The sequence below is a fragment of the Moorena sp. SIO4A1 genome (assembly GCF_010672065.1).
Lineage (GTDB): Bacteria > Cyanobacteriota > Cyanobacteriia > Cyanobacteriales > Coleofasciculaceae > Moorena.
Map to the genome: position 1 here is coordinate 1 of NZ_JAAHHX010000050.1, position 48,320 is coordinate 48,320.

40 protein-coding genes and 1 pseudogene are annotated in these 48,320 nt (G+C 43.3%); 22 read left to right on the top strand and 19 right to left on the bottom strand.

What is annotated here, in order from left to right:
- Positions 1-124 precede the first annotated feature (124 nt).
- Positions 125-436 (top strand): annotated as a pseudogene (locus F6K53_RS25970) (transposase); the annotation flags it as partial.
- A gap of 386 nt (positions 437-822) precedes the next feature.
- On the opposite strand, the gene F6K53_RS25975 reads toward F6K53_RS25970, so the two are convergent.
- From F6K53_RS25975 to F6K53_RS25985, 3 genes are all read right to left on the bottom strand, one after another.
- Entirely contained in the window at positions 823-1,203 is a 381-nt protein-coding gene (locus tag F6K53_RS25975) for a DUF760 domain-containing protein (protein WP_293028451.1), read from the bottom strand.
- Positions 1,204-1,373: 170 nt separating this feature from the next.
- Positions 1,374-1,847, bottom strand: a complete 474-nt coding sequence (gene scpB / locus F6K53_RS25980; RefSeq protein ID WP_071104321.1) for an SMC-Scp complex subunit ScpB — start codon at positions 1,845-1,847, stop codon at positions 1,374-1,376.
- 15 nt (positions 1,848-1,862) lie between these two features.
- On the bottom strand, positions 1,863-2,738 hold the full coding sequence (locus tag F6K53_RS25985; RefSeq protein WP_293043746.1) for an ABC transporter ATP-binding protein: 876 nt from the start codon (positions 2,736-2,738) through the stop codon (positions 1,863-1,865).
- 370 nt (positions 2,739-3,108) lie between these two features.
- Between F6K53_RS25985 and F6K53_RS25990 the strand changes: the two genes are divergently transcribed.
- From F6K53_RS25990 to F6K53_RS26005, 4 genes are all read left to right on the top strand, one after another.
- On the top strand, positions 3,109-4,617 hold the full coding sequence (locus F6K53_RS25990) for a peptidoglycan-binding protein (RefSeq protein ID WP_293069359.1): 1,509 nt from the start codon (positions 3,109-3,111) through the stop codon (positions 4,615-4,617).
- Positions 4,618-4,868: 251 nt separating this feature from the next.
- A complete protein-coding gene (locus tag F6K53_RS25995; RefSeq protein ID WP_293082657.1) occupies positions 4,869-5,495 on the top strand; it encodes a hypothetical protein in 627 nt (208 codons plus the stop codon).
- Positions 5,496-5,540: 45 nt separating this feature from the next.
- Complete coding sequence (locus F6K53_RS26000; RefSeq protein WP_293082660.1) at positions 5,541-5,696, top strand: hypothetical protein; 156 nt, start codon at positions 5,541-5,543, stop codon at positions 5,694-5,696.
- Between the two features lie 795 nt (positions 5,697-6,491).
- Positions 6,492-7,841: a serine/threonine-protein kinase gene (locus F6K53_RS26005; protein ID WP_293069365.1), complete on the top strand. Its 1,350-nt coding sequence runs from the start codon at positions 6,492-6,494 to the stop codon at positions 7,839-7,841.
- Between the two features lie 193 nt (positions 7,842-8,034).
- Here F6K53_RS26005 and F6K53_RS26010 read toward each other — a convergent pair whose 3' ends face one another.
- Positions 8,035-8,901: a DUF928 domain-containing protein gene (locus F6K53_RS26010; protein WP_293028468.1), complete on the bottom strand. Its 867-nt coding sequence runs from the start codon at positions 8,899-8,901 to the stop codon at positions 8,035-8,037.
- Between the two features lie 319 nt (positions 8,902-9,220).
- Complete coding sequence (locus F6K53_RS26015) at positions 9,221-11,473, bottom strand: adenylate/guanylate cyclase domain-containing protein (RefSeq protein ID WP_293082663.1); 2,253 nt, start codon at positions 11,471-11,473, stop codon at positions 9,221-9,223.
- Positions 11,474-11,823: 350 nt separating this feature from the next.
- On the opposite strand from F6K53_RS26015, the gene F6K53_RS26020 reads away from it, so the two are divergent.
- The 4 genes from F6K53_RS26020 (at position 11,824) to F6K53_RS26035 (ending at position 14,935) form a co-directional block, all read left to right on the top strand.
- Positions 11,824-12,225, top strand: coding sequence for a DUF2282 domain-containing protein (locus F6K53_RS26020; RefSeq protein ID WP_293082665.1), 402 nt, complete (start codon positions 11,824-11,826; stop codon positions 12,223-12,225).
- A 706-nt stretch (positions 12,226-12,931) separates the two neighbouring features.
- Complete coding sequence (locus tag F6K53_RS26025; protein WP_293069370.1) at positions 12,932-13,792, top strand: DUF692 domain-containing protein; 861 nt, start codon at positions 12,932-12,934, stop codon at positions 13,790-13,792.
- A 182-nt stretch (positions 13,793-13,974) separates the two neighbouring features.
- Complete coding sequence (locus F6K53_RS26030; protein WP_293026384.1) at positions 13,975-14,202, top strand: hypothetical protein; 228 nt, start codon at positions 13,975-13,977, stop codon at positions 14,200-14,202.
- Positions 14,156-14,935, top strand: coding sequence for a DNA-binding domain-containing protein (locus tag F6K53_RS26035; RefSeq protein WP_293069372.1), 780 nt, complete (start codon positions 14,156-14,158; stop codon positions 14,933-14,935). Before F6K53_RS26030 ends, F6K53_RS26035 begins: the two co-directional genes overlap by 47 nt.
- 447 nt (positions 14,936-15,382) lie before the next feature.
- On the opposite strand, the gene F6K53_RS26040 is transcribed toward F6K53_RS26035, so the two are convergent.
- Together F6K53_RS26040 and F6K53_RS26045 are read right to left on the bottom strand one after the other, a co-directional pair.
- Positions 15,383-16,231 (bottom strand): hypothetical protein, encoded by an 849-nt coding sequence (locus F6K53_RS26040; RefSeq protein WP_293069374.1) that lies wholly within the window; start codon positions 16,229-16,231, stop codon positions 15,383-15,385.
- A 425-nt stretch (positions 16,232-16,656) separates the two neighbouring features.
- Positions 16,657-18,630, bottom strand: coding sequence for a hypothetical protein (locus F6K53_RS26045; RefSeq protein WP_293069376.1), 1,974 nt, complete (start codon positions 18,628-18,630; stop codon positions 16,657-16,659).
- A 251-nt stretch (positions 18,631-18,881) separates the two neighbouring features.
- Between F6K53_RS26045 and F6K53_RS26050 the strand changes: the two genes are divergently transcribed.
- Positions 18,882-19,097, top strand: coding sequence for a hypothetical protein (locus F6K53_RS26050; protein ID WP_293069378.1), 216 nt, complete (start codon positions 18,882-18,884; stop codon positions 19,095-19,097).
- A gap of 13 nt (positions 19,098-19,110) precedes the next feature.
- On the opposite strand, the gene F6K53_RS26055 is transcribed toward F6K53_RS26050, so the two are convergent.
- The 3 genes from F6K53_RS26055 to F6K53_RS26065 all read right to left on the bottom strand — a co-directional run bounded on the left by F6K53_RS26055 (position 19,111) and on the right by F6K53_RS26065 (position 29,054).
- The gene (locus F6K53_RS26055) at positions 19,111-21,102 is read right to left on the bottom strand and encodes a tail fiber protein (RefSeq protein WP_293069380.1); all 1,992 of its coding nucleotides are present in this window, start codon (positions 21,100-21,102) and stop codon (positions 19,111-19,113) included.
- Positions 21,103-21,491: 389 nt separating this feature from the next.
- Complete coding sequence (locus tag F6K53_RS26060; protein WP_293069382.1) at positions 21,492-24,752, bottom strand: DUF6603 domain-containing protein; 3,261 nt, start codon at positions 24,750-24,752, stop codon at positions 21,492-21,494.
- 288 nt (positions 24,753-25,040) lie between these two features.
- Entirely contained in the window at positions 25,041-29,054 is a 4,014-nt protein-coding gene (locus F6K53_RS26065) for a hypothetical protein (RefSeq protein ID WP_293069384.1), read from the bottom strand.
- 1,327 nt (positions 29,055-30,381) lie between these two features.
- Here F6K53_RS26065 and F6K53_RS26070 point away from each other — a divergent pair.
- Positions 30,382-30,783: a hypothetical protein gene (locus F6K53_RS26070; protein ID WP_293030289.1), complete on the top strand. Its 402-nt coding sequence runs from the start codon at positions 30,382-30,384 to the stop codon at positions 30,781-30,783.
- 351 nt (positions 30,784-31,134) lie between these two features.
- Here F6K53_RS26070 and F6K53_RS26075 read toward each other — a convergent pair whose 3' ends face one another.
- A complete protein-coding gene (locus F6K53_RS26075) occupies positions 31,135-31,347 on the bottom strand; it encodes a DUF2281 domain-containing protein (RefSeq protein ID WP_293069387.1) in 213 nt (70 codons plus the stop codon).
- A gap of 85 nt (positions 31,348-31,432) precedes the next feature.
- On the opposite strand from F6K53_RS26075, the gene F6K53_RS26080 reads away from it, so the two are divergent.
- The 3 genes from F6K53_RS26080 (at position 31,433) to F6K53_RS26090 (ending at position 33,547) form a co-directional block, all read left to right on the top strand.
- The gene (locus F6K53_RS26080) at positions 31,433-31,600 is read left to right on the top strand and encodes a hypothetical protein (protein WP_293069389.1); all 168 of its coding nucleotides are present in this window, start codon (positions 31,433-31,435) and stop codon (positions 31,598-31,600) included.
- 71 nt (positions 31,601-31,671) lie between these two features.
- Positions 31,672-32,211, top strand: coding sequence for a TRAP transporter small permease subunit (locus tag F6K53_RS26085; protein ID WP_293069391.1), 540 nt, complete (start codon positions 31,672-31,674; stop codon positions 32,209-32,211).
- A gap of 4 nt (positions 32,212-32,215) precedes the next feature.
- Positions 32,216-33,547 carry a TRAP transporter large permease subunit gene (locus F6K53_RS26090; RefSeq protein WP_293069393.1) on the top strand — a complete coding sequence of 444 codons (1,332 nt, stop codon included), beginning with the start codon at positions 32,216-32,218 and terminating at the stop codon, positions 33,545-33,547.
- Positions 33,548-33,556: 9 nt separating this feature from the next.
- On the opposite strand, the gene F6K53_RS26095 is transcribed toward F6K53_RS26090, so the two are convergent.
- Complete coding sequence (locus tag F6K53_RS26095; protein ID WP_293069395.1) at positions 33,557-33,736, bottom strand: hypothetical protein; 180 nt, start codon at positions 33,734-33,736, stop codon at positions 33,557-33,559.
- Positions 33,737-33,817: 81 nt separating this feature from the next.
- Between F6K53_RS26095 and F6K53_RS26100 the strand changes: the two genes are divergently transcribed.
- Positions 33,818-34,645, top strand: a complete 828-nt coding sequence (locus F6K53_RS26100; RefSeq protein ID WP_293042015.1) for an ABC transporter permease — start codon at positions 33,818-33,820, stop codon at positions 34,643-34,645.
- 22 nt (positions 34,646-34,667) lie between these two features.
- Here the strand turns inward: F6K53_RS26100 and F6K53_RS26105 are convergent, their stop codons facing one another.
- The 4 genes from F6K53_RS26105 to F6K53_RS26120 all read right to left on the bottom strand — a co-directional run bounded on the left by F6K53_RS26105 (position 34,668) and on the right by F6K53_RS26120 (position 39,441).
- The gene (locus F6K53_RS26105) at positions 34,668-35,981 is read right to left on the bottom strand and encodes an ATP-binding protein (RefSeq protein ID WP_293042012.1); all 1,314 of its coding nucleotides are present in this window, start codon (positions 35,979-35,981) and stop codon (positions 34,668-34,670) included.
- Between the two features lie 2 nt (positions 35,982-35,983).
- On the bottom strand, positions 35,984-36,433 hold the full coding sequence (locus F6K53_RS26110; protein ID WP_293019839.1) for a response regulator: 450 nt from the start codon (positions 36,431-36,433) through the stop codon (positions 35,984-35,986).
- 20 nt (positions 36,434-36,453) lie between these two features.
- On the bottom strand, positions 36,454-38,490 hold the full coding sequence (locus tag F6K53_RS26115) for a PAS domain S-box protein (protein WP_293082668.1): 2,037 nt from the start codon (positions 38,488-38,490) through the stop codon (positions 36,454-36,456).
- A 297-nt stretch (positions 38,491-38,787) separates the two neighbouring features.
- Positions 38,788-39,441 carry a hypothetical protein gene (locus F6K53_RS26120; RefSeq protein WP_293069400.1) on the bottom strand — a complete coding sequence of 218 codons (654 nt, stop codon included), beginning with the start codon at positions 39,439-39,441 and terminating at the stop codon, positions 38,788-38,790.
- 526 nt (positions 39,442-39,967) lie between these two features.
- Between F6K53_RS26120 and argB the strand changes: the two genes are divergently transcribed.
- From argB to F6K53_RS26140, 4 genes are all read left to right on the top strand, one after another.
- A complete protein-coding gene (gene argB / locus F6K53_RS26125; RefSeq protein ID WP_293082671.1) occupies positions 39,968-40,861 on the top strand; it encodes an acetylglutamate kinase in 894 nt (297 codons plus the stop codon).
- 79 nt (positions 40,862-40,940) lie between these two features.
- Entirely contained in the window at positions 40,941-41,072 is a 132-nt protein-coding gene (locus F6K53_RS26130) for a hypothetical protein (protein ID WP_293069404.1), read from the top strand.
- Positions 41,072-41,587, top strand: a complete 516-nt coding sequence (locus tag F6K53_RS26135; RefSeq protein WP_293069406.1) for a hypothetical protein — start codon at positions 41,072-41,074, stop codon at positions 41,585-41,587. Before F6K53_RS26130 ends, F6K53_RS26135 begins: the two co-directional genes overlap by 1 nt.
- Positions 41,588-41,616: 29 nt before the next feature.
- Positions 41,617-41,745, top strand: coding sequence for a hypothetical protein (locus tag F6K53_RS26140; RefSeq protein ID WP_293042925.1), 129 nt, complete (start codon positions 41,617-41,619; stop codon positions 41,743-41,745).
- On the opposite strand, the gene F6K53_RS26145 is transcribed toward F6K53_RS26140, so the two are convergent.
- Positions 41,746-42,069, bottom strand: a complete 324-nt coding sequence (locus tag F6K53_RS26145) for a PepSY-associated TM helix domain-containing protein (protein ID WP_293019827.1) — start codon at positions 42,067-42,069, stop codon at positions 41,746-41,748.
- Between the two features lie 137 nt (positions 42,070-42,206).
- On the opposite strand from F6K53_RS26145, the gene F6K53_RS26150 reads away from it, so the two are divergent.
- Entirely contained in the window at positions 42,207-43,040 is an 834-nt protein-coding gene (locus tag F6K53_RS26150; RefSeq protein WP_293069408.1) for a DUF3153 domain-containing protein, read from the top strand.
- 373 nt (positions 43,041-43,413) lie between these two features.
- Complete coding sequence (locus tag F6K53_RS26155; RefSeq protein WP_293069410.1) at positions 43,414-43,614, top strand: hypothetical protein; 201 nt, start codon at positions 43,414-43,416, stop codon at positions 43,612-43,614.
- Positions 43,615-43,765: 151 nt separating this feature from the next.
- Here the strand turns inward: F6K53_RS26155 and secA are convergent, their stop codons facing one another.
- Both secA and F6K53_RS26165 read right to left on the bottom strand, forming a co-directional pair.
- Positions 43,766-46,582, bottom strand: a complete 2,817-nt coding sequence (gene secA / locus F6K53_RS26160) for a preprotein translocase subunit SecA (RefSeq protein ID WP_293019823.1) — start codon at positions 46,580-46,582, stop codon at positions 43,766-43,768.
- Positions 46,583-46,929: 347 nt separating this feature from the next.
- Positions 46,930-48,006: a hypothetical protein gene (locus F6K53_RS26165; RefSeq protein WP_293019821.1), complete on the bottom strand. Its 1,077-nt coding sequence runs from the start codon at positions 48,004-48,006 to the stop codon at positions 46,930-46,932.
- A 166-nt stretch (positions 48,007-48,172) separates the two neighbouring features.
- Between F6K53_RS26165 and F6K53_RS26170 the strand changes: the two genes are divergently transcribed.
- Positions 48,173-48,319, top strand: a complete 147-nt coding sequence (locus F6K53_RS26170) for a hypothetical protein (protein ID WP_293069412.1) — start codon at positions 48,173-48,175, stop codon at positions 48,317-48,319.
- The last annotated feature ends 1 nt before the right edge of the window (position 48,320 follow it).

Here is a 48,320-nt window from a genome sequence, read left to right on the forward strand (position 1 = left end):
GAAAATCCGTTCTAGAGGTACCAATGTCAGTGGTTCCGTTTGATGAGGAGCCGGATGATGTGAAAATGTCACGTCCGGTTCTGAAGACGAGTCGGTGAGGCGACTCACCGGCTTAGTTTAATAGTGGCTGGAATATTTTGGTCAAAAGTTTGGTCGGGTAACTGTTGCAGTCAACCCTGCTTATACCAGCCAGAATTGCTCTAATTGTGGCGAAGTAGTCAAGAAGTCTTTATCGACTAGAACTCATGTCTGCAAGTGTGGGTGTCGGCTAGATCGCGATCACAACGCCGCAAAAAATATACTAACTAGAGCCTTAAGTACCTTGGGGCACACGGGAACTCTACTCAACGCTCGGGGAGATTTGTCCTCTACTCTTTTTGGTTCCGGCCTGGAAGGGCAAGACGAGTCGCTGAACCGAGAATCCCCTAGCTTCTAGCTATGGGGAGTGTCAACAGATTAAGATTTGGCTGGGTCGTTGACCTTCTGTGCATCCAGTCCGCGTCGAAGATTTTGTTTGGGTTACGATAATGGGTAATCGGTAACAAACTTCGCTGCAGTTGTCGGTAATTTAGGACAAGAGAACTTCGGATCAGGGCAGAATAATGGATGCACGAGTATCCCCCTTTATCCGCCCATCCTCCCATCCGATCCATCTCGACCTGCGCCTAAAAAGGAAAAAGGGACAATAGATTGTTATAGTATCATCCCTTTAACCTATTCCATTTACTCTTTTTCCCAAGTTAATCATTCTGAACATAGTGGAATTCACTGGTGTCTACCTAACTTAGTAGGTATCAAAGTAGGTATTAAACCAGAGGACATCTATGACTCAGTTGGGTTTGGGGAGTCGCTACGCTTTTCACTTGGCCGCTTGTGAGTAGGTAAGGGAGTGGAGTTGCTTAAGTTGTCCTCAAGAACCATACGCTGTTCCATCTGACGGAGAAAATAACCAGTCATCATGGCTGAAGCCAACAATCCAGCTAAATTTTCCCGATCAGTGGTGATTTGAACATTAAAGTTTTCTGATGGCAGCATCCCTACTAGCCCCTGAACGTTCTGAGAGATGATTTGTTGGATTTCAGGGCTAGCAGACTTAGCAATCCTTGCTAAAACATCAGAAGGTTGATTCTGGAGGTATTGCAGCAGTTGGTTCGCTTGAGGCTCTGCTCCTGGGGAACTTAGAAAATCGGGGTTGAATACCATTAGAAATTTTAGGTTTGACCTGCTTCATCTCGACTTTTCTATACTCTAAACGATTGTGAGATAAGCTGAATCCGCTTTCGGGGATAAATCTAAGTTTTTTCGGTAGAAATTCTGAGAAAAAAAGCTTACTTAAAGAAATCTTGAAGTTTCTGTAACCCTTGGCATAGCTTCTATTGGGGTGGCAGTAGCTGCTCAACTTCAAAGTGTTGATGAAATTTTTCAGTAACTTGTAACCAGTACGAGCGCCCCTCAGTTTGTCTACGTTTCTGGACAAAATCGAGCTCGACCAGTTCCTGGATATGTTGATACGCTCCACTCCCACGAAGGTTGACTAGGTCAGCTTGAGTAATCGGACCTTTAAGAGCGATCGCAGCTAAAGTCCTCAAAGCACCTGTGCCCAATTCAGCGGGAATTAAGTTTTGCAGTAATTCACTAAACGTGGCTCGTAACTGTAAGCTATACCCAGCAGGGGTTTCCACAACTTCTAAAGCACTGTCCCGGTGGGCATAGTCTGCCATCAGTTCAATCAGGCCATCCGCAACTTTTTCGCGATCGCATTGGGCATACTCTGAGATTTCCTCTATGGAGACGGGCTGTCCCTTCAAGTATAGAATCGCTTCAATTTGGGTAGCTAGACGAGGCATTGTTTTAATTCGCTTCTAATCCAATTGACGTCCTGTCAATTCAACAAAAATATCTTCCAGGTTGGAGGGACGAACCATCACACCAGTTTTATCCGGTAAACTTTCGAGATAGCCACTCGCTTGTTCCAGAGTCGGGAAAAATTTGTACTCAAAGCGTTCTGAGAGTTGTTTGATCAGCAATCCTTCCCCATGTTGGTGGCGCAACTGTTCAAGTGTACCTAATTCGATTAGTCTACCAGAATCCATGATCCCGATCCGTCCTGGCTTGCCAGCGCCATAGCCATCGCACAAAAACTCCACTTCTTCCATATAGTGGGTAGTTAGCAATATGGTCATACCTTGGCGATTCAAATCCCGAATAATTTCCCACAGGCGACGGCGGGTTTGGGGGTCTAATCCCACTGTAGGCTCATCCAAAAATAGAATCTTCGGTTGATGTAACAGCGCTCTAGCAATTTGCAACCGACGCTTCATTCCCCCAGACAGAGTTTTCACTAAACTATCCCGTCGGTCTATTAGCTCTACATACTCTAACCACTGATTAATCAGCCGCTGACGCCCAGGATTGGCAATGTGATGCAGCCGTCCGTGGAGTTCCATGTTTTCCCAGACAGTCAGGTCAATATCCACGCTAGTTTGCTGCAAGACCACACCAATATTTTCCTTGACCTGATCTTTTTCTTGTACAACGTCGTAACCCGCTACCTTAATTTGCCCCTTGGTCGGTTCAGTTAACGTAGTTACCATCCGAATTGTAGTGGATTTACCAGCACCATTCGGACCAAGCAAACCAAATATCTCTCCTGATTCAATCGTAAAGGAGAGGTCATTGACTACAGGGACCTTATCGTAGATTTTGTAGATGTTCTGGAGGGAAACAGCTGGGGGCATAGATTCCTTGTATGTATGATATTGAGTCAACAGACTTAAGCTAACCCGCTTCCACACCACAGGTTAGAAGCAAATTATATCATGTTGATCTAATTCCGTTAATAAAAAGAGCAGTAATCGCAAATTTAGGGGCAAATACAACTGCTACAGTTGTATTCATCAATATTAACGGTTATTTAATTAACATAGTATTACTTTGAATTTTAAATTTCCAATACTTAAAATCAAGTATTGGAAATTTAAAGTAAACTTAAGTATTATTATATCTAGACAAAGCATCAATCCGTAGGTTAAAACAAATAGGGGCTGTTCCTTTGGTTACTCCATTAGTTATCAGCTACAGTTATTGACTTTTATCGTAGAATTTAGTATGGCAATATTTCGGATATTAGGTCGGGTAATCGATCCAAAAACCAGTGGCGTCGTTTCAGGACTAAGGGTTGAAGCATGGGATAAAGACCTTATTTTCAACAACTTGGTGGGTAGGGCCATCACTGATGACCATGGCAGCTTTGGTATGGAATTCGATGAATCCTATTTTCAAGAACTGTTTACTGACCAACGACCAGACATTTTTTTCAAAGTATTTTGTGATCAGCAACTGATAAAAAGCACTGAGGATTCAGTGCTGTGGAATTTGGACATTGGCGAGACTGAAGTCTTGATAACTGTAGATAACTATAGCAAAAATAACGTTTACGAAAAATACCTACAAGCTGCTGTTCAAGGTTCTAAAGATAATCCCAAACTATTATATCTCGGTATTAATACTTCACCATACAAACAGCAAATTAAAGATTATCCCTCCCGCCTGAACCAGAAACCGGATGGTAAACATCTAGTGTCTGTAATTAAAGCGGATAAGACTTTCAGTCCTTATCCAATCCTGGGGCAACTTCCAGATATTGATCAGCAAGGTTTGGAGTTTCTCCATCAAGACATCAAAGAAGCTTGTGTCTGTGTTGGTAGTTTTGTAGACCAAGAGTTCAAGGTAAAATGGTTGGGACGAAATGCCCTAAGTAATGACGAATTATGGAGTGGTAGTAAGATTATCCCCATTATTAATCTAGTATCTCGCCTTAATAGCAAATCTCCTAATGACGACCTCGATAAGTGTACAATTCGAGGCACAGACCAAGCTGGAAATCAAAGGGATATTCCTGTCTGTGATTTAATCACAGATGTGATCAGTTATGACTACAATACAGCAAGTTCTAATTGCTTAGGAGCAATGTTAAAGCGCTTTGCTCCCCAAATGGACTTAGAAAATTGGCTGAAACAGATTACAGGTAATGATAGCCTGATTTTCCGTGGCCGATATGGGGAAAAACCCTTTATCGAGTACCCCCAGTTGTTTGGTAGCACAACCAAAAGGATAATTCTAACTGCTGACCCTGAACCCCCTCAATGGGAAAGTAATACTATATCCGCTTATGATTTAAATCGGATGATCTCAATGGTGGGTTGGCATAATTACATACCGGAAGCATGCCAGCTACCAGGAGTTAAGTGGGATAGTCTCGAAAGTATCATCAGAGCAATGGCGAACGATCCAGCTCGGTTAGTTGATTTAGCTATTAAAGAGTTGGGTTTGTTGAATGTGATTGACTCAACAGTGATTATCTCAAAACTCGGCAACGGAGTTACCAGTATTAGGAACAGAACCGAAGCGGTTTATGTCGCCCTAGTTAAATTAGTTAAGCCTAGTCTTGACGATGCCCTCAAGCCAGCTAAATTGATTACCTTCAGTATGGCGCTACGGGGAGCAAAAGTGCTTGAGCCAAGAGATTTCAATCGTGAAGCGGTGGAACTTGATGCCAGAATAGCAACAGAAGTGACAGAGATTTTGCGCAGAGCGGTGATGGGGGAATTGGTTTGAATCTAGTGTCAATTGGGTGAAGTACATAATTTTGGGATTTTAGGGAACAGGGAACAGGGAGCAGGGAGCAGGAAAAAATCCTGTGTACCTCATAAGTATGCAAAAGGTTATATCCCTCTTGTGTCACTTTGATCAATTTTCACGGTAAGTGTCCGGTTACTGTCTAAACTCCAAGTAAATGTAAGTAGTTATATCAAGTCCGGTTAATCACCTCCCAAGTAGTCTCTGGATTGTAGGCCAGAAGGGATATCATGATTAGTCAACCGGACTTGATATTATATCATGGCCAGAAACGTTTTATGCTTGGGTTTTTTAGGGTCAGGTTTAGACAAAAATTTAAAACCGTGTGGGGACAAAAACCTAAAGAAAAAAAGTATAGCTTCTCGTCTAACTACTACAAGATTTTCTTGGATATCCAAAGACGATGTGACTTTCAAATTTCTTTTTCAAACTTTCTTTTGTACGTTTTCTTTGTTCTGCAATATACTATCCCTATTTTTTTAGCGACTATCGCAGGTATTACGGCAGGTAATGAGTTATTGGTCACGTTTATTCAAGAATTTGTTTCTGATGACCAAGCTGAAAATATCGTCAAGTTTTTTATATTTTTAATTAGTCTATTAGGAACATTATTCGGCACCATAAGTGCGACAACTAACCCTTCGGAAAGCTATGATAATGCAGCAGCGTTTCATAATAAATTTTCTGAGTTTAAGATTAATTTAGCGATAGATATGATAAATCTTGAACTTACTAATGCTATGGAAGAAGATTACCTGCAGCTTCTGAAGCAAAAAAATGCTAATCTTTCGGAATTGATTCAGGAATATAATCAGAAACGGTCGATCGATAAGAATCAAGTAGGGGGAGATAATTAAGAGGGGGGAGTGTGGGAAGTGTGGGAGGTGTGGGGAGATGGGGAGATGGGGAGATGGGGAGATGGGGCTTTCAAGGTGAAGTTTCCAGATCCGCTGTTCCCTGTTCCTTTTGCTATATATAGCGGACGCAAAACAAAAAAACCAACAACATCCCATACTCAGCACGCTAAGCTATATATAGATGAATGGATTTTAAGCTGATATCTGGAATAGTACGGTTGACAAATTAAAAAGCTATAGCTATAGTCAAAATATTGATATCTCCAAGCTGGGCAGGCTAAGTAAAAACACTTCTATCCACGTAAAGGAGTGTTTTTAGGTTTAGCAAAGGCGCAAAGGTGATTGGTTGGAGTTTTCTGATGCCACTTTTACCTTGGAGCCAAAGTAATGATCCTAAAAATAATAAGTAAATAGGTAAGTAAATAGGTAAGTCCTGATCTGGTCTTAAGCCTTATATTAGCGATTGGCCGTAGGTCACGCTACGCGAACGCTAGTTTTGTCGTAGTAGTAAACAGTCGTTACTTCTAGGGATAAATAGCAATTGCGTCACATCCAAATAATTTGGATAAAGGCGGTGCCATGGCTATGCCAATTGTTAGGAACGATTGCTTAGGCTTAGGAACTTATTCCAATCAGCAACGCCGAAATTATCACTACAGTAATCAGCGATCAATCTATGCGCTAGGCGCACGCTGCGCGAACAGCGATCGCTTTTAGCGGAAGCTTCGCTTCATCGCGTAGCGTGACCTACGGTCAATCAGCTAACACGCTACTTGAAAAGCTGCCCAAACCGCTATTAATAATGAGAGCAACAGAGCTGAGCCAAAATTAGTAAATTGGTATTAATCTCTTTATTTAAGAAGCTGCGAATTTATAGCGTTTATAGCATTTATGAGGTACGCTTTTCAACCTCAAAGTCCCCCTTAATAAGGGGGATTTAGGGGGATCACTTGATAGCTGAATCCTGACAGAAATCAAGTTTTTAGGAGACAGCCAATGATATTACTACATCAGCCAAGCACAATTATTGGTGACCGCTATCGCATTGTTGCACCCTTAGGTCAGGGTGGCTTTGGAACAACCTACGAAGCTGAAGATTTAACTAACTACAAGCGAGTAGCCCTTAAAGCCATCTCCCTGCGCGGACTAGAAAACTGGAAAGGGTTAGAACTTTTTGAAAGAGAAGCTAAAATCCTTGCCAAGCTCAACCATCATGCTATCCCCAAATACTTAGACTACTTTTACATCGACACTGCTGATGACCGCCGTTTTTACTTAATTCAAGAATTGGTTGGGGGTCAGTCGTTCAGTGAGTTAGTCAAAAAGGGTTGGTACCCTAGTCAGGGGGAAATCAAGGAAATTGCTTTCCAGATTTTGGACATTCTTGAGTACCTCCATCAACTGAATCCAGCTGTGATTCACCGAGATATTAAACCACAAAACCTGATTATAAATTCCAAAGGTATAGTATTTTTGGTGGATTTCGGTGCTGTCAAAGATGTCTATCGTAATACGTTAAGCTACGGGGAAACATTTGTTGGCACTTTTGGCTATATGCCACCAGAACAGTTTCAAGGACAAGCATTTTGTGCTTCTGATTTATATAGTCTAGGGGCAACACTATTGTTTTTGTTAACCCATCGCTCTCCTGCCGATCTACCTCAGCAGCGACTAAAGATTGATTTTCGTGGTTCAGTGCAGATATCACAGCATTTTGCTGACTGGTTAGAGAAGATGCTAGAACCAGCTGTAGAAGATCGATTCCAGTCTGTGGAGGAAGCGATAGATGCCTTACGGCAAAAAAAGTCAATTTCCAGTTCTTTGTCTGGTTCTATAATACCACAGCGGCAACAACCTGCTGGTAGTCGCATCATTTTTACAAAAAATTACCAGCGTTTGGTAGCAGAAATTCCGCCCTGTGGATTAAACGGTAATAACTTGCTTTTGGCTATCTTGATCTTATCTGTACTTAAATTTATTCTTGTCTGGAAAATGGTGACAATAGTAACTTTTTTTTCGACTGTATTTTTCCTGGAATTCTGGATTATTGTGCTAGTTTTATTGGGACTATTATTTGATATTGCTGGTGAGATATATTTGGAAATTAACCGATATACCTTCAAGATAGAATGGCAGTTATTTGGTTTAAGCTTGGGACAGATTACAGGACGTACAGTAGATCTTAAATTTGTTGAAGTGGATAGTAGTGTTAATTTCCTAGGTCAAAAAACTATTACCTGTGCTATTGGGGAAGGAGCCCAACAACACAAATTTGGTTCCAAACTTACCAAAGTTGAGAAAAGATGGTTGGTTGAGGAATTGCGCGACTTTCTTGGAGTGATATAGCGCTACCCTTAGCGTCAGAAGTCAGAAGTCAGAAGTCAGAAGTCAGCAGTGATCCACTGATACCAAGTTGCGGTCAAACATACAACTTTCCCCATCTCCCTATCTCCCCATCTCCCTATCTCCCCATCTCCCTATCTCCCCATCTCCCTATCCAACCAATCTACTATCTTTGAATACAACTCGGTATGACCCACTACTGTGCCACACTACCCAATCCCACTTGTTCCAGCAAAGCGATAAAATCTGCTCGAATCGAGGAGTCATTGGGATTAGCAGCTTGAGCCTGGTAAAGGGCATCAAGGGCATCAAACCAAGCCCCTGCTTCGGCATAGATGATTGCTTGTTGATGCAGTAACTCAGAGGTGGAGCTGTTGGTATTTGCACCAACTGCTGCTAGCTTTTGCTCTAATTCTGGGGATTGTGATACCCGCTCAATCCAGCTCCTATAATAGGAAGTCTTAGGCGGGTTTTCGCGATCGCATTCTAGGGTAACAGACCACATATATATCTTCCTGTCTTCTTCCTCCAGTCCTGGTGGGTTTGCCATCAGTTCTGGACTGTTTTCCGGAAGTTCTACGGAGATAATCCCTACCTGACCTGAGTCAATCCTTTTCTCAAATATTGTCTGGTGTCCTACTGTGTCCACCAACGTAAATACTAGTGGTACGTCTACAGGCTCGGACAAATACCAGAAAAATCTAGGATGAGCAGATATAGTCTGTGCAGCTACTTCCCTTGAGGGAATTAACAGCGTCACCAATTCACGTGGTAACTCCTCATACGGGCTTCGTGAACCAGACCCATTACTCTTGCGAGGAGCGCTATCGGTTGGTGGCATAAATCGTAAGCGTGAGCCTTTGGCTGAACTATTTTGGGAACTATTTTGGGTTTCCGATGAGTTATGATTAGAATCTACAACCTGACCGTTGACAGATTGCAACCTTTGAGAATAGCTAGCTTGAGGGGTGAGTGTGCAAAACAGCAGTACAATCAGTAGTGAGGTTGTACGTGCCCATGTTGTACGTCCCAATAAATTAATAATGTTAGCGGTAGTTTTCATAAGTTTATTGAATTATTAAACTAGAATAGACAATTACAAGAATTAGCATTAATCCTTAGTAAAGCCTGAGTTTAAGCTTAATTGTTTCAGAGATATAATTTTTTGGTGCCATGGATTTCTAATCTCAAATCCCGCTGACTAGTTTTCCTGTGGCAGGGAAACGATCAAAAGATTATCCCGCAACCAACACAGGGTTTTTCTAGCAGCGATTAACTAGACTTGAAATTAGACCAAATTGCCTGGAACCAGGTAACTTTTTATACCCGAAACCCTTGACCCAACTCAACGGTGACTAAATTAGACTTCACAGAACTTAGAATCAATTCCTGATTACTGACTGGTATAGAGATTCTAGTTTTGCTGATATCTCCGGAGGGACAGCAGTTAACCGGATGTAAAAACTTCCCGGTTCTGCTGTTTTTTCTAAAACCTTGGCGTAGATGTCCTCACTGGGTTGGTTCACATTATCTGGATCGAGTAAGTTGAGCTTAAGATTACTCAGTGGCTCAGGGATAGCAGAGATTTCGCTGCTGTTAGCACGAAGCTTAGCTCCCTTACTTGAAATCTCGACTAAACGCCCAGTGTAGACCGACTTGCTGATATGCTTTCCATCTATAAAAGCATAATTAAATTGTAGCTTGGTTTTTTGGTTAACTTCGAAAAACGTTTCTTGCTGTTTGGGTAAAAATAGGTTATAATGATGCCCAATTCCACCCACTTCATAGATAGTAATTGGCTGTTTAATTCCCTTGGGTTTTACCTGTATTTGACCGTCAATTCTTAAGAATTCGCCAGTTTCTTCCAAAGTGGAAGAAGAAATCATAACTTGACCACCAGTTGTATAAGATTCGATTCGGTAAGCCAGGTTAACGGCGCTGCCAATCACACTATATTTGGTGCGTTTTTCGGAACCAATATTCCCAAGCACAACCACACCAGTATTGATACCGATGCCCATTTCCAGTTTTGGATAGCCCAACTGCTCGATTTCTTCATTGACACTAGTCATGGCTAATTGCATCGCTAGGGCACAAGCCACTGCTCTGTGGGCATCATCCTCTTGGAGGGTGAGAGCACCAAAAAGCACTAAAATCCCATCCCCGATGAACTCGTCGATAGTTCCTTGATAAGCAGTAATCACATCCGCCATGTGACCCAAATAGATGTTGAGGATTTTGACTACCTCTTGGGGATGTAACCGTTCTGAGATCCCAGTGAAGCCTCTTAAATCAGAGGTCAAGATGGTGATTTTCCGGTTTTCACCCCCGAGTTTTTGTTTGTCTGGGTTCTCCAGCAAATCCTCCACCACTTGGTCAGTTAGGTAACGTCCAAAAGTGTGACGAATCTCTTTAGCAGTGCTAGCAACGTAAGCTGTGATGGCAATTGCAGACCCACTTAAGGCTAACAATGGCGGTATCACCGGGAGCCACCAACCCCCCAAAAACGCTCCATAGGTACTTCCAAATAATGCCCCTGTGGCCACCACGGTAATCGCAGTTCTCCTCAAGGACAGCCCTCCGAGACCGCCAAGATAGCGCCATTTCCAAGTTAGAGTCGCACCAACGAAAGACCAGACTACAATCCACAGGATTTCCACAGGCTCCGACCAGGTTTTGAGCAAGGGACGACCATCTTCCACAGCACTAATAATTTGGCTGACCATGTTAGCTTGGACTTCCACCCCAGCCGTTAACTCCCGGATGGTAGTGTCATTACTGTAGGAGGTGTAGAAAAAGTCATTTAAACTGACCGCAGTTGCACCAATTAAAACGATGGAATCATTGATCAAGTCATCTGGAATGTTATCTTCCAAAACGTCGGTCATGGTTACGGTGCGGAAGGTTCCCGCTGGTCCGCGATAGTTCAAGAAAATCTGGTAACCGCTATGATCGATTCCCACATAACCGCCGTCATTGCTGGCCAAAGGGCGAAACATGGCCTTGCCCCACTGGAAAATTCTGGGATCTTGCTGTAATGGTTCAGGAAAAATGTTTTTTGACTCTAGATAAATCCCCGCTAGGAGCATACTAAAGGAGGGCTTTAAGTGATCATTTACCTTCAAAGTAAGTAAGCTGCGCCGCAGGATACCATCCATATCGTTTACGACATTATTGGCACCTACGAGACCACGTTCACTGAGAATCGGTGGAGGAGGCACCGCATTGTCAGGGTTGTCTTGATCGATGTATTCGATACCAACTAAGTTGGGTGTGGTTTCAAACACCTTGAGTAACTCACCATGACCGGGCTCAACTGGAAAATCCCGATACAGGTCAAGACCAATCGCTGCAGGATTTTGAGCTTTGATTTTGTCTAAAAGTTGGGCAAGCATCCGATCAGTGATTGGCCACCGTTGAGCACGCTTTAAATCTGCCTCAGTCATAGCCACAATCACAATCCGTTCATCCGTAGCTTCCTTCGGACGCCAACAAAAGTATTGGTCGAGAGCCGCTAGTTCGTAAGGCTGTAACCAGCCGAGTAGCCTGAATGCGATCGCAATTCCAGCCACCACCGGTGTAGTAATTAGAACACCGCGCCATTCCCATAGTTGTTGTTTTACTGGTTGCCACATATAGCAGTTTTCAATTGGGTGAGGTACTTTCGTTCTGGATTTTAGGGAACAGGGAACAGCGGATCTGGGAGCAGGGCAGAAACTTCAGATGTACCTCACGCTTACTAGGAAACTATATTACGGTTGAACCCTTACTGGACTAACTACAAAGCTCTGTCTTAGCTTTGGGTCGATTCACCCTCCCCACACTTACGGGAGTGATAGATTTACAACAAAAAGCTGATAGCTGATGGCTGATAGCTGATGTTGACAATGTCCTATCCCATTTTAATAACTTTCTCAGGGTTATCTCATACTTTTCAAAGACTCGGTTAAGATAGGTTAAATACTTTAAATAATAATTACATAGATTGGAATTAAACCAACACTGTTTTAGTTTAATTCTGTCTACGGACTTAGGAGTCAGTTCTGATATTCGGGAGAATTCTGTGATGAAAGATATCAAAAAAACCGTAATGGTAGGCGCTGCCTTGACTAGTGTCTTGGCTCTAGGTTTAGGTGTAGCATCTGAAAACGCCTTGGCCGGTAAGGAAGGAATGGAAAAATGTGCTGGTATCGTTAAGGCGGGTAAGAACGATTGTGCAGCCAACGGCCATAGTTGCGGCGGGATGGCTAAGGTAGATAGCGATCCTAATGAGTGGATCTACGTTCCTGAAGGCACTTGCAACAAGATTGTTGGTGGAACTATTGTACCACCAAAAACCTCCAGTCAGGAAACTGAAAAGCCAACCGAGAGTGCGCAAGCCAATTAAAGGAAGCATTCAGCACGCTTGGCACTCAGCTATCAGCTTTGGAATCATGGCTGAGTAGGGTTATGTACAAAGATCCCCCCTAACCCCCCTTAAGAAAGGGGGGAATTAGATTCAGCTGAGTAGCGTTATGTACACATATCCCCCCTAACCCCCCTTAAGAAAGGGGGGAATTAGATTCAGCTGAGTAGCGTTATGTACACATATCCCCTTAAGAAAGGTAGGGCTGTTTCATTCTCTAGAAAATAGATGGGGAGATGGGGAGATGGGGAGATGGGGAGAAAAGGAGCGCGAATAGTCGGAATTTTGGCCAAATTTATCTAACCCTCCTCGAAGGCCGAATCACGAATTGTTAGTCATTGGAGTTGCTTCCTCCCAACTAATTTGTCAGATTTTAATGACTAAATTGGCGGATTTTTCGGGAAATTTTAGTTTATTTCCCTATCCCCCTATCCCCCTATCCCCCTATCTCCAATAATCGTTAACTTATTAAAGTTTGAAACAGCCCTGCCTTAAGAAAGGGGGGAATTAGATTCAGTTGAGTAGCGTTATGTACACATATCCCCCCTAACCCCCCTTAAGAAAGGGGGGAATTAGATTCAGCTGAGTAGCGTTATGTACACATATCCCCCTTAAGAAAGGGGGGAATTAGAGTCAACTCACCACTACCATGGATAAATCCGAAAAATAATGCCATGACAATAATGCTATGACAACTCAGGTTTCTTCAGCTTCAATTAACGGTGCTGGAATCGGTTTACGCTCCGCCCATTATCAAGATATCCTTACTCATAAACATACTATACCTTGGTTTGAGGTATTATTAGATAATTATTTAACGTCTCAGGGTTTACCACTCCACTATTTAGAAAAAGTTCGCCAAAACTATCCGGTTACGTTGCATGGCGTCGGTATGTCTTTGGGGTCAACGGACCCTTTAGATTTAGAGTATTTGACAAATTTAAAAGAGTTAGCCCAGCAGATTGAACCAGCATACATTTCCGATCACCTATCCTGGATTTCCGTTAATGGTCACTATCTTAACGATTTAATTCCTCTTCCTTATACCGAAGCAGTGATGGAACATGTAGCCCAACGGATTTTGCAAGCTCAGGAATTTCTAGGTTGTCGGATTTTGATAGAAAACCCATCGGCTTACGTGAGCTTCACAGATTCAACCATGCCAGAATGGGTATTTATCCAACAATTGTTAGAAAAAGCAGATTGTTACTTGTTGCTAGATGTCAACAATCTTTATGTCACTGCTACTAATCAGGGATTTGACCCCCTTGATTACCTGAATACAATACCAGCAACCAGGGTCAAACAAATTCACTTAGCAGGGTATGAAGAACGGGAAGAGTATCTATTTGATACCCACGGTTATCCTGTTCATCCTCCAGTGTGGGAATTGTATCAAGCAACATTAGAGCGCTTTGGTCCGGTGCCTACTCTGATTGAATGGGATACTGATATCCCAGCTTTTGAGGTATTAATGACTCAAGCGAGTAAAGCTCAGGAGTATTTAGATCAGGTAAGTATAACAAAGGGAGTAGGGAGTCGGGAGTAGGGAGTCGGGAGTCGGGAGTCGGGAACTTCGGATCAAAAATTATCACAATTTATTTAGGATACCTATATATAGCATTTTTAAATAGGTCATGAACACTCTTGCTGATTTCTCATATAGCACTACGCATTAAGGTTAGGACATTAATACAAGCTGAAAAGCTTTTGTAGTAAACTTTAGCATGCATGCCTCTTGCCTCTTGCGTTGCGCGTAGCGCTATAACATCAAAAACTATTCGGAGCTCTTTACTACTGTTCCCTGTTCCCTATTCCCTATTCCCTACTCCCTACTCCCTACTCCCTACTCCCTGTTCCCTGTTCCCTGTTCCCGATTCCCTTTGCTATAACCTTAAAAACCGATATAATCATGGAATTAAGGACACTACAACAGCTATTTTACGATGCTGTTTTTGAAAATAATCCTGCCAGTACACAAACCATTGCTCAACACATCAAAGCAGCTAAACAATTGACCCCTGCTGAAGGGTTAGCCATTTATCGTGGCAGTGTCTTAGGCAACCTGAGCCAAACCTTAATGTCAATTTATCCAGTCTGCTGTTGTTTGGTGGGAGAGAAATTTTTTGATGCAACAGCAGTAAGATATATCCAACGCTTTCCTTCTCTATCTATGGATTTAGGGGATTATGGCGAGCACTTTGCTGATTTTCTGGCAAATTTTGAGCCAGCCAAACAGTTACCCTATTTACCGGATGTGGCGCGGTTAGAGTGGCACTGGCATCGGGTGTTTAATGGTGAAGAGGCTACCAGGTTAGATGTCCAAGCATTGAGTACAGTTCCCCAAGAAAAATGGGGAGAACTGATTTTCCATTTACCTAAAAATAGTGTTCTGATTGAGTCGGCTTACCCTATCCATCGCATTTGGGAGGTTAATCAGGCTGAATACCAAGGTGATCAGCAAGTGAATTTGGATGAAGGGGGGATACAACTATTCCTCTGGCGCAATGGTTATGATATGCGCATTGAGCTGCCAACAAAAGCAGAATGGCAACTGCTGAAGGCTTTTCAAGGGGAAAATCGATTTGAAGCCATTTGTCAAGACCTGGCTGCTGATGAATTAGCTATTGATGTAGCATCTGAGTTACCGCGATTTGTACAACGTGGATGGATTGCCAGGTTTTCGATGTAGAAGAAATATCAATGTGCGATCGCTACACTATATAAGAATGTAGAATGTAGAATTAAGAATGGAGAATGGAGAATTAAGAATGTAGAATTAAGAATGGAGAATGGAGAATTAAGAATGGAGAATGGAGAATTAAGAATGGAGAATTAAGAATGTAGAATGGAGAATTAAGAATGTAGAATGGAGAATTAAGAATGGAGAATTAAGAATGTAGAATGGAGAATTAAGAATGTAGAATGGTTAAGGCTGAATGGTGAATGGTTAAGACAGAAGCCAGAATGGTGAAGGCAGAAGGCAGAATGGTGAAGGCAGAATTCTTAATTCTTAATTTTTAATTTTTAATTCTTAATTCTTAATTCTTAATTCTCAATTCTTAATTCTCAATTCTCAATTCTTAATTCTCAATTCCCAATTCTTAATTCTTATCTTGATTCAGCAACGCCAAATCACTTAGTAAAGCACTGCACTTGGTCCTTCAGAAATACCAGTCTTGGGGACTTCTTTGTCTCCAACCCATTCAGAACCATTAAATACATTACACCACATCCATCCACTGTCCTCTCGCCCTTGATGTAACAGGTAAATTTCGTCATTATATACGACTGCTGATGGTCCAGCAGTTATCCCAGTGTTATGTATCTTGTGATCTCCAGCCCACTCATTGCCATCGAAGACATTGCACCAGAGCCAACCGTTATCACCTCTGCCCTCGTGAAACACGTATATTTGACCGTTGTAGACTAATGCATCTGGATCATCGGTTAAACCTGTGCCCCGTACCTCTTTATCTCCAGCCCACTCATTGCCATCAAAAACGTTATACCACAGCCAACCACTATCCCCCCGTCCTTGGTGGAACACATAGAGAAGGTCATTGTATACTACTGCTGATGGACTAGAAGTAATTCCGGTCTTAGGAACTTTTTGATCCCCAGCCCACTCATTGCCATCAAAAACGTTATACCAGAGCCAACCACTATCCCCTCGTCCTTGGTGGAACACATAGAGAAGGTCATTGTATACTACTGCTGATGGGCCAGCACTTATACCAGTATTACCAATTTCTTGATCTCCAGCCCACTCATTGCCATCAAAAACGTTATACCAGAGCCAACCACTATCTCCCCGTCCTTGGTGGAATACATATAACAGGTCATTGTATACTACTGCTGATGGATCTCCTGTCATCCCAGTTTTATGAACTTTTTCATCTCCAAGCCACTCATTGCCATCAAAAACGTTATACCAGAGCCAGCCACTATCTCCTCGCCCCTGATGAAATACGTAGATGTTGCTCATTGTTTGTTCCCTAATTTGTCTCTAGTTAATCATACTAGTACCACAATACACCTATTAACATTCTAGAAAGAGCCTAGGGCGTGTTTTCAAAGTTTTCCGCAAGATTTAGATCCCCCCCAGCCCCCCGCGCGGAAGGGGGGAGCCATTCTCAAAGTCCCCCTTTTTTAAGGGGGATAATGGGGGATCTCCGAGGCAATAAAACACGCCCTAGGGGGGCAAAACTCAGTATAAAAAAACTTGGGAGATATCCTCTAACGGGTGCATGTCAATTTTGTTAACCCCTGATTTGGATCCCCCTAAATTAATAAGGGGGACTTTTCAATCTAATTCCCCCCTTTTTTAAGGGGGGTTAGGGGGGATCTATGTACCTAATTACAAAGTTGACATGCTCCCTCCTCTAACTCCTGACTCCTGAATTCTATCTCCTATTCCTCCTTCACAAACCTAACTTTTTGCACCCCTTCCATCATCTGTAAGCCAAATTGAGCCGAGGTAAAGTTATCTAAAGATCCCCCACCATCGCTGTTGAACCAATTTTTAATATTCTCAGCAAATGTCACTAAGTTGATCACCCTTTTAGCTGAATTATTCCAGGGTACAGGTATTTTTGAATCAACAATCAGCTCACCATTGGCATTTCTTAAATCTTTGGTAACCTCTGTGTCATCTACGTCAAAAGGATCTACTCCAAAGTGCATAGCTTCTGGTTTTTGGTGAATATCGACGGTTTTCACTTCCCCTTGGAATATACAAATTAAGACATCCTTGGCTAATTTCTCCATCCGTAATAGGGGTAAAAGATTGCCTTCCGTCTCGTCAATGGAATCCCCATCCGCCACAGCCGTATCATAACCATCCACCAGTAATCCAGGCCATCCAGCCACCACTTGCGATCGCATAATAATTCCGGTAAGCTTTTGATCATCACTGCGGGTTAAACCACTGTTGCTAGAACGGATTACAGTATCTTCGGTGACATCTGCCCCTGTTACCCGACCAATACTAAAGGCACCATCCTGTAAACAGTCTACCCATAAAGAATCTACACAGAAGAACCGGATTGATTCTGAGGGGAGTAGCTTTTCATCAGGAACTAAATAGTTAAAAGGTATACCTTTCAACAATTCCAAATCTCTGAACCACTTGAAGACATAGAGGGGAAGGTCTATCGGTGCTGCACTCTGCTTGGGAGTTAAGGGCAAGTGAATTAAAATGTTTTCCAGTTGTTTCAGTCTTTGAGCAAATGCTCTTTTCCAGTTATACAAGCTAGTGGCTACTGTGGAATTTTGCAGAGTCAACATCCGTCCTAATTGCCAAGCTGCTGCATAGGAAGTATCAAACAGTCCTAACTCAGGATCATAACGTAATAATTCATCCGCAGCTTTAGCAGGAAATTCATAGGTATCGGAGTGAAAACCCGTTGCTAAAGGACCATGATACCAGGAAACCGTTTGACTTCCTTCCCGGAGGGAATGGGATAAAGGAACATAGCCCATGGCTAAGGATTTTTCCGCAGTGGAATTCTCATTAACCGGGAGTCTGGGAGTGCTGGGGGTACGATTCAGATTCTTGAGTATTTCGGTAAAGGTTTGTTTAGGATCTACACAAGAAAAACTCCAATTTGCTAAACTCACAAAGCGGATCAGGTCTTCATCCCCTGCCCCTTGGAAATCAAAGCCGTCATCGCCATAGCGTCCCTCAACGGAAATTAAATGAACGTAACTTGTGCCATTGGGTTGGGGTAAACGGCTACAGACAACAGTAGCAAATTCCTTGGCTTCTTCTGCTTCTTCCTCGGTGGCGTCTTCAGAAACATCTAAGTCTTCTGCTTTCCGAACATGGGAAACATAAGCAATATCAGCTTTAGTAGGCAAAATATCAGCTACATACTTCTTTTTGATATCGAATACTGTTGTGTTCTCGTCTGCTGTTTGTCCTACGCCATCAAGGGTGTAAGAAGGGAACTTCACCCCAGATTCCCCCGCTACTAATTCTCCCAGGGTAATCGTTTTTAGTTTGGGTTTATCATCGTCATCCTCAAAATCCGAGTCCCAGAATAATAGTAAAACCAGCCAAGTTAAATTTTCATCACTTTGACCAGGATAACGTTCCCAAGGAAGAGTACTCCGGTTAACAGTGATATGGGGTAGTACGTTGGAATGGTCACCTAAGCTTTCTGGTGGGGGAAAAACCGCATAAATGTCTTGAGGTGTCAGGGGTTCAAATCGTTCCCCAATTACAGAAAATATTAATTCCTTCTCATATTTTATACCCTCAGGAATCCTGCCTTTGGTGTCAGAAATAGTTTGCTCCACTTTGATGTGGTATTCCCCACTTTCAAGGGCTGGTTGATGGTACTGAATGAATTTTACTTGTTGTCCTGAGGTGGTTGTAGTCATGATATTTTTCCTGTTGATATTTGTAGTGCTTGGAGGGAGTCAGGAGTTGAGGAGTCAGGAGATAAGGAGATAAGGAGTTAGGAGGTTAGGAGTTGAGGAGTTAGGAGATTAGGAGTTGAGGAGTTAAGAAGATAAGGAGTTGAGGAGTTAGGAGATTAGGAGTTGAGGAGTTAGGAGATTAGGAGTTGAGGAGTTAAGAAGATAAGAAGTTGAGGAGTTAGGAGTTTAGTAGTTATTAGGAAAGAATAAAATTGACTGTTTATTCTGAATTCTCTCTCCTGAATTCTCTCTCCTTACCTCCTTACTCCTTACCTCCTTACTCCTTACCTCCTTACTCCTTACCTCCTAAATTCTGTATTCTCTCTCCTTACCTCCTTACTCCTTACCTCCTTACTCCTTACCTCCTGTCTCCTTACCTCCTGTCTCCTTACCTCCTGTCTCCTTACCTCCTGAATTCTGTCTCCTAACTCCTAATTTCCTCTAAAATTTGATGATGTAGTTAAGGGCGTAATAAGGTGGTAGATTTTCATGAGGCTCCCCACCACCTTGACTGCTGATCTTGGCAGAATACGATAGATTGGGCTCACTCCCGTCTCCGGGGTCTGAATCGTAGTGATTGGAACCTAACATAGTATGTGTTTCATCGAACTTTAAAAGCCGGTCGTAATCACCATTATTATGATTATGACCTGGAATTTGAGCAAGTGTTAAGGTAACTTTCTCTTTTCCTCCTGTTTTATGAAGATTGTAATTAAGCTCAGCATCAGCACCAATGATAAATTTCTTATGAAGATTTGGCAAATTCTCTTTTCCCAGAACCTCATACAATTCTGGATAGTCACTCTTATCAAAATGATTACCATTACATAACAACCATCCGTCTGGGGCTTCTGTTCCAGCATAAGGAACAACTGTGCCCACAGGAATTACATATCCAGTTTGATCTTTGATTCGTCCAGTAAATGTTACATTGCCGTCAGCGCACAAACTCATCACCGTCATATCGGCATCGGTACCATAATGGTTGTGGTCGTCCGGGTGCCCAGAAAGGGCAATATCGAGTTGAGTCCTTCCGCCTTCTTCCGTTTCAAAAGCCCCTACTCTGAAAGCTACTGTGTTAGAGTTCTTAACCCCCGTAACTGCAATTCGCCGCAACTTTAACATTTCTTCAGTTTCAATCTCGGGTGTTGCTGGTAAACCGGCGATTTCTAGTTTAAAGTTACTATCCAAACGCATGTATCTAGAATTATCATCTTGGTTGTAAAACACGACAGGATAATTTTCGCCGGTTTTACCTAGATCAGAACGGAATCTTAGAAGACCTGTATTTTGAATTTCACCGCCATCGAGAGTGATGCCATCTTGAACATTGAGCAAACCGTCTAATTCTTTTCTCGTTCCCATACGCACTTTCGTATCAACAACTAGAGGTGCTTTTTCAATTTGACAGACAAATTGCCCATCCTTATATCCTGGAACATACTGATAACTTAAATAGAGGTTAGCCTCTCCTGTGGGATGGGAGGTAATAATATTATCCAAGTTGATTAACATGGTTTTTCTTGCCGCCAATACCACATCAGCACTTTGGGGAATAAAAGTCCACTGCAAAGCTTGAACAACTCCCTCTACTTCAATGGTTTCGATATCGCCATTTTGTTGCCATTGGTCTCCCGCAATGGAGATGGTAATATTGTTAACTTGGTCTCGTGTTCCTAAGGCCCAGGGTACATCCGCTGCTGTTCCCACTTCTAAAGTTACTACCAACTGAGAGCAAAGATTAATATCTGCATCATAGTGGAAGATAATATCAGGAGCTGCTGAAGTGGGAAGGTTGGTATTAGTCAGGCGCAGTTGTAAACTGCTAGCTTCATCATAGGTATTGAGAACCTTGTTACAATTCACAAAACCAACATAAAGAGGGATGTTTGATTTTCCGCTTGATTGAACCATGGTTAATTCCAGAGTAATGTTTTCATCGTAATCACCGCCTTCAGGGATTTTCGCCGGGCTCATTACCTCAATACCTCCCTGGTCAAATTCCCAACTAATTGTCACATCAGCGGAGGTTATTTTATCAAAAGATTGAGCCGCAACTCCGGTTAAAATAACCTTCATCGTGTCTTGGTCAGACAGCCAAGTTTCTGTCCCTGTCCAGAGTAGGTAAATACTGACTCCATCTGCATTGGAAACAAAGCTAATTGACCAATCTGCGCTCTCCACAGCGATCGCACTAGGATCGGCTAAGATGCCAGGTAAAAAAGCCAACTTAAAATGGTAATTGTCCCCATCGGCTTGACTTACCCCGCCCATAGGACGAATAGCGATAGTTTTGTCTGAGAGGATATTGCTGATCTCGATATCCAGTGGGGGAACATCCTCCGGTTCCCCAATAACTAATACCAGACATTGTTGATCATCATCCTCCGTTTCTTGATAACACCAGGTAAACCCAAAGGGCATTTCGCTCATAATTTTATTTCCTGTTGTGAATGGTTATTTTTAGGAGGTAAGGAGTTAGGAGTTAGGAGGTTAGGAGTTGAGGAGTTAGGAGGTTAGGAGTTAGGAGATTAGGAGTTGGGAGTTAGGAGTTGGGAGGTAGGAGTTAGGAGTTGAGGAGTTTGGAGTTTGGAGATTAGGAGTTGAGGAGTCGGGAGTTTGGAGGTGGGAGTTACCAAAAATTATAGTTCGCCACATGTAGTCAGAAAAGAATTATTTTTATTCTTTATTCTTTCTTCTGTTTTCTATCTCCTGTCTCCTTACCTCCTTACTTCCTTACCTCCTAACTCCTTACCTCCTTACCTCCCTCCTATCTCCTTACCTCCTGTCTCCTAACTCCTTACCTCCTAACTCCTTACCTCCTAACTCACCTGCGGTGCAAAGATAAAACTATCCGAGACACCAGAATGGATACTGACTTTGCTAGTGTCAAAGCCTAATGCTGTTAAAAGGTCATCCCGTTGGGAATTACTTTCCACAGTTGCGTTAATGCGATCGCGTTTGGCTTGTTCGCTTGTTAAGCTGGCATCGGGGATAAATGCTGCGATGGTTTCCCAAATGTAAGAATTATCGATGGGTAAAGTGTCATAGAGTAAATGTTCAACGCCGATTACATCGGTTTCTCCAGGTTTGGGCTGTTCGGCAGGAACAATCTGGAAACTAAAGAACACATCTTCGATAAATGGGTCATCATTAGGTTCCGGGGGAACAATGTGTTCTGAAGAAATAGGATCACCCCAAGCAGCAACGGGTGCATATTTGGTGATGGGTATAAACTTGAATTTCCCTTTAGCACCCTCTTCGTCACCATTCCTGGTAATAGTAACATTGTGGACGGTGGTTAATTCATCTTTCTTAATTCCCATGGAATTAATTCCAAATGCCATCTCTGTACCCACAGATTGGTCAGCACCCCAAGTTTGTACCTGTTTCGCAGGAATAATACTATCGGTGGTCAATTCCAAGTCTTTAGGATTAATCACCCAGATTTCTGCGCCGTCTGTTTCGCGGATAATCTGCTTGCTTAAACCATCAACCACGGCAATGCTGCACACTTCATCATCTGGGGGCAAGAAAGCTCCCCTAAACTCATCCCAGTCAATGGGATTGGGATATTGAGACGTTTGATCCCCAATCTTGATGGTGACGGTAATAATGATAATTCTGATCTTGAATTTACAACCGAAGTCTGGACCCCAAAAACGAACATTGACCCCCAGACCCACGGCAAGGGCACCAATCCCCGCCCGCACAAAGAAGTGCCAGGAAACATCATAATGGTAGGGTTTCCAACTGATTAAGAAATCAATCCCCGCATCAAACTCAGCCCACAGAGCCCCCGCCCTAAAGGCAATGGCAAAAAGTCCACCTACCATTACTCCATAGCCACACAGAGCAAAATAGACCTGGGCGGTGGTAAAGGCATTATCGTCAATCTGCCAACTGTAGCCTAAGCGAGGTACATCAGGATAACGATCCGCAGCATAAAAACGGGGATGGTAGCCCCCTTGGGTAACAACAAAATCCCCTGCCCTTTCTCCAGCAAACCACAGCCCGAAAGCATAACCCCCTGTTAAATGACACTCTCGGCTAAACACATAGGAACTAGGGGTTAGTTGTCCCCGCACCATGAGCACCCCTTCAGCAGGAGCAAACCTTGATTCCATCACCATTTCTGCCACGGCAATTGGTTCAAACGGACCAGTTATGGTGGTAGGCAGCATTAAAGTGACAATGGCAATGAAATCGATCTCAAACCCACTGGAATCCAGGGCAATGTTCAACAGTCCAAAGCCATCCATGATCTTAAAGCAGGTGAATTTAATCCCTGCTGCCCCAAACCAAGCCCCAACTTCCGGAGGCATATAGTTAGACAAAATCAGCAACTCATCAGCCAGAAGCTGGGCACTCTCAGCAGGATCCGGTGCTTTTTGATCATGAACTGCCTCATCCACGAAAGGAAAGGCTACTAGTTCATCCAAGGTGGGAACAATTAGTCGGTAGTTATAACCAAATCCCCCTGATATACCGGTAACGAAGAAGAAAGGTGGTCCTCCCAAGGGATAGTTGAGTGCTAGGTAGAGAAAGAGACCAAAATTGTCGCTGTCAGTAAAGTTAGCAAAAGCCCCAATGGAAGATAGGGAGAGACATTTTTTGCCTCCCTTACCAATTTTCAAGCCAATAACGGCTGTTCCTAAAAATCCATCGTAGCTGCTGCCCTCAACTAGTAGGAAAGTGCCACCTATTTCTAGTCCACTGGTGATCACTTCTAAGCCAAAACCATCCAGGTTAAACGAAGGAGAAAACTCCATTAAAGGAGAACCTATGGACAACCCATTAAGGGTCATTACCATACGGGATACCTCTACAACCAATTGAGGCGTTAGGTTAATTTTTTGATTTTTATAGGTGAGTCCTACTTTCTCGAAATGCAGGGGGCCAAAGGATTTTTGTACTGTTAACCAAACACCATTTTCGGTGATAGTAACGGGAAGTTCTTCGTCATTGGAGCTGACATTGGAACTGGAAGCAGCAAGTACTTGCACATCGCTAGTTGGGACTAAACTACTACTCGGTTTCGCAGGAGGAGGAGGAGTAGTAGTCTTAGGACGGGATAAGGGGGTTAACCAAGCTTTGGCATAGGGACCAATTTCAAAGTGAGCGCCAATAGAAGCACCCCGTTTCAGGACATTTGTGCTGTTGCAGGGGGGTTTGATTCTTAGAGGTACTCCTATTTCTTCGAGGAAATAGTTAACTTGCATTAGCTGTTTGCGAGAGAATTCTTGTAATGCCACTAAAAATTCAAAAGCAAATTCACTATCAGCGATCGAAGGAGTTAATGCTTGGTTAACTAGGGGAATGTCGTTAAACATGATCCGGCCATTGAAACCAATACTAAACAGCATTGATCGTTTCTTGGCAACTACGGTACTGGAATTACCAGTATTATTTGGGTTAGCAGGGCAATCAATCACCATCACGATGCTGCTGTTCACCTTGAAATAACTCAATAACTCCAGGGGAATTAAATCACTGAGTCCGAAGGAAATTGTACTAATTAGGTCTTGGAGGGCAATCTCTAGACTTTTTTCAGCAGCCAGACTTGCCGTAATAATTGATGAGGACTGGGATTGACCTGGAGACTTTTTATTTTGGAAGAATAAGGTAAATCTCAGGACGAGGGTACCATCGTCATATTCTGCGATGTATTCTGTCTCGCCATCTTCAGACTCTGTAGGAGTATAGGTAATTGAATCACCCAGAGGAATATCAATTGTCCCACCATAGAGCCCGTCTTGTTTAGTATTTGGCGCATCCTCAACCTGAATTAGGATATTGGCATTTACTGCATTTACATTTTGGGGTTCTTCTGAGGTATCGGAAACCTCATCATCCGGTGCGACATTAATCGTTGCTGACCAAACAAATTGATGGAAAAAAGTTCCATCTATATCGACATAGTAGTACTCTATTGTACCAAGGTTAAATTCATTGGCAATGGTTGCTAAAACAACATCATTAAGCAGAGTAATAGCTAGTTCATTCCATAAAAAATTCTTTAAATCTTCGACGTTATTGAACCCTGCTATTTGCGCAATCTGATCAGCATTTAATGCGACCATTATTTCGACTCCTTAGAATTTGATGGTTGAAAAATATGATTTGTATCGGGAAACAGAATTTAGGAGGTTAGGAGGTTAGGAGATAAGAAGACAGAATTTAGGAGGTTAGGAGATAAGAAGACAGGAGATAGAATACAATTGAATCTTTTCTGACTACATGTAGTATAGTGAGGACTTTGGTCACTTCTACCTCCTGACTCCTGACTCCTGACTCCTGACCTCCTAACTCCTTACCTCCTGACTCCTGACTCCTGACTCCTAACTCCTAACTCCTAACTACTAACTCCTCTACTCCTCCTGTGCCCGACTCAGTTGCAACCAACCCTCATACAGTTGTTGGGGTTCAGAAAACGTTGCTGTGGGGTTAACCCCTTCAATTTCCGTGGTTTCTGACCACTCGTCACCACTTAGGGATACCCAAGACCACACAGCATTAGCTTGTTGGGGGACAGGAATTGCTAAACCACTGCTAGCATCAAAGGCTGGGGGATCAAGTTGATCGCCATCGTGGATGTCAATTGTCATATCAGTTTGGCGATCGCATAACATTGGGGTAGCCAGGAAATTAACTTCCATTGACTGTAATGCGGTCGTGTAGTTTTCCGACGGTAAGGTCAATTCTCGGTTGGGTAAGAACCCACAGGTAGCATGAATTGTGCCCCGAGGATCGATTAACATGGTCACTCCTTGGGGTGGTGCATCCACGGTTTGCTCGAAATACACCAACCCTTCTGCTTCCGTTTGAATCAAACTGTCATTGGATAAATTACTTTGGGGTGCATAGAAGATATTTCCTTCATAGTCATAACCTTCATCATTGTCTGCGGCGGTTTCTCGCCAATAACCCACTAACCCATCGTTGAGTTGTTGATAATCCCCTAAACGAATAGGAACTTTAACTTCCGTATACCCGTAGGTGGGTACTTCTTGGTCAGCGCTCTCAATTTTGACAGTAGGATCGCACACAGGTAATCCTTTAACCTCTAAGCTAAAGGTGGCACGTACCACAGCCATGGGTCGTCCAATTAATAATGCCAGAGTGCTATGGAGGGCAAACCCTTCGGGATCGATGGTGGCTAGGGAATTGTCTAAGGTAGAAAGAAACTGTTGTTGAAAACTTTCTCCTTGATTGAGGAGATACTCTACCAGCTTGCGCAGATGAGGATTAGAGATGCTGGCGACATCAGGAATACCAAAGCCTCCAGGGGCAGCCCTCCAATTACCAGCTCGATCTAAGGAACCCAAAGTTTTTCCTTGCTGGTCATAAATACTCAAGGTGCTGTCGAGATTATTGGGGACAATCCAACCACAAACGGGATTTCGGGCTGGCTTGGTAGTCATTTCGATCTCACTGGGAGCATCGGCTGCTAACCAGTGGAAGTTGAGACGGGCATTTTGGGCGAAACGAGGTGCCAATAAAAATTGATAGTCAACGTTATCAGGGGGAGTCATCCGGCTACTAGTTACCAAATCCGCTTGTCCTGCATCTGGGTCAATGACGGTAAAATGTCGTCCATAACTATCCACTAACCACAATTGATCGATGGTCATTCCTCCACTGCGGATCGGGTTGAAAATGTCTCCTGAGAGGAATTCGTATTGAATGCTGCTATCGCCTAAAGTCCAACGCACCTGATCCGTTACCAATTTTGCTGTGTTATTGGTAGTGAGGGGATCGTCCACTTCTAGTGACAGAGTGGGTTGGGAGAGCATGATGGTGTCGTTAAACCCACCGATAGTTTGGGCTTGACAGTCTAAATCTTCCATCTGTTCGTAAGCCCACAATGCTACGTAAATGGTATCTTGGGCTTTTTGCTCTTCGGTCATTGCTTGTACATCATCTGTAGCCTCATACCAGGATTTAACCGCCTCAAAATTTTCACTCAGGTAGTCTGGGGTTTGCTCGTCTTCGGGAATATTATTTTGATAGTAGTAAGTGGGCAAAAGTTGTGCGTTTAAATAACTAGTCAGTTGTCCGCTTAACTCTTCTCCCGCCGACGGGGTTAAAATGCTGAACCCCTTATAACTATTACCATCTGGGGTAAAACTGCTTTCCTTGCCAGGTTTCAGTTGGAGGTCGATGGCATTGGGTTCTAAGCTATAGTTATCCAGGATTTGATTGGGTTGATAATCTTGAACCACTCCCTCCTTCATCTCACGACTAGGATAGTTCAAGACATTCCACTGGAAAGCAAAGGGATTCCAAGGTTGCTGACTCCAGGTATTAAAGTTAATGGAGTCTTCTCCTGATGAGGGTTTAAGGCTATTAATTTTTGCTAAAAGCCCATCCACATCATTGGTAATGTTCGTAACATCAAAATCTATCGGGTAGCATTCTAAGAAACCATCCTCCCGCAACCGTCCATCTTGTCCAAAACGATTGGAAGCCTTGGCGGCGTCTCCGGTCAAGAGGACAAAGGGATCGCTAGGACGCCAGTAATTGTCACTAGGAACTTGGCAGAGGCGGTATTGGGTGGTGGAAGTTGTGTAGTTTGCGATCGCACTTCCTAAGTTACGAATAGCACCAACCAGGTTATAAGCGATTTGAGAGGCTGTAGGGGGAATATAGATGGTAAAAATCCCCCCTTCTACGTTAACGGGATAGGTTTGTCCTCCATCCTCAATATTCCAAGCCCTTCCTTCATAGAAGTTTGCTTCTCCTTGATTAGTTATGCTAACAGTTGGATTATCAGATAGTTCAATCCCACAGTTTCTAAATTCTGGCTTGATATAATCAGAAAAATTGCTATAACTTCCCTCAACGGCCTGATCTATCGCAGCTATGTAATCATTGAAGTAGCTACTTAACCTCGATACAACTTCAAAGGGCAAGGTTTTCGCTGTCACTGTGGTGCTGGTTCCCTGTCCAGAAAATTCTATTTCTCCCGCAGTAGCCATGGCTGTTCGCAAAGGCACCAGGCTGTAATCATTGACATCTCCGTAGAAGTTGGGATCGTCCCTCATGTAAAGGTACCATTGGCTATATAACCGACGCTGCAAGGATTCTATGTCTAGCTGAGCCTGATTATATTGCTCTTGGATGATGTTCAGTTCATTCAGTGATTGGGCTAAATCATCTGGTAAGGTTAAGTCATTCTGTGAAGAAGTATCCGTAGTGTCTGACTCATTCTTGGAAACCTGGGGCATAATTGACCACAGATAGCCATTTTTCTCCGTACCAAACCCCACTTCATGTCTTCCTGCTCGGAATTTGGCATACATATCGAGCTTGTTAAACTCTAACCTTTCTAATATTTGCAGGGCTTCTAACTGTTCTTCAACGATTTTGCCAATGGTATTGTTAGAGTTGCCACCAATAGTCTGATCCTTATTGGGATAGGAATTTGCTAAGTAAGCAGCCAGGGCTTCGGCGGGAGAATCTCCCACGGCTAGGTTAGGTTGGGATAAATCTGCGGAACCACCATTCCCACTGAAGGTAATGCGAGAATGATAGATAGTCTGGGGTGGTATGGCTGCTCCTGACTCAATCGTCCAACTAAATTCTTCTTGTAGAAGTGCCAGTAATTCTTCGGAGTCAGTAACCCCACTATTTTCTTCTAAAAACTTTTGGATACAATCCTGTCCACCATCGCTGTACCAACCCACCACATCATACTGTAAATCTAATCCAGGAGTCTCTGTGGGGTAATCAGGGTCGTGGAAACCAAAAACACTGTAGGAATTAGGATAAAATGCAGCAAAGGTGACTTTAACTGTATCTAATACGGGTACATTGGCATTGGTCCCTACGGCAGTTAAAGCTGCAGCATACTCTTTACTAGCATCATCCGAATCCCATTCTCCCAGTTCCCAACTTTTACCCATATAGCGGTAACGTTGATATTGATAAGTGCTGGCATCATCAGGATCTGTATCCACTACATCCGGTGGGTCAATGAGAATATTAATCGCCTTTGGTGGTGGGCTATTATCCTCTACTGGACGCTCAGGATAGAGATAGTCACTTTCGAGCACCCACTGTTTATCTCCCTTGTCTCCTCCTTGGCGGATAATCAGCCAACGATTGGGAACTTGAGGGAAAGTAGTGAAGGTATTATGGGTTCCAGTAGTGAGGGCATCGGGTATAGACCAATGGAGATGGATACCCGCTTCCAGAGTCAATTGGTGGTTAAATAAGGGGGCGAGAGCCTGTTCACTGAGGTTTGCTTGTCCAGAACCATGGGTTTCCCCTTGATATTTATAGGGTAGTAGGCTGTAGTCTGCCATGGTATCAAGGACTTCCTGGTCGTTTGCCAGACACAGAGCATCAAGATTAATGGGAACAAGTAGAGTGTTGCTCATGGGTAGTTATTTACACACGATTTGCAGTTTACTATTTTTTTGTGACAAAAAAAAATAGGTGTTTTTGCTGGGGGAGTGACATGCAATCTGAAATCCTTACTGGGGAATAATTTCAGCTTATAAGTTAAAAAAAAATAATTTTTTTTTTGACCTTAAATTGAACATAGTTATAAGGGTTTGAGCTTGCCATTAAATGAATCGATGGTGAATTTTGGACTGTATCTTCCATGATATCATTGGCATCAAAGCCTTATATAAATACTCGGACAAAAAGAAACGTTAATGTATAAATTTTTGTAAATAAAAGTCAGAATTATAATTAATCTTTTTTTTAGTTTTGGGTTCAGCCAATTGTGAGATGATAATAAAATTGTTTTGATCATGGGATTAATGTCATCTCTTTCTTTAATAGTCTTTACTCCTAACTCTTTGGAGGAGGTAAGGAGGTAAGGAGACAGGAGGTAAGGAGATAGGAGGTAAGGAGTTAGGAGTTAGGAGTTAGGAGTTAGGAGTTAGGAGTTAGGAGTTAGGAGGGAGGAGGGAGGAGTTATAAGTTATAAGTTATAAGTTATAAGTTATAAGTTATAAGTTATAACTTATAAGTTAAAAATGATTGTACCAGTAGTTAGTCATAAGTCGCAAAAGTGAATTAAAAAATATTCTGTTTTCTAAGTCAATTTTTCTCTATACTGTTTGATGCATAAGTTAAAAATGATTGTACCAGTAGTTAGAAGTCGCCAAATTGAATTAAAAAATATTCTGTCTCCTAACTCCTAACTCCTAACTCCTACCTCCTAACTCCTAACTCCTACCTCCTAACTCCTAACTCCTACCTCCTAACTCCTAACTCCTAACTCCCACCTCCTAACTCCTAACTCCTAACTCCTACCTCCTAACTCCTATCTCCTAACTCCTAACTCCTAACTCCTAACTCCTAACTCCTACCTCCTAACTCCTAACTCCTACCTCCTAACTCCTAACTCCTAACTCCTAACTCCTACCTCCTAACTCCTAACTCCTAACTCCCACCTCCTAACTCCTAACTCCTAACTCCTACCTCCTAACTCCTATCTCCTAACTCCCACCTCCTAACTCCTAACTCCTAACTCCTAACTCCTACCTCCTAACTCCTATCTCCTATCTCCTAATTTTTTAATTGTAAATAATTATGACAATTAAAAAAAAATCGAGATTTTTTTGATTTTCCACTTGACAACAATACTAGCCAATGTTTATAATATAATCATTGGAAAAAGAGCCGCGCTTCTTGCTTGACCCGGCACAAGCGCGGCTCTTTCCCAAACCACAGTTTAGGTAACTCTATAATATGGCAAAAAAACGATTCGTTCATCATCCCATCGATTATCACGAAGCTATGGAGCGTCTTGAACAGCTTGGACAACAGAGGGAGCCAAGGGAGGAAAATATCTATCCCTATCCCATCACGGAACGAGAGCAAATCCTAATCCTACTGTACAGTTACTGCCAATTGGGCATGACACCGCAACGGTTTTACCAGAAGTGGGACCTGACTCGCGAAGATATGGCTTTGATCTGCTCCTGTTCCGTTCAAACCGTTAATGGCTGGTTTTCCACTAGTCGTCGCTGTTATCCTCCCACTGCTGGTCACTTGCGCCATCTAGCGATTATGGATTTTTTGTTGGAGGATTTTGAGACTATTCCGAAGGAGTTATTGGAGCGATTGTGCTTGAAGGAGGAGAGAATGTAGAATGTAGAATGGAGAATTAAGAATGTAGAATGTAGAATGGAGAATTAAGAATTAAGAATGGAGAATGGAGAATGGAGAATTAAGAATTAAGAATGGAGAATTAAGAATGGTGAAGTCAGAAGGCAGAAGGCAGAAGGCCGGGCGTTGCTTAATAATGGAATAATTTTATGAATTTTGTGGAACGGGCATCTTGCTTCTGATATTTTCACCCCAGGCAGGATGCCCACCCCACTCATATTCATTCCTTGATTCAGCAACGCCGAAGTCAGAATTCCCAATTCTAAATTCTAAATTCTACATTCTACATTCTACATTCTACATTCTAAATTCTTCATTCTTAATTCTTAATTCTCAAGATAGAGGCTCGTTAAAATCATCACTGATCCATCCTTGTCCTTCTAGCAAGCCTGAAATCCGAGGAGCCTGAGATTGACTGGGCTCAGATTTAACATACTTGAGAGCCAGAAACTCGACAAAATCAAACACCATGCGTTGTTGCTGTGGTGGTAATGCCTGCAAGCTTCTGAGAAAATCTTTAGGTAAACCTATCGTCTGGTAATTCATCACTATCCTTTCATCAAACACTAATAGCTGCTGACTTGATAGAAGGCGTTGCTGAATAATGGAATGATTTTAAGAGTGAGGTGGAATGGGCATCTTGCGTGGAACTGGCATCTTGGTAGAACTGGCATCTTGCCAGTTTCCTCCTTATTTTCGAGCGGGCAGGATGCCCACTCTACTCATATTCATTCAAAGATTCAGCAATGCTTGGATAGAACTTATCCAATCTTATCTATTCTTAAGCACAATGTCTTGATGCAGCGCAGTCATGGGTAATTGCTATGTTAAAATATCATTCCAATAGCTGGTAAGTGAGGAGTGTAGCTATTGCAACAACTATTACGTATCTCTAGAGTAATTGATAGCTTCAATGAGAGAATCGGTCGCTTAACCTACTGGATTTTGCCACTGATGATCCTGATTGGTGTGTGGAATGTGGTTGGTCGCTACTTGGGACGTTTTATAGGAGAAAATTTGAGTTCTAATGGGTTTATCGAAACTCAATGGTACTTGTTTGACTTAGTATTCCTGTTGGGGGCGGCTTACACTCTCAAGCATAATGGCCATGTGCGAGTGGATGTTTTTTATAAGAGTTTGAAGCCAAAGGCTCAAGCGATCGCTAATTTAATTGGGACATTATTGTTCTTAATTCCCTTCTGCATCATGGTAATTTATTTTTCTTGGGGAGCAATTGTTAATTCCTGGACGATTCAAGAAATGTCCCCAGATCCAGGAGGGTTACCCCGTTATCCAATTAAATCCATGATTATTGTCAGCTTTGGGTTGCTGATTCTTCAAGGAATCTCAGAAGCGATCAAAAACTGGGCAATTTTTGCCGGATATTTGGCACCCCAGGAGGAGGACTAAAACCATGGGTTATGACTGGTTAGGTCCAGCCATGTTTGGCGGTGCCTTGGTATTACTTTCGCTTGGCTACCCGGTGGCTTTCTCCCTAGGTGGGGTGGCAATTTTGTTTGCCATCATAGGAGTGAGTTTGGGTATCTTTGACCCGATTTTCCTGACCGCTATGCCCCAGCGGATTTTCGGTATCATGGCCAACTACACTCTCCTAGCCGTGCCCTACTTTATTTTTATGGGTTCCATGCTAGAAAAATCTGGCATTGCTGAGCAGCTGTTGGAAACCATGGGAATTCTGTTTGGACGGCTGCGAGGGGGATTGGCCTTAGCGGTGGTGATTGTGGGTGCGTTGCTGGCGGCATCTACTGGAGTCGTTGCCGCAACAGTAGTGGCAATGGGACTGATTTCCCTCCCAATTATGTTGCGCTACGGTTATAACAAGGAACTAGCCACTGGGGTAATCGTAGCATCGGGGACATTAGGACAGATTATCCCCCCGAGTGTAGTCCTGGTGGTATTAGCAGATCAGTTAGGAATATCCGTAGGAGACCTGTTTATCGGTTCCGTGATTCCTGGTTTAATGATGGCTGGGGCGTTTGCCATTCATGTGATCATCGTAGCATGGCTCAAACCAGACGCAGCACCAGCCCTACCACTAGAAGTCCGAGATATCAGTGGAAAAGCGTTGGGAAAGCGGGTAATCCAATCAATGATACCGCCATTATTGTTAATTCTATTAGTATTGGGCAGTATATTTTTTGGCATTGCCACTCCAACAGAAGCAGGGGCTGTGGGTTGCCTCGGCGCAATGGTATTGGCTGGTGTGAATGGTCAGTTGAATTTGCCATCCCTGCGACAGAGCTCTGATGCGACGATGCGGATTACCAGCATGGTGATTTTTATATTGCTGGGTTCAACAGCATTTAGTTTAGTGTTTCGTGGCTTGAATGGCGATCGCGTCATGGAAGCGATGCTGTTAAACCTTCCCGGCGGTTACATTGGCTTCCTAGTAGTCAGTATGTTAACTATTTTCCTACTAGGCTTCTTTATTGACTTTTTTGAGATTGCCTTTATTGTAGTACCGCTGTTTGCTCCAGTCGCCCAACAGCTTAACCTTGACTTGGTCTGGTACGGGGTAATTATCGGAGCGAATCTCCAAGCCTCATTTCTGACACCACCCTTTGGCTTTGCTCTGTTTTATTTACGGGGTGTTGCCCCACCAGAGGTGAAAACCATGGAAATTTACCGAGGTGCGATTCCCTTTATTCTGTTGCAACTGCTGGTGCTAGTGTTGATTATTGCCTTTCCTGGTATAGTCAGTTTCTTGCCCTCTTTGAGTACTTGACAAGCTAGGTTAATGGGAGTCGGGAGTGGAACAGGCATCTTGCCTGTTACAATTCCCAGTCGGGAGTCGGGAGTCGGGAGTGGAACAGGCATCTTGCCTGTTACAATTCCCAGTCGGGAGTAGTTGATGTAGGGTGGGCAGTGCAGCAGACAGATAATGAAGCTTGCAAAGTTGGTAGGCACTGCCCACCCTACGATTAATGACTCTGGTGGTAGTCGGTAGTAATATTGACTAATGTAAAGGAAAATTAACTTAATTTAAACCGATACTGTGAAATCCAATCTATCACTGCCCCATCACAACACCTTAAAAGCGTCCCAGTTACCGACTATAGTCACAGATAGCCTCACGGTTTTGTGGGGGGACTGGCTAAAGTTACGGGTGCGAGCCACCCAAGTCGTTGCTAGTGGGCTAATCTCCCCAGTGATCTACATATTGGCATTTGGTCTCGGCCTAGGGAGTACCTTAGATCGGACAATGACTCCCCCAGTTGGTGAATCCTATTTAGAATTTATTCTGCCAGGAATGGTGGCGCTGTCGTCTATGACCATTAGCTTTGCTGGCACTACCTTTTCCATTTGCGGTGATCGGCTATACACCAAAACCTTTGAGGAAACCTTGTTGATGCCAGTCCATCCCTTAGCCTTGCATGTCGGCAAAATGATGGCGGGGATTTTGCGGGGATTAATGACATCTGCTTCAGTTATTTTGGTAGCAGTGCTGTTTACTGGGAAAGTATGGAGTTTTCTCAATCCCTTATTTTTCTTGTTGCTAGTGCTTAATTGTGCTGTGTTTGCCGGTTTAGGGGTGATAGTGGGATTGAATGTCAAATCCTTGGAAATGGTTGGTCTTTTCAACAACTTCTTAATTGTTCCAATGTCCTTCCTAGGTGGGACGTTTTTTGACCCAGGGACCTTACCTACAGTCTTAAAAGTGATTGTCTATCTATTGCCTCTAAGTTATACCAGCACTGGACTCCGGGCTGCTGCTTACTTACCCCTGTCTGAGTTTCCCTGGTATGCGATACCGATTCTGCTGGGGTTTGCGATCGCACTTTCTCTATTTGGTGCTCACCAATTTGCTCACCAGCAAGACTAATTAGGCATACTTACACCCTTACCTAGGTATTAGGCTTTGCTGAATAATGGGATGAGTGTAATGGCAATGTGACCGTAAAGGCTGTACCAACTCCCACTTCACTCTCTACACAAATCTCACCACCGTGGAGGTTAACACATTTTTTGACAATTGCTAATCCTAGTCCGGTACCAGAGATAGTACCAACATTACTACTGCGCTGGAAAGCCTCAAATAACCGTTCTTGGTCTTCTGGGGGGATGCCAATGCCAGAATCTTGGATCCGGAACATCGTACTATCATCACTCATGATCAGATCAAATTGGATATCACCCCCATCCGGTGAATACTTAATCCCATTGGAGAGCAAATTAGACAGAATTTGCCGCAATAGTTTTTCATCTAGATCAGCTTTGCAAAACCAACCCTGATTACTACAGCAGGAAGTTTCCTTTGAATTATCTATACAGTTAAAGTTAATAGTAAACCCAGTCTTAGCTGTTAGTTTAAATTCTTCCACAATTTCCTTACATAAGGCTACCACATCTATAGGTAATGGTTTGAATTCCAATTTTCCTGCCTCAGCTTTACTGAATAGCAGTACATCACTCACTAACTTAGTCAGATGTTGAACCGTCGTTTGAATCCGCTGAAAATAACGTCGCTTTTTTTCGGAAGACCATTTATGACTGTAATGTTCTAATAATTCTGCCGAAGAGAGGATGGTGGCCAGTGGGGTGCGATATTCATGAGAAACGACTGAAACAATCCGAGATTTGAGGTCATTGAGTTCTTTTTCTTTATTCAACGCCTGACGAAGTTCTTCTTCCAAGGACTTCCGATTTGAAATTTCCTCTTGCAGGTACTGATTTTTTTGCCTTAATTCATCGGTTTGTTCTGCAACGCGATGTTCTAATTCTTCATTGAGTCGTTGCAATTGCTCCTCACTTTGTCGAAGCTGCTTCATAGTATTGGCTCGCTCAATAGCGTAGCGAATTGTGCGCATCAGCAATTCACTATCAATTTTGCCCTTGACTAAATAATCTTGTGCTCCTTTTCGTAATGCTTCTAGGGCAGTAACTCTATCATTAAGACCCGTTAACACCACAATGGGTAAATCCGGTACTACCTCGTGGGTTTTTGTTACCGTAATCAATCCCTGTTTATCCGGTAACGATAGGTCTAACAAGACTATATCAAAATGATGTTTACTGAGGGAATCAATAGCATCTTGTAACTTTTCTACCTGCACCAGTGACCACTGAATCTCTTGAGCATCAGTTAAAATGATTTGGAGAAGATCCGCATCAGCTGGGTTATCTTCTACTAGCAGTATTTTCAGGGAATTGGTGTCCATATTTATTGATATAATGGCAGTCTAACAAGGTCTAACCAAAATTCTTCAATCCGCTTCACCATCGACATAAAACTTTCCCAATCTATGGGTTTACAAATGTAGCAGTTAGCTTTTAGTCTGTAAGTATTGATAATATCTTGCTGAGAGTCAGATGTGGTTAATATAATAATTGGGATTGTACTTATCTGGGGGTCTTCCTTGATTTCTTGGAGAACCTCGCGACCATCTTTTTTTGGTAAATTAAGATCCAGAACAATTAAAGCTGGACGTGGGGCTTCCTGATATTTTCCCTGCTTACGGAGAAATGCGATCGCTTTAGCTCCATCATCAACCCAGTGAAACTTACTGGATAGCTTGCTATCACATAATGCCTCTAAAATGAGTTCGGCATCACTCGACGAATCTTCTACCAGCAGAATATCAATTGGTTGAGTATTTGTCATAATGTTCATGATGCCAGTTCCTGAAATTTCTAGATAATGTTTAACTCATGATGATGCTGTGGTATTGAGAAGTAAAATTTTGTGCCTACTCCTAGCTCTGACTCTACCCAAATTTTTCCGCCATGACGCTCTACAATTTTCTTACAAACTGCTAGACCAATGCCTGTGCCGGGATACTCACGGCGGGTATGCAAGCGCTGGAAAATAGTAAAGATGCGCTCAAAGTACTCAGGCTCAATACCAATACCATTATCACGAACTGAAAAGATCCATTCCTTACCCTTCAGTTCCGCTGAAATATGGACTCTGGGTAGCTCTTGGCTGCGAAACTTAATAGCATTACCGATGAGATTTTGCAGAAGTTGACTCAGTTGTATATCATCCCCCATAACTACAGGTAAGGAGTCATGGGTAACTATGACATCGCTCTCGATAATCGCCACATTTAAATTGTCTAAAACCCGATTCAGTACTACCTCGCAGTCAGTAGCTGCTAATTCTTTACCATGGGTTCCCACCCGAGAAAAACTCAGCAGATCCTGGATTAACTGCTGCATGTTAGTAGCGCCATCTACGATGTAATGAATATACTTATCCGCTTGAGCATCCAGGTTACTCTGGTATTTTTTAGCTAAGAGTTGGGTGTAGCTACTAATCGCTCGCAGTGGTTCTTGTAAATCATGGGAAGCCACGTAAGCAAACTGTTCTAACTCACGGTTAGATCGGGATAAATCTTGATTAAGTCGTTTGAGGGCCTCTTGAGCTTCCTTACGCTCTGTAATCACCTCAGTACTCATAATGATACCGCTAATCTTCCCACTAATGTCAACCCAAGGACGGATTTCCCACTTGAGCCACTGTTGTTCACCATTAGCGCGAATAAACAAATCTTCTTCACACTCTGCTGAATAACCCTCTAAGCACCGTTGGTGTATTTTCTTCCAACCCTCAGGAGTTTCTGGAAATACGTCGTAGTAGCTTTTGCCAATGATGTTGTCATCATATATGTTGTACTCTGAGTACCAGTGGCGACTAACAAACTGGTACCTCATCTGCTGATCGAACATGGCAATAGCTGCGGGTACATATTCCAAAAATCGGTTGAGCAGCTCCAGGTTGTTGCCTAATTCGGACTCAACCTGGCGGCGCTCCCTGATTTCAGCTGTTAAGACTTCATTGGCTTCTGCTAGTTGCTTTGTCCGTTCTAATACTCGTTGTTCTAACTCTTCATAGGCTTGGCTGAGGACATCATCCTCTAGCTTGCGCTTCGTGATATCCTCTACCACGGACACCACTCCGATGATGGTGCCATCAGATTCAATTAAGGGAGCATTGTGCCACTGGCAAAATATACTACTGCCATCTTGTGGATGGTAGTTTTCCGTAATGCAGTTGCTACACTGAAAATTCAAACAGTCTTGCAGAACTCGCTGGAACTGCTCTACGGAAGATTGCGGCTTCATCAATTCATGGGCACGATGCCCAAAGGCTTCCATCTTCTTATAGCCAAAAATTTTTTCGGCTACATGGTTCCACTGCATCACTTCACCATCCAGGCTCCACTCAATGAAACCAAGGGGAGTTTGCTCTACCAGGAGGGACAAGGTTTGTTGGGATCTCAGTAGTTCTTCTAGGGTTTGCTTACGTTCAGCAATTTCCTTTTCCAGAGCTGTGTTAGTCGCTTCCAGTGCAGCTCTACTGGAGAATGCTAAGACTTTTGGCATCAATACTACTAGTGCGATAGCGCTAGACAGAGAAAGTATGGCACTAGTGCCTTTGACTAAACCAGAGAGCCAATAATCTGGATGCCAAATTGTCCAGACCTCCAGCAAGTGACTGGTGCCACAGCACAAAACCAAGGCACTCAATAGTAAGAAAATCTTCAGTAATGGCAGATCTTGGTTTTGAGACCAAAAATAGATCAGCAACAGCAGAATAGAGTAATAGGATAGGGCAATTAGCAAGTCCGATCCAGCATGAAGTCCAACTAATTCAGGCTTCCAGACATAGCAATGCTCGTGGGATATATAATGACCAGAGAACATGTATTGTAAGGTTTTGAGCATATGCCGTTGGTCAATTGGGCAACAATTTCCAGCAGCACCGATGGTAACAGCAATGGTCAGATTAACCAGCTTGGTTTCGTACCAAGTAGCAGATCTCCCACTTATCCGTTGGAGTTAATTCCCTTTTGAAGTGGAACTGGGTATCAAGAAGGTAATCACCTCCCACGACACTAAGACACACTTAGTTCTTATATTGTTAACCTTTTGACCACCCACTGTAAATCTGTGAAATTACGGAATTTAAAATTGCCCCACAACAAGTCTTTGCCCAGAGAACTTTAAATCCCAATTTGGGACTTAGGTAGCTCGATTTATCTTTCTATCCAAAGATTGCAGCATCACCTGCCAGCATACCTGGCTGAAATAGAGAGTGATGTTCATAATACCCAATAACCGAGTGGCATCTTCTAGCATGGCTCTGGTTCCTTGTCCTGACAAATGGGACGAGTCTACCAAACCAGATATTACAAATAAAATTGCCGCAATCATCAGCAGTATATATGGTGTAGCTCGAATTATCCTCCAAAAAGCTAATCCATACAGGATGGCACCTATGCCATACATAAAATACACCGGCGCTTTTGAAATCCCTTGATTTACTAGTATTAAATTAATCCTGAAAACATCATCAATTAATAATATTCCAATGCCAATGGCAGAGGAAAAAATAAATCGATTTATTTTTTGATTAGGCTGGATTTTGTTCAGCAATAACCAGCACCATAAACAAATGGTTACTACTACGCACCACATTAATTCAGAGACAGCTGATAACGTGCCGATGTAGGGGCGATTGATAAGAAAAGGATCATCAAAAAGTCCTACGACTATATAACCCCTGTCCTGAATCTTGACATAAATACTTAAAATTAAAAATAGTATAATAATTAAGCTGTTATACCAAAGAATATAATGATCGTGGCGCAGCTGCTTGAGAAGGATTTTCAGCATCGAGGTGAAACAGGTAAATAAGCAATTGTTTGTTGGGCTATATACTTAAGCTAACACAGGAGCTCATGGTAATCGGTCATTGGTGGGTAGTAGTGAGGTAAAATTACTGATTACTAATTACCCATTAAGGTAAATCTAAGATAAAGCCCTGCTTGAAGCTAGTAGCCTTGTTTGATTCTGTTAAATTAGTCTGGGCTTTTGCTTCTAAATCCGCAATTTTTCCTAAAAACTATCTGATTTCAATATCTGGGTGAGGTACCTGGTCCTAGGTTAATTGGAGTAGGGAGTAGGGAGTAGGGAGTAGGGAGTCGGGAGTAGGGAGTAGGGTCGAAAATTATACCTATATCAGCATCTGACCATCTGACCCATCTATTTTTTACGAAAATGAAAATTAAGCAGCTCTACCTCTGTTCCCCTGAAGCTTTGTCTGTTGCAATTCTTAAGGAGGGTGTGATTCCATCTAGCCCTAAGCCATGAAAATGATTTACACTGCTGTGGATGTGATTATAGATTTGAGTGATTGCCTATGCTCTATACTCAAGAGTACATAAGGGAAACTGAAGCAACCCGTGTGCGGGTACTTAGTGAAGCACTACCCTACATCCAAAAGTTTGCTGGTCGCACAGTCGTGGTTAAGTATGGTGGTGCGGCAATGAAAGACAGCAATCTCAAAGAGCAGGTGATCCGGGATATTGTATTCTTAGCTTGTGTAGGTGTACGACCAGTCCTTATCCACGGTGGTGGTCCGGAAATCAATAGCTGGCTGGGGAAATTAGGGATTGAGCCACAATTTAAGAATGGTCTGCGGGTTACCGATGCTGCCACGATGGATGTAGTGGAGATGGTGCTGGTGGGTCGGGTGAATAAAGAGTTGGTCTCTGGGATTAACTACGCCGGTGGTAATGCTGTCGGGCTGTGTGGCAAAGATGGTAACTTATTCGTAGCACGCCCAGAAGGTCAAGAGGGTATTGGCTTTGTTGGGGAAGTGAGCACTGTGGATGTGCGGCTAGTAGAGTCTTTGGTCAATAGTGGCTACATTCCAGTAGTGTCTAGTGTGGCGGCTGATGATACTGGCCAAGCTTACAATATCAATGCTGACACGGTGGCCGGTGCGATCGCAGCTGCTTTAGAAGCAGAAAAGCTGATCTTGCTGACTGATACCCCTGGGGTTTTGAAGGATCCTAAAGACCCATCTAGCCTGATTCGTCAGCTAGATATTCAACAATCACGGCAGTTGATTGAGAGTGGGGTAGTCTCTGGTGGGATGATTCCTAAGGTGAACTGCTGCGTGCGATCGCTTGCTCAAGGGGTACGTGCGGCTCATATTATTGATGGTCGCATTCCCCATGCCCTGCTCCTGGAAATCTTCACCGATGAAGGAATCGGTTCGATGATCGTGGCATCAGAATTTACTAACTAAGGACACAGGGAAAATGGCAACTAGGAAATTGTTAATTGAAAATGTCAATTAATAATTAATGATAGCGTTTCTCGTAGCTATGAGGTACACATTATTTTTTACCTCTTCCCTCTTCTCTCTTACCTGTTCCCTGCTCCGAAGTCCCTGCTCCCTAAAAACCCGAAATTTGTACCTCACAAGTCGTAGAATTGCTATATTAACAAATGACTAATGGCTAATGAAAAATTTTCCCTTGAGTACCAGTCAGGAAAAGCCGCATTTGAACGAGGAGAATATCGTGCTTCTATAGAGCATTTGACCACAGCCAGAAATCTGGTAAATCTATCCTCTGGGCTCGGGGGAGAGGTGCAAATGTGGTTGGTGATGGCTTATGAGGCAGCTGGGCAAAAAGCGGAAGCGATCGCACTTTGCCAACAGTTGACTAGCCATCCTGACCTAGACACCTCCAAACAAGGTAAAGATTTACTCTATATTCTGCAAGCTCCTCAGCTTACTAGACCAGCAGAATGGATGACCAACATTCCTGACTTAGGTGCGATCGCAGAAAGTGACGACCGGGAGAGTTATGTGTATAGGTCTTTTAGCGATCGCAAGCAGCCTAGCCTAGGCTTGGTACCAGAACCCCTAGATCCTGCTGAGATTAACACTAAGGATAATCAATTCGTCTGGCTAGCTGTTGGTTTGGTGAGTTTAACCCTGGGTGGATTGATTTGGTTTGGGCTTTGATATCACTAGCAGAGACTGTTTCTTGAACTTTGCTTAAATCCAAGGGTTGGGTGGGTCGCACCGCGTCGCAAAAAGCGCGGGGTCGCACCGCTCCCGACTCCCTCAAACCCACTTCTAGTAAGCCCCTCACCGAATTAAAAACTGCTAGAGTCAGTTAATTAACTATCTGGGGCGGTTTTTTTATCTGTCACTTTGCTAGAAAAAATACCTTTCTTGCTGATACTTTTCCAATACATTACTATACCTGTAACTAACATAAAAATTAATCCTAAACCATTTAAAAGTACATAAATCGGCCTCAGTTGATCACCAAGATATTCTCCTTCGTGAATCGCCATTAAAAAGTGGGTTTGATCTTTAGAAAGCCCAAACCAGGCTCTCCCTAATCTATAGGCTATCCCGGTGATTGCTGTGATCATGAAAGGCAGTACGATGATTGGAGCTAAGGTACTATGCAGTTTACGTAAAGTAGGCTTATTCATAGGATTTGGCCTGGTTTATGAGATTCTATAACATGATTACAACATGCTATTGTATTGGTTTTAGGTTATATATGTAACAAATCGACCTATTGTTTCATAAATCCCTAAGGACACTCAGGAAAAAAGGAGAAGGGTTGGTGAAGTTAAATTTTGTGAGTTTAAGGCAGTTGGTTAGTGGAACTCTGAGGCATTTACGGGTTCTGGGGGTGATTGTGCTGGCATCAGTGCTACTGTCTGGTTGTGTCAACTATGATCTTGGGGTCAGGTTTGACGGTGAACACCATGGCAAGATTGTCCAGCAGATCAAGCTTGGAGAACAGCTGACAAAGTTGAGCGATGCTGAGGCGACCGAATGGCTCAGAAGTCTCGAAAGTCGGGCAAAGCAGCTTCAGGGCAAAACTCAGCGCCTCTCAGACCGAGAAATTGCGATCGCAATTCCCTTTAACAACGGTAAGGAATTAGTATCCAAGTTTGAGCAGTTTTTTAACCCAGTTGGTCACCCAGAAGATGCCCCATTAGCAGCAGAGAGTGATATTAACCCAAGTTTTAACTCTAATTTACGCCTAGATCAAAACAACTTTCTTGTGGTGCAACGAAATCACTTAAGCTATGACCTGGATTTGCGTAGCCTAGGGGTAATCAACTCTGATAACGGCAAGATTGTGGTTACTGCTGCTTCACTATTCGATTTGCAGTTTAGCCTAGAGACCCCTTGGGGAGCAAACAGTATTGAGAAATCCCCCAATGCCATTCGTCCCACGATTTACGATGATGGAAATCAGCTAGTTTGGACACTGCAACCTGGTCAAATCAACCATATCGAAGTGGCATTTTGGCTACCCAGCTTCCTAGGTATTGGTATGATTATTATCATACTGGTGGTATTAGGTGGTTTCTACTTAAAATACAAGTCTTTCCCCTGGGAAAGAACTGAAACTAATCAACCAGCAATACCATCAAAGGTGATGTAGTTTAGACCAGTTAAAGTTAGACCAGTTATAGAAACCAGTAATAGCTATTGGTTTCTATAACTACTAAGTTAATCAACATTTAACCTTCCCGTTTAAGTGTTGTTAACTTTCTATAGCAATTCTATAACTGGTGAGGTACAAATATCTAGGTTTTAGGGAGCAGGGACTGAGGCCGTGGGCCACGCGGGGCGCGTTCGGAGCAGGGAGCAGGGATTAGGAACCCACCCCTAACCCCTCCCAGGAGGGCAAGGCAAGAGTCAAGAGTGAAACAATCTTGTGTACCTCATGAGTCCTAGAAACGCTATATCAGCTTAGTATTATTACCTGGGTAACGGCTTTGACTGGATTGGTAGCAACAGGAGAAACGACAACAGTGGTTGGGGCCGTCGCTGGACTAGTGGGTGGATTGATGAGTGGAGTAGCAATCGGTATTGTGGTAGAAAAGTTTATGGATAGGGGATTGACCATAGAGTTAAGTCGGGAATCGGGAATCGGGAATCGGGAATCGGGAATCGGGAATCGGGAATCGGGATTCGGGATTCGGGATTCGGGATTCGGTAACTTAAAACCTTAAACCTTAAACCTTAAACTATACTCAACCAAGGCAAAAGGCAAAAGGCAAAAGGCAAAAGGCAAAAGGCAACAGGAAGCAGCCAACCTTAAACCTTCAACCTTAAACCTTCAACCTTGAACCTTCAACCTTGAACCTTAAACTTAAAAATACATCAAACTGCTTGTGGTTGCATTTGTGGCTGGAACTGGAACAGGGAGTATACCACATTGCGGCGGATATCGATCATCATTTCCAAGAACATCTCATAGCCTTCCTGCTTATACTCAATCAGGGGGTCTTTTTGGCCATAACCTCGTAATCCCACTGACTCCCTTAGGGCATCCATGGATTGTAAATGCTCTCGCCAGAGGTTATCGATTTGATTCAAGATAAAGAATCGCTCAGCTTGCCGCATTAGTCCTGGCTGGATTTGATCGACTTGAGCTTCCTTGATATCATAGGCTTTGCGGACTTCTTCATGGAGGAAGGTTTTGATTTCCCCGACAGTCATATCTTCTAGATGCTGTGGTTCTAGATCTTGCAGTAAGTAGACAAATTCTTTGACCTTTCCTACCAAGCTCTGTAAATCCCACTCTTCTGGTGGTAACTCTGGGTTAACGTAGGCATCTACAATATCACTCATGGTCTTTTCGGCATACTGGATGACTTGTTCTTTGAGGTCTAGTCCTTCCAGCACTCGCCGTCTTTCCGCGTAAATTGCCCGCCGTTGGTTGTTCATTACCTCGTCATACTCAAATACCTGCTTCCGGGTATCGTAGTAGAAGGTTTCCACTTTCTTCTGGGCATTTTCTAAGGAGCTGGTGAGCATCCCGGATTCGATGGGCATATCTTCCTCAACCCGGAACATATCCATCATCCTTGCTACGCGATCGCCTCCGAAGATTCGCAGAAGATTGTCTTCCAAACTGAGGAAAAATCGGGTAGAACCGGGGTCCCCTTGCCGTCCCGCTCGTCCTCTGAGCTGGTTATCAATACGGCGGGATTCATGACGTTCAGTACCAACAACGTGCAGGCCACCTTTTTCTACCACTTCATCATGTTCTCGGGTGGTGAATGCGTCATATTCCCCTTGAATTGCTTTATAGACTTCCCGCAGCTTTTGAATCACTGGGTCATTGGTGGGAGCATTTTCTGAAGCGATCGCTAATTTCTCTTCTGCTTCTAATTCCGGTAAACTCTGCTGTCCATACTGTTCAACTGCAAAAGTTACTGCCTCTTTTAGGATTTGTTCCGTTTCCCGGGACAATTTGGTAGGGAAAATCTGAGGGCTAACCTTCCAGCTTTTCGGTTTCTTTCCTGGAGCAAACCCAACAGCGTCCGATTTAGGCTTGGCAGTAGTTACCGCTATGGGGGAAAAGGCTTCGTCTTCCTCGGGCTGCACTATTTTGGGCATAAAATATTCCCGTAGCTTCAGCCGTGCCATGAAGTCAGCATTACCTCCCAAAATAATATCTGTTCCTCGCCCGGCCATGTTGGTGGAAATAGTCAAGGCTCCTTTCCGTCCTGCCTGAGCCACAATTTCTGATTCCCGCTCCACATTTTCGGGTTTAGCATTGAGCAGGTTATGGGGTACTCCCTTTTCGGCTAACAGACCGGACAACAACTCGGATTTTTCTACACTCGTGGTTCCCACTAGCACCGGACGTCCTTGTTCATGGAGTTCAGCACATTCTTCTGCTACTGCCCTCCACTTAGCTGGCTCGGTCTTGTAAACCACATCAGAGACGTCTCGACGTTTAGAGGGTTTGTTAGTGGGAATAATGGTAACTTGCAAGTTGTAGATTTTTTCAAATTCCGCTTCTTCTGTTTTCGCGGTACCTGTCATACCGGCGAGTTTGGGATAGAGCAAGAAGAAATTCTGATAGGTAATGGTTGCCAGGGTTTGGGTTTCATTTTGAATGTCTACCCGTTCCTTGGCTTCTATGGCTTGGTGTAGACCATCACTCCACCGGCGTCCTGCCAACACTCGGCCAGTGAACTCGTCTACAATCACTACTTCCCCATTCCGCACAATATAGTTCACATCTTTCTGAAAGAGTTCCTTAGCCTTGAGGGCATTGGAAATATAATGAGCCCAAGGGTCTTTGGGGTCGTACAAATCTTTAACCCCTAGAAGTTGCTCCGCTCGGATAAAGCCTTCATCGGTCATCAAGATGTTACGGGCTTTTTCATCAACTTCGTAGTGTCCTAGTTGTTCACCATTGTCTGGATCTTCTGGATAGAGCATGCGGGCAATGTCTGCTGCCTTAATGTACTTCTCAGTCGGTCGCTCCACTTGCCCAGAAATAATCAGTGGGGTTCGGGCCTCATCAATCAGTACTGAGTCTACTTCGTCAATGATGCAATAATTAAATGGACGTTGCACCACATCTGACATTGCTGTGGCCATGTTGTCCCGGAGATAGTCAAAGCCTAATTCACTGTTGGTGCTATAGGTAATATCACAGGCATAGTTCTTTTGCCGCTCGACCGGGGACATTCCCGATTGAATCAGCCCGACACTCAGACCTAGGAAGCGATGAACTTGTCCCATCCATTCCGCGTCCCGACGGGCTAAGTAGTCGTTAACGGTTACAATGTGAACCCCTTTACTATCGATGGCATTGAGGTAAGCTGGTAGAGTAGCCACCAGGGTTTTTCCTTCACCAGTTTTCATCTCTGCGATTTGCCCTTTGTGCAGGACAATGCCACCCATGACTTGGACATCATAGTGACGCATTCCCAGAACTCGCTTTCCTGCTTCCCGCACTACAGCAAAGGCTTCTGGCAGAATTTGATCAAGAATTTCATCACGCTCTTGACTAGTGTTGGCTTTCTCCAGCTGCTGTTTGAACTCTGCGGTTTTGCCTCTGAGTTGTTCATCCGATAGGTGCTGGATGTCTTCTTCGAGGAGGTTAACTTCTACAACATCAGGTTGGTACCGTTTGAGTTTACGTGCGTTGGGATCACCAATTAGTCTCTTAAGCATAGCAGGAGAGGGAGATGTATAGTTGTGGGATGTATAGTTGTGCGTTTAGGGACACTTTTATAGATATCCTACCAAACTCCTGTGTCAAAAGATGGGGGAAGATCGGGTAATGGGCAAGGGTGAAGATATTTGTCAATAAAAATGAAAGTGTGGGAAGGGTGGGGAGGGTGGGAGGTGTGGGGAGATGGGGAGATGGGGAGATGGGGAGATTTTTATTAAGGTTAATTAGTCTGACTCTAATAGATAATTGAATACTGATCCAACTATACCTTATTCTCTGGCTTGATTGTCTGACTTGGGATACCGATTCTCTCATCATTCCATCATCTCATTATCCCATCATCTCATCATCGCTTTTCCCTTCCTCCGATCGAGCCACTCTTCCAAGGAGAAATTAAAACAATTAATCGCCGGAATAGGTAAGTAATCATTCTTTTTGAAAGGTATGGTGTCAGGGATTTTAATCCTTCTCGCTGGACTTTTCTGAGGTAAAAGACAATTCCTCTTAAAAAATCCTGCCAGCGTCTGCCCCAGTATTCTTTCTGAATTCCCCCTGGATCAAGACGTATATTGTATGGATTGTAATTATATATATTTAATGAATTGAGTTGAGTTAGACCTTCTTGCTCTGCAAACTGTTCATAAGTGATGCCATTGTGCCGAAACTCGGGATTAGTATCGGGATAAATCCATTCCGATACCATCCAATCTTGACTAGCAAACAAGAATTCTGCACAGTTTTTCGTTACCTGAGCATATTTCAATCTAATCCCAATGGGAATTTCAGCCCAAGGACCATGTTGCCATACGAAATCTGGGTCAAAAAATGCTTTAAATGCCAGGTCTTTGCCATTAATTCTCAGGCGAGCTACCCGACCAACCATGCCAGCTCCAGCTATTTCTACCTCAACCTTCATTCCCCCTGTAGATAGCATTTCAGGATGAATTGGAGCTGGTTGTGTAGGCAAATCCTGGGAGGGCAAATCCTGGGAAAGCATGGCCTTGGCATACAACCCTTTGGAGTTGACCTCTAATTTTTTCCTAGAAGGCTTCGCCTCTACAACAGATTTTGGAGTGTGCTGACATACTCTGGTTTTTTTTACTAAAACAACTGTCTTGTTTACCCTACCTAATCTAAGCCGCACTCTTTTTAGGTAGAGTGTGACGCGGTGTCCTTCTGAGGAGGTACTACTGACATACTTGGCTAATTTATCTAAAAATTGTCTTAACTCTTTGATGGTAATCCCGTTAGTTACATCCAGTAGCTCGGAAGGTGGTGGATAAAAGTATAGCTTTTTTTGACCAGTTGATTTGATCACCTGTTGGCAGAGAGCATGAAATTTCCTGGGAGACATCAGTTTTTGCTGAGCCTGACGTATAATTGGTGCGACGAGTGATTCCTCCCAGTGCTGGTAATCTGCCATAGTTTTATCCTTTTTCTGCCAAATTTATTATTATCTACTGTTTTAACCATCTTTGAGCTCTAAACTTCACACTTCTTAACTGTTTGAGTGAGGGGTGAGGGTTAGGGCGTGTTTTCTTGCCTCGGAGATCCCCCATTATCCCCCTTAAAAAAGGGGGACTTTGAGTATGGCTCCCCCCTTTTTTAAGGGCAGGGCTGTTTCATTCTCGCAAAAAATAGATGGGGAGATGGGGAGATGGGGAGATGGGGAGAATTTTGGACTAATACTCGGGATTTTGGGCAAATTTATCGTTCCCTTACACCAAGGCCGTTAAC

Excerpts from the sequence above, each read along its gene's own strand:
- scpB (WP_071104321.1), bottom strand. The coding sequence starts at position 1,847 with ATGCCTCGTCTAGCTACCCAAATTGAAGCGATTCTATACTTGAAGGGA.
- F6K53_RS26110 (WP_293019839.1), bottom strand. The coding sequence starts at position 36,433 with ATGAACATTATGACAAATACTCAACCAATTGATATTCTGCTGGTAGAA.
- F6K53_RS26035 (WP_293069372.1), top strand. The coding sequence starts at position 14,156 with ATGGAATTAAGGACACTACAACAGCTATTTTACGATGCTGTTTTTGAA.
- F6K53_RS25985 (WP_293043746.1), bottom strand. The coding sequence starts at position 2,738 with ATGCCCCCAGCTGTTTCCCTCCAGAACATCTACAAAATCTACGATAAG.
- F6K53_RS26055 (WP_293069380.1), bottom strand. The coding sequence starts at position 21,102 with ATGAGCGAAATGCCCTTTGGGTTTACCTGGTGTTATCAAGAAACGGAG.
- F6K53_RS26075 (WP_293069387.1), bottom strand. The coding sequence starts at position 31,347 with ATGAATTACCAGACGATAGGTTTACCTAAAGATTTTCTCAGAAGCTTG.
- F6K53_RS25995 (WP_293082657.1), top strand. The coding sequence starts at position 4,869 with ATGATTAGTCAACCGGACTTGATATTATATCATGGCCAGAAACGTTTT.
- F6K53_RS26170 (WP_293069412.1), top strand. The coding sequence starts at position 48,173 with ATGGCTCCCCCCTTTTTTAAGGGCAGGGCTGTTTCATTCTCGCAAAAA.
- argB (WP_293082671.1), top strand. The coding sequence starts at position 39,968 with ATGCTCTATACTCAAGAGTACATAAGGGAAACTGAAGCAACCCGTGTG.
- F6K53_RS26080 (WP_293069389.1), top strand. The coding sequence starts at position 31,433 with ATGGGCATCTTGCGTGGAACTGGCATCTTGGTAGAACTGGCATCTTGC.
- F6K53_RS26105 (WP_293042012.1), bottom strand. The coding sequence starts at position 35,981 with ATGGACACCAATTCCCTGAAAATACTGCTAGTAGAAGATAACCCAGCT.
- F6K53_RS26090 (WP_293069393.1), top strand. The coding sequence starts at position 32,216 with ATGGGTTATGACTGGTTAGGTCCAGCCATGTTTGGCGGTGCCTTGGTA.
- F6K53_RS25975 (WP_293028451.1), bottom strand. The coding sequence starts at position 1,203 with ATGGTATTCAACCCCGATTTTCTAAGTTCCCCAGGAGCAGAGCCTCAA.
- F6K53_RS26025 (WP_293069370.1), top strand. The coding sequence starts at position 12,932 with ATGACAACTCAGGTTTCTTCAGCTTCAATTAACGGTGCTGGAATCGGT.
- F6K53_RS26135 (WP_293069406.1), top strand. The coding sequence starts at position 41,072 with ATGGCTAATGAAAAATTTTCCCTTGAGTACCAGTCAGGAAAAGCCGCA.
- F6K53_RS26000 (WP_293082660.1), top strand. The coding sequence starts at position 5,541 with ATGGGGAGATGGGGAGATGGGGCTTTCAAGGTGAAGTTTCCAGATCCG.
- F6K53_RS26015 (WP_293082663.1), bottom strand. The coding sequence starts at position 11,473 with ATGTGGCAACCAGTAAAACAACAACTATGGGAATGGCGCGGTGTTCTA.
- secA (WP_293019823.1), bottom strand. The coding sequence starts at position 46,582 with ATGCTTAAGAGACTAATTGGTGATCCCAACGCACGTAAACTCAAACGG.
- F6K53_RS26010 (WP_293028468.1), bottom strand. The coding sequence starts at position 8,901 with ATGAAAACTACCGCTAACATTATTAATTTATTGGGACGTACAACATGG.
- F6K53_RS26130 (WP_293069404.1), top strand. The coding sequence starts at position 40,941 with ATGAGGTACACATTATTTTTTACCTCTTCCCTCTTCTCTCTTACCTGT.
- F6K53_RS26060 (WP_293069382.1), bottom strand. The coding sequence starts at position 24,752 with ATGGTCGCATTAAATGCTGATCAGATTGCGCAAATAGCAGGGTTCAAT.
- F6K53_RS26165 (WP_293019821.1), bottom strand. The coding sequence starts at position 48,006 with ATGGCAGATTACCAGCACTGGGAGGAATCACTCGTCGCACCAATTATA.
- F6K53_RS26045 (WP_293069376.1), bottom strand. The coding sequence starts at position 18,630 with ATGACTACAACCACCTCAGGACAACAAGTAAAATTCATTCAGTACCAT.
- F6K53_RS26040 (WP_293069374.1), bottom strand. The coding sequence starts at position 16,231 with ATGAGCAACATCTACGTATTTCATCAGGGGCGAGGAGATAGTGGCTGG.
- F6K53_RS26005 (WP_293069365.1), top strand. The coding sequence starts at position 6,492 with ATGATATTACTACATCAGCCAAGCACAATTATTGGTGACCGCTATCGC.
- F6K53_RS26070 (WP_293030289.1), top strand. The coding sequence starts at position 30,382 with ATGGCAAAAAAACGATTCGTTCATCATCCCATCGATTATCACGAAGCT.
- F6K53_RS26145 (WP_293019827.1), bottom strand. The coding sequence starts at position 42,069 with ATGAATAAGCCTACTTTACGTAAACTGCATAGTACCTTAGCTCCAATC.
- F6K53_RS26030 (WP_293026384.1), top strand. The coding sequence starts at position 13,975 with ATGCCTCTTGCCTCTTGCGTTGCGCGTAGCGCTATAACATCAAAAACT.
- F6K53_RS26065 (WP_293069384.1), bottom strand. The coding sequence starts at position 29,054 with ATGAGCAACACTCTACTTGTTCCCATTAATCTTGATGCTCTGTGTCTG.
- F6K53_RS26115 (WP_293082668.1), bottom strand. The coding sequence starts at position 38,490 with ATGCTCAAAACCTTACAATACATGTTCTCTGGTCATTATATATCCCAC.
- F6K53_RS26120 (WP_293069400.1), bottom strand. The coding sequence starts at position 39,441 with ATGCTGAAAATCCTTCTCAAGCAGCTGCGCCACGATCATTATATTCTT.
- F6K53_RS25990 (WP_293069359.1), top strand. The coding sequence starts at position 3,109 with ATGGCAATATTTCGGATATTAGGTCGGGTAATCGATCCAAAAACCAGT.